We start from the raw sequence: 55771 nt of genomic DNA, 5'->3' as shown, positions 1-55771 counted from the left end.
GACAAACGGCCGGTCCAGATAGATGGTCAACCCGCCGAACAGGTTGCTGATCATGTCCTTGGCGGCCAGCCCGACCACCAGGCCGCCCGCACCGCCGAAGGCCAGCAGACCGGTCACGTTCACCCCAAAGGCGGAAAGAACAATCAGGCCGGTAATCACCACTGCCGTCAGGCGGATGACCTTGGCCAGCGCTTCGACCAATGTGCGGTCAAATCGCGGATCCTGGTCCGCCACCTCTTTCAGATAGCCTTCAAGACGACCCACCACGCGGATGACGTACCAGCCCAGTAACAGCGTCAGCACGCTGTTCTTGACACTGATCAGCGCGTGAAAGCCATCGGTATAGATATTCAGCGCACTCAGTGTCACCATCAGCACATAAATAAGCGCACTGAACCATATGGCCAGCGACAACGGTGGGTTGGCACCGCCCACAAAGGCATCCAGCCACGGGTGACGGACGCACCAGCGGCGGTGGATCTGGCCGATGATCACCCGCTGCACCGTATCCACTACCAGGGCGCCCACCAGCACCAGTGCCGCCAATAGCAGCCACACCTGTCCGTCAAACCAGCCAAGCAGCTGCGTCCAGGCGTCATACGCGGCAGGCCACTGCTGCTGCAAGAAGCTTAGGAATTCATTCAACTCATTCATGCCAGCTCCTCCAGTGTCTGTTGTGCCGCTTGCCATTCCGGCAGATACGACAAGCGGTCGGCCTTGAACTGCGGATGGCCATGCAGGGCAATCATGCGCGCATGAGACAGCACCGATACCACGTGGTGCAGGCCGTTCAGCAGCGCATCGGCACCCGCGGGATCATTCAGTGCCAGCAGCAGATCACAGCCGGCTTCCAGTGCCAGTTGCCCACGGCGTAGGATATCACCATACACCGCCGCGGCGTGCATGTTCAGATCATCGCTGATAATCGCCCCTTCAAAGCCCAGCTGCTCGCGCAGCACCTGCTGCAGCCAGAAGGACGAAAAGCCAGCCGGCAACGCATCCAGTTGGGGATAAACCACATGGGCCGGCATAATGCCCTCCACATGGGCGGCGATCAGCACCTTGAACGGCAGCAGGTCATCCTGCAGGGCATCCCAGTCGCGCCCATCTTCCGCCATGGTCACGTGGCTGTCTGCCTCCGCATAACCATGGCCCGGGAAGTGCTTGGCCACGCCTGCCATGCCGGCCGCGTGCATACCGGCGAGAAACTCCTGCGCCAGCCGCGCCACCACCTGCGCCTGGTGGTGGAAGCTGCGGTCACCGACCACCTCGCTGCGCCCATGCTGCAGATCCACCACCGGCGCAAAGCTGAAATCCACGCCCAGTGCCAGCAGTTCCGCCGCCATCAGCCACCCCAGCTGGCGCGCTGCCTCATCGGCCGCCATGGGATTGAGGTCATGCAGCTGCCCCAGCCGCGCCATGGCAGGCAGCACGCTCATTCCATCCTCGCGAAAGCGTTGCACACGCCCCCCTTCGTGATCGACCGCAATCAGCAGCTTCGGCGTGCGCAGGGCGTGAATTTCATCACATAGCGCCTTAAGCTGCGCTCTGGATTCAAAATTGCGGGTAAACAGCACCACGCCAGCCACCTGCGGATGCAGCAGACGTTCCTGCTCAGTCTCCGTCAGCGTGGTTCCCTCGATGTCGATCATCACCGCACCCAGCGGCTGTGCCTTGGGTTTCATGGCCCGCTCCTCGTTTTAATATCCAGATAATCCCGCCAGGCATCGCCCAGACGGTTGGCCGCCAGCACCACCGCCATCAGCGCCAGACCAGGCGCGATGACCAGATGGGGTGCCACCAGCAGGTAGCGCGTCCCTTCGCGAATCATGCTGCCCCACGAATCCTGCGGCGGCTGAATACCCAGTCCCAGAAATGACAGTCCCGCTTCGCTGATAACCGCGCCGGCAATGCCAAAAGTCGCCTCTACCCCCAGCGGCGCCAGCAGCAGCGGCACCACATGACGCAGCAGGATACGCGGCGTCCCGGCGCCCAGCGCTCGCGCCGCCAGCACATGTTCGCGGCTGCGCAGGCTCAATGTCTGCGCCCGCGCCAGCCGTGCATAGCTGACCCAGCCCACCACCACCAGCGCGATGATCACGTTTTCCACCCCCGGGCCCAGCACTGCCGCCAGTCCGATGGCCAGCAGCAGGCCCGGAAACGCCAGAAACACATCAATCACCCCCGTAAGGACTCGGTCCAGCCAGCCACCGTAATAGCCGGCCAACAAGCCAATGGTCGTGCCCAGCACGGCCGAAAAGAGCACCACCGCCAGCGCCACCTGCAGCGAAGTCTGCGCCCCCAGTAGCAGGCGCTCCCATACGGGTCGCCCCAGCTGATCATAGCCGAGCCAGCTGTTTGCATCCGGCCCCGCCAGCAGGTGAGGCAAATCCACCCTGTAGGCCGTGTCTCCTACGCCCAGCGCAGCCAGCGCAAGCGCGAGCCACGCCAACAGCAGGCCAATCCAGATGCGTTGCTGCCACAGCCATCGCTTCATGGGCGCCGCACCCTTGGATCCAGCCAGCCGTACAGCCAGTCGGTGAACGCATTCACCACCACATAGGCGGTGGCGATCACCAGAATCACACCCTGCACCACCGGATAGTCGCGACGCTGAATAGACTCCACCAGCAACTGCCCAAGTCCCGGCCAGTCAAACACCACTTCGGTAATCACCGCACCGCCCAGCAGGGTGCCCAGCTGCAGCCCCAGCACCGTCACCACCGGTAGCAGTGCATTGAACAGGGCATGGCGCAGCACCACCCGCCGCGGCGATGCCCCCTTGGCCAGTGCGGTGCGCACATACTCTTCATGCAGCACCTCCAGCAGACTGGCGCGCAGCATGCGCGTCAGAATCGCTGCCAGCGCCGTGCCCAGTGTCACCGCCGGCAGTACCCACGCCCACGGCGCATCCGCCCCGCTCACCGGCAGCCACCCCAGCCACAGGGAAAACAGCAGGATCAGCATCGGCCCCAGCCAAAAGTTGGGAATGGACACTCCAATCAACGAGAGGGTCATCGCCAGCTGGTCGGGCCAGCGCCCGGCCCGCACCGCTGCCCAGATGCCTAGCGGAAAGGCCAGCAGCACCGCCACCGCCAGCGCCAGTAGCGCCAACTCTGCCGTGTAGGGAAAGCGTGCTGCAATCAGATCCGCCACCGGTCGCTGCAGAAACAGCGACTGCCCCATGTCCCCATGCAGCAGCCCGCCCAGATAGTGTAGATACTGCTGCCACAGCGGCTGATCCAGCCCCAGATGATGGCGCAGCGCCGCCTGATCCGCCGCCGTGGCGCTCTCCCCCAGCATTACCGCCACCGGATCGCCCGGCACCAGATGCAGCATCAGAAAAACCAGCGTGCTTACCACCCACAGGATAACCAGCACACGCGCCAGCAGACCCAGCACTCTCATGGCACGATCTCCACCGGTGTGCCCACTGGTGTCCAGTCAAACACCTCGATCACCTCATGCATGTCCATGCGAATGCAGCCGTGGGAAAGCGGCACCCCCAGCGGCTGGTCCGGCGGCGTGCCGTGAATGTAGATAAAACGCCGCATGGTATCCACATCACCCAGGCGGTTGTGGCCGGGCTCGCAACCGCTCAGCCACAGGATCCGACTCAGAATCCAGTCTCGCTCGGCTTCCCGTTCTGCCAGCTCGGGCGTCCAGATTTCCCCGGTAGGACGCCGCCCCACAAAAACGCTGCCCGGCGGCTGCCCGTCGCCGATGCGGGCGCGCACCACATGCCAGCCCGTGGGCGTACAGCCGCTGTTCTGCTCACAGCCCGCCCCGGCAGCCCCCGTACTCACCGCATAGGTGGCCACACAGGCATCCTGCTCGAAAAGATGGAGTTTCTGCGTCTGCAGGCACACCTGCAGCCACTTTGAAGGCAGCGCATTTTTTTCGCCGTGAAAAAAGTCGGGGACCCCCCTGTCAGCCATGTTGCACCCGCCTCATCGTCAGCACGCCATCGTAGCGCCCATCGGCTGCAAGGGTATAGCCGCTCACCGAGCGATGCAACACGGCATACTGATCCTCATACCACAGCGGCACCTGAGCCACAGTTTCCGCCAGCACGCGCTGCAGCTGCCCATAGAGGCGCTGCTGCTCGGCAAACATCTGCGCCGCCAGTGCCGCCTCGATCAGCCGGTCCACCTCGGGGTTAGCATAATGGCCGCGGTTGGCACCGGCGGGCGGCACCGCCTGGGAATGGAACACATACTGGAAAATGTCCGGACTCTTGATACCCACCCACGCCAGCGAATAGAGCTGAAAGCGCCCGGCCTTGATGTCGGCGTAAAAGGTGCCCCAGTCGTAGCTCTGGATGGTCAGGTCGATGCCGATTTCCCGCAACATGGACTGATAGATGGCCGCCAGACGCAGGCGCAGCGGGTTGGCACTGGTCTTGTAGCTCAGTGACAGCCGTTGCCCCTGTCCAATGGCACTTTCAAGCAAGGCACGGGCGCGCCCCGGATCATAAGGGTAGCCCGACCAGTTCTTGAGCCCCGCCCAGTGCTCGGGGGGCAGCAGGGCGCCCGCCAGGCGCGCATGATTGTCGAACAGCGCCTGGACAATCGCAGCCCGGTCGATGCCCAGCGCGATGGCTTCGCGGATCGGCTGTTGCGACAGCCAGCTGTCGCGAAAGTTGAAGCCAATGTAGGCAAAATTGGTACCGCGGTGCCATTGCACCGCAAGCTCGGGACGCGCCGCGCAATAGCGCACCAGCTCCGGCGACAGGCCACCCTGAATCCAGTCCAGCTCCCCCTTGCGCAACTTGAGCACCTGCACCAGTGGATCCTTCACCTTGATGAACTCCAGCAGTGCGCCATCGGGCCGCTGCAGGCGGGTGCGCTGCTCGTTGGCATCCACGAAACGGCACGGACCGCTGCCCAGCGGCTGGCGATTGAAGTCATGCCCCGCTTTCATCAACCTCCGCGGCAGCACGCCAATGGTAAGCCGCCCCGGAAACAGGGCATCCACATGGGTCAGGTCAAACTGCACACGCTGTCCATCCAGCGCACGTACTCGCTGCACATGCTTCAGTCCACCCCGGTGTGGAGAGGCGGTGGCCGGATCGAGCACACTGGCGTAGGTGGCCGCTACATCCTCGGCCGTCAAGGGCGTACCATCATGAAAGCGGGTGGACTTGCGCAGGGCAAATACCCAGCGCAACGGTGCCGTCTGCTGCCAGTCCATCAGAGCCGGTACCGGCTCAAAACGGGCATTGAAGTCCACCGGCGCCTCATACAGCAGGCGATTGAGCCGACTGGAGAGCGCATCGGTAGCACGGCGCGGATCGAGACTGCGGGGGCGGCCGCTGACGCCAAGGCGAAAGTGATTCTGCGGCAACGGTGTTCGCGCGGAACACCCCAGCAGCGGCAGGCCACAGCCGGCGGCAAGAAGAGTACGACGGGGAAAGGGGGCGTTCACGAATCCGGGTCGATCAACAGCGCATCCATGCGCTTGAGGTCCTCTTCATCCAGATCACCCACCACCGCTTCCAGCTGCAGGCGCTTGACCACCAGATCGTCCAGCGCCGCCACCAGATCGCGCCGCGCCTTGTGGGCATTGGCGCGGGCGGTGAGCACATCCAGCAGGCTTTTCAGACCGACGCGGTAGCTCTCTTCCGCGGCCTCGAGAAATGCATCACCGGAAGCCACCGCCGCCTGCAGCGCATCCACCAGCGACTCGCCATTGCGAATGTCCGCCAGCAGCACACGCACCTGCAGCTGCAGCTGCTCGCGCACATCGCGCAGGCCTTCACGCGCCTTGCGGGCATTATCCTGCGCCTGTGCCACGGTCGCGCGTGTGAGACCCCCACTGTAAATCGGCCAGTTCAGCACCAAGGCCAGCGAGCTGGCCCGCGTGTCACGGTAAGTGGATGCATAGAGGCTGCGATAATCATCGTAGGCGGTCTCCTGCACCTGCGCCGTCAGCGCCAGCGTAGGATAGTAGTCGCTGCGTTCCAGATCCACCGTCTGCTCGGCGACATCCCGTTGGCGGGCGACCTGGGCCAGTTGAGGGCTGTTGCGCAAGGCGCGCTGAATCCATGCCTGATCCTCGCCCCTCAGCAGCTGCGGTGGCCTGGTGTTGACGCTTTTAAGCGCAGTCACCCGCTGGCCGGTGAGCTTGGCCAGATTCTCATAGGCGGTATTGAGCGCATTCTCTGCCTTGATGCGATCTGCCCGACTGAGGTCGTAGGCGGAACGCGCCTGCAGCACATCGGTGCGGGAGGCCAGCCCCACCTGCTCTGAGGTCTGCGCCCGCTCCCACTGGGTCCTATTGGCGGCTTCCTGACTTTTCGCCAGCTTCACATTGGCCTGCGCCAACAGCACATCGAAATAGGCCTTGACCACACGGGTAATCAGATCCTGCTGAGCCTGACGCCACGCCGCCTCGGCAGCGGACAGCTGCGTTTTGGCGATGTCGTAGGCCACCAGGGCCTTGCGGTTGTACAGCGCCTGCTGCGCCTGCAGACTCAGCTGTCGAGTACGCACATCGCCTGCGGCATCGGGCAGATCCGTATCGCTTTTGGACAGCGATCCCTGCAGGGTTACCTGCGGCAGCAGCGCGGCCTTGGCGCGGTCGATCTGCTTGCGCTGGGCATCGTATTCCGCCCGCGCCTGTGCCAGCTGTGCATCATGGGCCTGCGCCATGCGCCACACGCTCACCAGATCATGCGCCGCGTACACCTGCGCACTGGTTGCCAGCAGCAGTCCTGCAAAAAATGCCCGTTTCATGACACCTCTCCCTGTTGTTCCGCCTCGCTCCACTGGCTGAAAGGCCGTTGCGCGAGCGACACGTTGTAATAACGCAGCTGATCGGTCACTTCCCTGCCGACCCAATCCGGCAAGGGGGGTGTCGTCTGCTCGTCCTCCAGTTCCACTTCAGCCACCACCAGCCCGGCATTCTCGCCGAGGAATTCGTCCACTTCCCATACGAAGCCTTCGTATTCGATCCAGTAGCGGTTTTTCTCGATCACGGGACCGATAGCAAACTTTTCCAGCATGACCTGGGCGTGTGTCACCGGAATCGGATATTCGTACTCGTCGCGGCTGATGCCGATCTCCATGCTCTTGATGTTCAGATTGGCCTCGTCCCCCTCGATGCGCACGCGGATGGAGCACTTGTTTTCAGGGTTGGCAGCGTTGTTGAGATAGCCCTGGGCGAAATGCACCTTTTTAAAGGCCTGTTCGCGCCAGCCATCGCCGGTGACCAGATACTTGCGTTCAATTTCCCGTTTCATGGGCATTTGCTGACAGGGATTGAATGATTTCGGGGTGTTGCGTGCCGACCCAGATGGCCACGGCAATCAGAATCAACGCCGAAATGACGCTGGAGAGCATGGCCAGACGAATGATCGGCCGCCAGCTGCGAAAGCGCGCCTCCACTTCCAGCTGGTTGAGAAACAGTTCCAGATCGGCCCACTTTTCCTGCTCCAGATCGCGCTGGATACGCGCTTCGTCCTCTGGCGAGATGATGCCGCGGCGGCGCAGGTCCTCAATGCGTTCCTCAATGGCTGTTCGATTCATGCCAAGCCTCCTCATACGCCAGCAGATGGGGTTTGCCGCTAGCACGCAGCATGTCGCGCACGCGCGCCTGCTCCGTTTCATATTGCGCGGCCGTCAACTGGCCGCGCATGCGTTCGAAACGCAGATAGATCAGATAGGTATTGACCACATCGGTTTCGCAATAGTTGCGTATAGCCTCGATTTCACCGTTGAGCCATTGCTCTGACACGGCGGCACCGCTCTGCCCCATCTTGCCCGGCAGCCCCAGCATCACGGCAAGGTCGTCCAGCCGCGCTGCCGCACGGGGCTGATAGGCCGAGAGCACGTCCATCAGGTCGATGTGGGCGAACTGATAGCGGCTGATGTAATTGTCCCACTTGCGCTCACGCTCGAACTGACCTGTATCCCAGTAGGTGCGCGCCTCAATGCCGTGCAGCAGGGCGCGATAGTGCAGCACGGGCAGATCGAAGCCGGACCCGTTCCAGCTGACCAGCGTGGGCTTGAACTGTTCCACCCCTTCAAAGAAGCGCTGCAGCAGCTCCGCCTCGTCGCTTTCCGGCGTGCCCAGCGACCAGACCTTAAGCGTGTCCGCCGTGCGTAGCACCACCGAGATGGCCACCACGCGGTGCAGGTGATGGCGCATGAAGTCATGGCCTGCCTCGCCAAGGCGCTGCAGCTTCATCGCCTCGACCACGCTGGCATCGTCCAGCCCATCCAGCCCGAGCAGGCGGCGCCCCGCCTCCACGTCGGGAACCGTTTCAATGTCGAAAACAAGCGTTGGCCGGTTCATGCGGGTGGAAATACGCCAGTGGAAAGGTAGCGGTCGCCGCGGTCGCACACGATGGTGACCACGACACTGTCGGGATTCTCCGCTGCCACCTGCAGCGCCACATGCATGGCCCCACCAGAGGAAATGCCGGCGAACAGCCCCTCATCCCGCGCCATGCGGCGGGTCATCTCCTCGGCGTCTTCCTGAGTCACGTCGCGCTCCTCATCCACCCATTTCGGGTCGAAAATGGCGGGCAGATACTCCGGCGGCCAGCGGCGGATGCCGGGAATACTGGCGCCTTCCGCCGGCTGCACGCCGATCACCTGCACGGCCGGGTTGCGCTCCTTTAGCGCATGGCTGACACCCATGATGGTGCCGGTGGTGCCCATGGCGCTGACAAAGTGGGTCACCTGCCCCTGGGTCTGGCGCCAGATCTCCGGGCCGGTGGTGAGATAGTGTGCGCGCCAGTTGTCCGGATTGGAGAACTGGTCCAGCACCTTGCCTTCACCACGGGCTTCCATGGCTCGCGCCAGATCGCGGGCGCCTTCCATGCCCTCGTCAACGCTCACCAGCACCAGTTCGGCCCCGAAGGCGGCCATGCTGGCACGGCGCTCCAGACTCATGTTTTCGGGCATGATCAGCCTGAGGCGATAGCCCATCATCGCCGCCGCCATGGCCAGTGCGATGCCGGTATTGCCGCTGGTGGCCTCGATCAGCGTGTCGCCGGGCCGGATTTCACCGCGCGCCTGCGCCTGCCTGATCATGTTGAACGCCGGGCGATCCTTGACCGAACCGGCCGGATTATTGCCTTCCAGCTTGCCCAGCACCACACTGCCATTGTCCAGCTGCGCAAGCCGCTGTATGCGGACTAATGGTGTGTTGCCGATCGTATCTTCCAGCGTAGGCCACTGCATGGTGTCTGCTCCCTTTTTCACGGCATTTTAACCCGATACCAGGCGGCATAAAGCGCGGGCAGGAAAAACAGCGTGATCACGGTGCCGATGGCAATGCCGCTGATGAGCACATAGGCCATGGGGCCCCAGAACAGCGAGGTGGTCAGCGGGATGAACGCCAGCACCGCTGCAGCGGCCGTGAGCAGCACCGGGCGCGCGCGCAGCACGGTGGCATGGATGACCGCCTCGTGCATCGGCTGACCCGCCGCACGGTTTTCGTTGATCTGCGCCACCAGAATCAGGGTATTGCGCATCAGGATGCCCGCCAGCGCAATCAGCCCCAGGTTGGCCACAAAGCCGAATGGCTGCTGGAACAGAATCAGCGCAGCCACGGCGCCCACCAGCCCCAATGGTGCCGTGACCAGCACCATGAACAGCCCGGTAAAGCTGCGCATGTAGAGCATGATCAGCAATGTCATCAGCAGCACCATCAGGGGCATATTGGCCTGAATGGAGCGCTGCGCCACCTGCGACTCCTCCACGGATCCGCCGATTTCTACCCGATACCCCAGCGGCAGGTTCTCGACGATGTCCTGAATGTTGTTCCACACCTTCATGGTGGCATCCGGTGGCTGCACACCGGGCGGCACCTCGGCATACACACTCACCAGCCGCTCCCCGTTGCGCCGTTCCATATAGGGGATTTCTGCCACCACCTTCAGATCCCCCAGATGCGCCAGCGGCACACTTTCACCCGTAGGCAGACGAATGGGCAGGCTTTCCAGGGCTTCCACATGACGCGCAGCGTCGGATGCGCGCAGACGAATCTCGGTCGAGCGGATACTGGAGAGAACAATACTGGCCACCTCACCATTGAGCAGGGTGCGCAACTGCTCGGCCACCTGTGCCGGCGTCAGCCCCAGCCTGGCCAGGCGGTTTCGATCCCACTCAAGCCGCAGCGCCGGGGCCTGGTACTGCCAGGAAAGATGCGGATCCACCAGATAGGGCTTATCCAGCATGCGATCGCGAATCTGTTTGCCAATCGCCACCAGCGTCTGCGGATCCGGGCCGATCACGCGAAACACCACCGGCCAGGGCACGGGCGGACCAAACAGCAGCGGATGCACCCGCACCCGCGCCTCGGGAAAGGCACCGGCTTCGATCTGTTGCTGCAGGCGCAGCTGCAGCCGATCACGGGCATGCCAGTCCCTGGCGACGACGACGATATTGCCATAGGCGGGATTGGGCAGTTCGGGGCTCAGCGCGAGAAAGAAACGCGGTGCGCCACGGCCGGTATAACTGGAGGCAGACACCACATCCGGATCGTTCATCAGCTGCTGTTCCACCCGCGCCACCACCTTTTGCGTGGTGGCAAAGCTGCTGCCTTCGGGCAGGTTGATGTCCACCAACAGCTCGGGACGGTCCGAACTGGGGAAGAACTGCTGTACCACCCAGTGCTTCATGCCATAGACGGAAAGAATAAACACCCCTACCGTGAGACCGATTACCAGCCAGCGGCGGCGCACACACGCCTCAATAACCTTGCGCAGCAGCCTGAAAGCCGGCCGCTGCTCCACCGGCGTGCCGGCATGCTTCAACGTGTCCGGCAGTAGCTTGACGCCCAGATAGGGGGTAAACAGCACGGCCACCAGCCACGAGGCGATCAGGGCGATGCCCGTCACCCAGAAGATGCCGCCGGCATATTCGCCCACCTTGGATTCGGCAATGCCGATGGGCAGAAAGCCGATGGTGGTCAACAGCGTGCCCACCAGCATGGGGGCGGCGGTCAGTGTCCAGGCATAGGAGGCAGCGCGGATCTTGTCCAGGCCCTGCTCCATCTTAAGGATCATCATCTCGATAGCGATGATGGCATCGTCCACCAGCAGGCCGAGGGCGATAATCAATGCGCCCAGTGAAATGCGGTTGAAGTCGATGCCGGTCAGTTTCATAAACAGGAACGTGGCCGACAGCGTCAGGGGCACCGCCAGCGCCACCACAATGCCGGCCCGTACCCCGAGGGCGATGAAGCTGACCACCATTACCACCAGAAGTGCTACGAAGAACTTTTCCTGAAAGATATCCACGGCACGATGAATGGCGTCGGCCTGATTGGTGAGCTTGTCCAGCTGCACACCGGCAGGAAGCTGTGGCCGTATCGTCTGCTCGAAGGCATTGAGCGCCTGCTCGAGTCTTAGCCCATCGGCATTTTCCTGCATGACCACCCCCAACAGCACCGCTTCATGGCCGCGGTCGTGCACGATCAGGCTGGGTGGGTCTTCGAAACCGGTATAAACCTGCGCCAGCTCCTTGAGCGCCACCACCGTGCCGCCGATATTAATGGGCAGCGCTTCCAGCGTATCAATCCAGTCGCGGGGTTGCTGATTGACACGGATGTGCAGGCGTGGCCCGCCGGTTTCCACAAAACCGGCCGACACCACCGCTGTCTGTGCAGCAATCTGCTGCTGAATCTGCGCGGGTGCAATGCCCAGGGTTTTCAGTTTGCGTTCGTCCAGATCCACAAAAATCTGCGGCTTGCGCTCGCCGATCAGCACCACCTTCTTCACGCCCGCAACCCGTCGCAGCGGCTTGCGCAGCTGTTCGGCCACTTCGGTGAGCGTGCGATTGTCCACGCTGCCATCCGGGCTGCTCAGCGCATAAAGCGTGAAATAGACATCCTTGAAGTCATCCTGAAAAATCGGGCCGATTACAGCGGGGGGGAGCTTTTTCGCCTCATCCCCCAGCCGCTTGCGCACCTGATAGAACAGGTCCTCGCTCATGCCCGATGGCGTGTTGTCGGCAAAGGTGACCAGCATCTCCACCTGACCGGGCCGCACCTTGGTTTCCACGCGGTCGAACCAGTCAATTTCCTGCAAGCGCTTTTCCAGCAGATCCGCCACCTGCTTTTCCATCTGCTCCACCGTGGCGCCCGGCCAGTAGGCGGAAACCACCATGACGTTGACGCTGAAGGAGGGATCTTCTGCCCGGCCATTGGTCCAGAAGGCATATACCCCGGCCAACAGTGTGACAATGATGAAATAGAGCGTCAGTGAGGACTCACGGATCGCCCATGCCGACGGGTTGAAGCGGCTCATGGCTGCCCCACCCGCACAGTCTGCCCCGGACGCAGCACGTGCACGCCCATGCGCACGATGCGATCCTTGGCCGTTAAGGGTCCCTGCACCCAGGCAACGTCATGGGCCACGCGTTCCACTGTCACCGGGACGCGCTCAAGCACCTGCTGCCCATTGACCCTGAACAGATAGGCCTTCTTCCCTTCCATCTGCACTGCGGTGACCGGTACACGCCACAAGGATTTCTCACGCCCGGTGCGCACCACAACCGACAGAATCTGGCCCCAGGCGACCATTTCTGAGCCAATGTGATAACGCACCGTGCGGGTATGACTGGTGGGGCGGGCTGCGGGTGCAGCATACGCCATCGACAATGTCTTTTCCTGACCGTTCAGGCGAGCCGTCAGGGTTGCCGGTGGTGTCCCTGCCCCATTTGGCCAGTCCAGTTCCAGCACGGTCTCATCGCCCAGGCCCAGGGTCATAACGGGTGTGCCTGCGGTGACCACCTGCCCCACCTCGGCCTGCCGGGCCATGACAACGCCATCTGCAGACGCCTTGAGCACGGTATAGCTCCAACGATTGCGCGCTGTTTCGATCTGCGGCAACAGACTCTGACGCTGAGCCTCAAGTACCACCACGCGGTTCTGCGCTGCATCCACCTGCTGTTGGGAAACCAGTTTGCGGGCCAGCAGATCCTGCAAACGAACAAGATCCTTGCGCGCGGTCTGCAGATCCGAGTCCACTGCCCGTAGCTGCGCCTGCAGGTTATTCAGCGCAAGGCGGTAATCACGATCATCAAGCCGATAAAGCACGTCGCCAGCGCGTACCGTATCGCCGACCTCAACAGCACGCGCCACGATCCGACCGGCCACCTGAAAACCCACGGCACTTTCCCGCAGTGGTTTAAGCACACCCGTCAGCGTCAGGCTATGGCGGGCCTTGTCTGTAACAGGGTTAACCGTCCATACCACCGGGGGCACATCAGCTTGAACAGGCGCCTCCGCCTGCTGCTGGCAGCCCGACAGCAGGAAAACAAACGGGATCAAAAATAGCGCGTAAGCTGTTTTTTTCATTGGGACAATTCCCTTATTCGGCAGATAACGGTTGACCAGACCCGTGCGCTGACCGCATCGGACTCATAAGAGACCTGCGCCGCTTCGGGTAGGGCTGAAAAGGCAAAGCGCCCGCTGAATTCGTGCAATAACAGGCCAAAGAGATGGTGCGTAAGAATCAGGGCGTGTTCGTCCGGCACCAGCTGGCGCATGCGGTCCAATACCCACTCGATCTCCGGTCGCCATACGCTCTGCATGATAGTACGGGTGCGTTCGCTCGTATCCAGCAACACCCACTGCACCAGTCGCGCCATATCGGGATGGTCCCCCATAAAAACCGCCTTGCGCGCCACCAGCTCATGCAAGGCCTCTTCCGGCGTATTCGCCTCAATGCGCTGATAGACTTCGGCACGAATCTGCTGCGCAACTGCCTCCATCACAGCCAGATACAGCGCCTCTTTCCCGGCAAAGTGGTTATACACGCTGGACGGCGACATGCCCACCTGCTGAGCCAGTTCGCGCATGGAAAAACCGTCAAAGCCCTTTTCGGCAAACAGCGCACGGGCTGTGGACAAAATGCGTTCTCTGTTCATGCCACTCTATTAACGAACGTTCGTTCGTTAATTAATTTAGCCATTTCTTTTTTCACATGCAAACATAAGGCACCTCCGCGCCCCCTGAATGCGCTCGCGTTGCAGGTGCAATGACGGCAGATGCAAGGCACGGGCGCTGGATTTGTTGCGGCCAAATCCAAGGAGAGCAAGACAGCAGGTGTCATCATCCCGCCGCACCCAAAGAGACAGGGGGTTTGCGGTGGTGCGATATTGAGCCCGACTTAACGGCTCAGCCACAGTGCCACGGCCACCAGTGCGGGAGCAAGCAGGTTGATCACCACGTTCATGGCCAGCGCCGGCAGCAGCCGTTCCTGGTTGCCGGCACGCACACGGCGCAGATTGAGCAGCATGGGCATGGCGAAAATCAGCGAGATCAGACCGAGCAGGGCCAGCGGCGGTAACCACTGCAGCGCCACCAGAATGACCAGCACGCCATAGGCGCTCAATAGAAACAGGTCAAATACCTGCAGCGTCAGCGGCACCCCCATTTTCATGGGAAAGGTCACCCGGCCCGCACGTCGGTCTGCGTCGATATCCGGGATCTGGTTGAGCAGCAGCAGATTATTGACCAGAAAGAAGGGAATCAGGGAAACCAGCAGCGCCCGCTCACTGTAATGCCCCGTCAGCACATAGTAGGTGCCCATGACCATCAGCGGCCCGAATGCCAGACCGGGCGCAATCAGGCACAGCCAAGGCATGCGGGTCAGGCGGGTGGTGTAGAACAGAATCAACGCAACACCCAGCAGCCCGATGGGCAGCAGACCCCAACCCAGCTCATGGACGAAATACAGCCCGATGGCGATCACCACACCGAGAAAAAAATACCCTGCGCCCATCACCCATTCCGCATATTCCGGGTGGGCCTGCAGCGCGCCGCTGCCGCCACTGAAGGGTGTGCGCTGCGTCATGGCATCCAGGCCGCTGCGCCAGTCTTCATACTCGTTGAGCAGGTTGACACTGGCGTGGGCCGACAGACCGCCGATCATAACCAGCAGAAAACGTCCCCAGTCAAAGGCTGCACCCTCCCACACCGCCAGTGCAGCGCCCAGCAGAATGACCGAAACGGTTAACAGTAGAAAGGGTGGGCGCATGCTCATCCACACGGTCTTCAGGGCTTGCTTCATTCCGCTTCCTCCACATAGCGATCAAGTCGTTTCTTCCAGCCGGGCCACCAGCGGGATTCGTCCCGTGGTGCATGGGCAATGCGCCGTTGCAGGACCTTGTGTGCCGCTGCCACAAAAGCCGGCACCGACACACGATCAGACGGCATGGCGCGCAGGACCTGAATCAGCCCCCACCCTTGCCCTGCATAACGGGCTTTAGCATTATCGCCCAACCCCTTGAAATTGACATAGTCCAGCAGCGCATAGGCACCACCGGGCTGCTGCCAGAGTGTTTTAACTCGCTGGTCGAGAACGGCACAATCGGGCTGGGCTGCACAGGCCTGCCGCCAGCGTGTCTGAAAGCGCGTCATGACAAAGCGCGCCTGCAGGCTGCGGGTACGTTCCAGCCAGTCCAGCAGCTGCGCACGCCGCGGATCGGCATAAAAGGCCTCGCGAGAGGACCAGGGTGCCCGTTCGGCCTGCAGCCAGCGCGGCACCCGTTCGCCGTGTTCAACTGCAAAACGCACCCATTGGGGAAACTGCGCCTCGAAAGGCACGCTCACCCCCGCCGGAATCCAGATGAAATGCCCAATGCCCAGTGAGGGAAAGGGCTCATGGGGTGACCACCACGCCAGCTGCTCGCGCACGCCGCCGGTTTCATTCTGCATGAGCCGTTCTGCCAGCCGCTCCGGGTCGGGCTCTGGCTGTGATGCAGAAACGGAAAGGGCCGCTGTCGACAGGCTCATGCCCATCAACAACGGCCCCAGCCGATGCCTGAGCGCCACGGAATGCCTTACTTGAGCTGGGTGGCCAGATAGCCGTCCATCTTCTCAAGCATCTTGCGATACATCATGGGGAACTCTTCCACCACGGAATGCTGCACGCTTGGCAGCGCCAACAGGTTGTCGGACCAGCGCTTCAACTTGGGATAGAGGTCCAGCACGGTGACACCGCACTCCTGACACAAGCGGTCCAAGCGCATGAAGATGGGCGCATAGGCCGCATCGATCAGCGCAAAGGCATCGCCGTTGAAGTAGTCACTCCCGCTGTGCACGTCGTTGACCCGCGCCAGCATGGCGGCAAACGCGTCTGAAGCCTCGTTGAACGCCTCGGCATCCTTGGCGGTCACCATGCCGTGCATCTTCATGATCATTTCGCCGCCGTAGCTGATCCAGGCACGGTTCTTGGCACGCAGCAGCGGATCTTCGGGCTGCAGCGGCGGCGGTGTGATTTCGTCCACATATTCCTGAATTACGGCAGACTCGAAAATCACCTCCTTGCCGTCCACCTGCAGCACCGGCACCTTGCCCAGCGGCGAAAGCTCCTTGAACCACTCGGGCGGGTCATTGAGGTCGATGTAGTCGATGTCGTAGGGTACGTCCTTGTGCAGCAGGGTAATGACCGTACGCTGCACAAACGGGCACAGCTTGAAACTGATCAGTCTGAGTTTGGGGAGGTTCATGGGTTATGCTCCTTCGGATTCGGTTTGCACCAGTTTAACGAATTTGGCGTAAAGGGTGTCGCGATCTTCCACGTGCTCGGGGTCGGTAATAATGCAGTCGATGGGACAGACGCTTACGCAGGTGGGTTCATCATAGTAGCCGACGCATTCCGTGCAGCGGTCCGGATCGATGACATAGGTTTCCTCGCCCATGGAGATCGCCTTGTTGGGGCACTCCGGCTCGCACATGTCGCAATTGATGCAGGCTTCGAGGATTTTGAGGGCCATGGGAAAATGCCGAAGAAGGGAGAGAAAATGGTCGGAGAGACAGGATTTGAACCTGCGACCCCCACTTCCCGAAAGTGGTGCTCTACCAGGCTGAGCTACTCTCCGATGGTGCGACGCACATTATAGTTGTTTAGCCCCAGCTTTCAAAGCGCATTACCAGGGCGTAGCGCAGCACCTCATCGCTGAGCCCCTTGAAGGGGTTGGGGATGCGTGCCACATAGCCGGACCCCTTGGCACAGTCCATGCGCTCGCCGGTTTTCGGGTGCCACATGGCGTCCAGCTTCAGCTTCAGATTGCCGGCCGGCGTCATGATTTCCAGCTCGTCACCGATGCAGAACTTGTTCTTGGCTTCGATTTCCAGCCACGCATCGCTGGCGTCCACCACCTCGCCCACGAAGCGCTGGTAGTCGGAGCTGGATGCGCCCTGCTCATAGTTCTGGTAGTCGCTGTGCACATGGCGCTTGAGGAAGCCCAGGGTGTAGCCGCGATTGGCCAGCGAATCCAGCTCGCGGATCAGCTGCGGATCGATGGGCTTGCCAGCCACCGCATCATCAATGGCGCGGCGGTACACCTGGGCGGTGCGCGCCACATAAAAGTGAGACTTGGTGCGCCCCTCGATCTTGAGCGAATGCACGCCGATATTGACCAGCTCGGGCACCAGTTCGACGGCACGCAGGTCCTTGGAGTTCATGATGTAGGTGCCATGCTCGTCTTCAAACGCAGGCATGAACTCACCCGGGCGCCCCTCCTCTTCCAGCACCATGACAGGCTGTTCGCGCGAGGTGGTGCCGGTCAAATCCGAAATTTGCTCCACCTTTACAGGAACCACATCGCCGGTTTCCGTCTCCTCGGCGGCGTAGGTGTTGTATTTCCAGCGGCAGGCATTGGTGCAGGTGCCCTGGTTGGCGTCGCGCTTGTTGATATAGCCGGACAACAGGCAGCGGCCGGAATAGGCAATGCACAGGGCGCCATGCACAAACACTTCCAGTTCGCACTCCGGCACCTGCTGGCGGATCTCAGCGATCTCCTCGATGCTCAGCTCGCGCGACAGCACGACACGTTCGATACCGACGCTGTGCCAGAACTTCACCGCTGCCCAGTTGACCGCATTGGCCTGCACCGACAGATGAATGGGCTGATCCGGGAAGTGCTCGCGCACCAGCATGATCAGACCGGGATCGGACATGATGAGCGCATCCGGCTGCATCTCGATAATCGGCTCGATGTCCTTGAGATAGGTCTTGATCTTGCTGTTGTGCGCCTGGATATTGCTGACCACATAGAACTGCTTGCCGCGGGCATGCGCTTCGGCAATGGCGTCCGCCAGCACCGGATTGGTGAACTCGTTGTTGCGCACGCGCAGGCTGTAGCGCGGCTGGCCGGCATAAATGGCATCGGAGCCGTAGGCAAAGGCGTAACGCATGTTCTTGAGCGTGCCTGCGGGAGAAAGAAGTTCCGGTTTCGTGACCATGCTATCCTATTTGCGAGTGTCGTTTATTAAGCTGACTATTTTACTCGGGAATGGCATGAACACCGCAAAAATCGGACTGGCACTGGGCGGCGGCGGTGCGCGGGGTCTTGCCCACTTTGGCGTGATGCGCTATCTGGAAGAACATGGTGTACCGGTGCATTGCATCGCCGGCACCAGCATGGGCGCCATTGTGGGCGCCGCCATCGCCAGCGGCGACTGGCACAAGCTGGCGGAAGGCTATGCGCGTCTGGACTGGATCAAGCTGCTACCCATGTTCGACATCACCTTCTCGGGTGCCGGACTGCTGGACGGTCGCAAGGCGCTGGAATTTCTCAAGGAACACATCCATGCGCGCCGCATTGATGAGCTGGCCATCCCCTATGCCGCCATCGCGGCCAACCTGACCCGCCGTCGCCGCGAAGTGCTCGCCGAGGGCGATCTGTTTTTTGCCATGCGCGCCAGCTACGCCATTCCCGGGATCTTTACGCCGGTGCGCACCCCTGAAGGCGACATTCTTGTGGATGGCGGTGTGGTAGAGCAGGTACCGGTCATCAGCGCCCACGAAATGGGCGCCGAATACGTCATCGCAGTGGAGGTGAACGGTATGCTCAAGTCACCCCACTCCACCCTGGAGACCCTTGAGGACGCGCCTCTGCTGGAGCGCCTGCACGAACAACTGGGCGCCATCCCTGCCTTGCGCGAAAGCGACTGGGGGCGGCAGATTCTCAATTGGTTCCGCCAGCAGCTGCAGAAAGAGGAAAAGAACCGCCAGCCCGGCCTTTTTGAAGTGATGCGCGACAGCATCGATTTCATGCAGGAGGAGATCATGCGCATGCAGCTGGCAGGGCATCCCCCGCGCTGGCTGGTCACCGTGGATGCGACCAGCTTTTCCATCTGGGACTACCACCGCGCTGAAGAGATCATCGAAACCGGCTATCAGGCTGCAAGGGAACAGCTACGCACCCTGCCTGACGAAGTGCCCGAACTGATCACCTGACCGCGCTCAGGCGATCAGCCTGGCGCCAGATCACCTCGCCCAAGGCATTCATAGTGGACCCCGTCCGGGCCGTGCACCGAGCGCCACAGCTCCACGTGATCCACCGACAGCCAGGCATCCTCCAGCGTCATCGGCAGAGGGGGGTCCCCGACTTTTTCAAGATCGATTTTTTTCGCGTTCGGCCGCGCCAGTGAAATATGCGGCGCAAAGCGGTTTTTAGGCTTTTTGACGCCATCCAGCTCCTTTAATGCCTGATACACTTCGTCATGCAGCGCCTGTAGCATCAGATTGCGCCCGAACAGGCCAGCGAGCACGGCTGGCCGCTCGGCGGCGGGGAACCAGTCGATCGTTTCCAGTGGTGCTTCAAAGGCGCTCAGCTCGGGCAGCCCCTTGGCCAGGCGGTCGGCAATCACCTGCGCCTGCTCACGACTGAAACCGTCTCCAAGGAAAAACGCGGTGAGATGCCAGTTTTCCCGCGGCAACCATCGCACCGCCGACAAACCGTTCTTTTTGAGCGCTTGGCAAGCCTGCTGCAGCGAAGCAGCCAGTGCATCTTCGACCGGCACCGCGACAAACAGCCTCATCCGACCACCTCAAAGCGTAAAAATTCACCCGTGGCGGGAAGCCATGAGAGGCTCACATCCGTTACCTTGCTCAGCGGCGAGCCCTGCCACAACCACTGCGCCAGCGCCTCCAGCTGAGGTCGCGGGCCCTCCGCCACCACTTCCACGCGGCCATCGGGCAGGTTGCGCACCCACCCGGTCAGCCCCAGTTCGCGCGCCTTGCGCTGGGTGTAGGCGCGAAACCACACGCCCTGTACCCGTCCCGAAACCAGTGCGTGCAGGCGTTCCATCAGTGCTTCACCCTGCCCCACAAATCATAGGCGTCGGCCGCTTCGATCTCGACCGGTACGATCTCGCCTGGCTGCAATGTCTGACCATTGCCGATGAGCACGACGCCGTCGATTTCAGGCGCATCGCCCTTAGTGCGGCCAATGGCGCCCTCCTCGTCCACTTCATCAATGATCACATCCAGCGTACGCCCGATCTTTGCCTGCATCTTTTCCGCACTGATCACCTGCTGGGTTTCCATAAAGGCCTCCCAGCGTTCCTGCTTCACCTCGTCCGGCACCTGGGGCGCCAGCGTATTGGCCACCGCCCCCTCGACGGGCGAATACTGGAAGCAGCCCACACGATCCAGACGCGCTTCGCGGATAAAGTCCAGCAGCGCTTCGAACTCTTCATCGGTTTCGCCAGGGAAGCCGACGATAAAGGTGGAGCGCATGGTCAGATCCGGCACTTCGCTGCGCCACTTCTCAATGCGTTCAAGCTGGCGCTCGATATTGCCCGGCCGGCGCATGGCCTTGAGCACGCGCGGATGCGCATGCTGCAGCGGCATATCCAGATAGGGCAGTACCAGCCCGTCGCGCATCAGCGGAATCACCTCTTCCACATTTGGGTAGGGATAAACATAGTGCAGCCGCACCCATGCACCCAGGCGCCCCATCTGCTCGACCAGACCGGTCATGTTGCTCTTGACCGGGCGCCCCTGCCAGAAGTCGGTGCGGTGCCTGATATCCACGCCATAGGCCGCCGTGTCCTGACTGACCACCAGCAGTTCCTTCACGCCCGCATCCACCAGTTTCTGCGCTTCATCAAGAATCTCGGGCGCCGGACGGCTGACCAGGTCGCCTCGCATGGAGGGAATGATGCAGAAGGTGCAGCGGTGGTTGCACCCTTCGGAAATCTTTACATAGGCATAGTGCTTGGGCGTAAGCTTGAGCCCCTGTGGCGGCACCAGATCCACGAACGGGTCATGGGGTGGTGGCGGGGTGACGTCGTGGACCTGCTGCACCACCTCTTCATAGGCGGCAGGGCCAGTAATGGCGAGCACCTGCGGGTGCACCGCCTCGATCTGCTCCGGCTTGGCGCCGAGGCAGCCGGTGACAATGACGCGGCCGTTTTCATCCAGCGCTTCGCCAATGGCTTCCAGCGACTCCTCCACGGCCGAATCGATAAAGCCACAGGTGTTGACGATCACCACATCGGCGTCGTCATAGCTGTCGGTCAAGGTGTAGCCCTCGGCCCTAAGCTGGGTCAGGATCCGTTCCGAGTCCACCGTGGCCTTTGGACAGCCCAGAGAAATGATGCCCACGGTCGGGTTTTGTGCACTCATGCAAACATGTCCTCTACCTTCATGTTCAAACGCAGACCACTGTGCATGGTGGTCAGCCAGATACGTCCCTTTTCCGGTTCTACCAAGTGGGGATAGCTCAACCATGCGTCGTCACAGCGTGCAACTGTCACGGGCGCACTCCAGCTAGTACCCTCATCCGCACTGATGCGCAAGCACAGTTCGGCGCGATACCAGCTGGCCGCGCGTTGTGAAAACGCGCCCGCCCGTCGCGGCGGATTGTCGCCCACCGGATTGTACGCCAAGACAATGCGCCCATCTTGCAGACGCAGCAGTGCGCCCGGGCTGGAACTGGCCGGCAGGCCAATTTTCGTATGGGTCCAGGTCGCCCCTGCGTCCTGGGAATAAGCATTCCAGAAGCGATCCCAGTTGGTGCGCAACAGATACCACAGCCGGCCATCCTTCAGTGGCAGCAGGTAGCCTTCGATGGCACCATCGTGATGACCGCGCCCCCCGGCATCGAGCCAATTACTGGCTTGCCAGTGGTGTCCACCATCATCGCTGTAATAGGTCAGACTGACATAGCGCCCTTGCTGCGGCAGCAAATACTGACTGCTGAGCACGACGCGGCCACTTTCGAGCACAACCATGCTGCGTACCGAGCCGCTGTAACCGTCCTGTATCAGTTGTGGGGCCGACCAGCTTTTGCCTTCATCCTCGCTGCGGACAAGATAAATGGGCGAACGGGTATTTCGGCTGGCACGCCCCAGGTGCTTCAGCCAGCGAAAATGGCTCTGAGCCTGATCCATGAAGGCATAGAGCAGCTTCCCATCCGGCAGGACTGCCAAAGCTGCATCGGTGGCAGGACGGACATCCTGCAGCGCCAGTGGCCAGTGCTGCCACTGCTTGCCATCCCAGTGGTGTACCTGTCCACTTTCAATCGCCCAGATGGATCCGGCATGGGTGGCGAACGGTCCCAGCGGCAGCGCAGCCTCCCACTGCACCGCCGGATGCAGCAGCAGCGGCGCTGATGTTTGCGGCGCCTGAGAAAAGTTCAGCGCGACGTCAACCGGTCGCATCAGAAGGGCTTGACCACCACCATGATGAGAATGCCTATGAGCAGCAGCAGCGGGATCTCATTCATCCAGCGATAGAAAACGCCGCTGTGATCGAGGTGCCCGGTGGTTTTCATCTGCTTGACACGCGCTGCGGCCCAGAAGTGATAGGCCAGCAACAACACGACCAGCGTCAGTTTGGCGTGCAGCCAGCCGCCACTGAAACCGAATCCGAGCCAGAGCCATAACCCTGTCACAACCGAGATGACCATCATGATGGTCATGAACTTGTAGAGTTTCTCAGCCATGATGAGCAGACGACGTACATCCTCGCCCGCCTGTTGCCCTTCGACAAAGTGCACGAAGATGCGCGGCAGGTAGAAGATGCCCGCCATCCAGCTCATCACAAAAAGAATATGCAGCATTTTGACCCAAAGCATTGAATTTCCCCCTGAGGACCTTACAAATAAAGTTATCATAACAAGATGTGGCGCTCGTCGCCGCCGCGATAGACCGGTGCACGATGCGCCAATGTTCACAAAAAGGAAAACGCATGAAAGTAGCAAAAGACAAGGTTGTCTCCATCGAATACGTATTGAAAGACAAGGACGGCAATGTAATGGACGCCTCCAATGGGCAGCCACTGGCCTACCTGCATGGCCACGGCCAGATCATTCCCGGCCTGGAAAAGGCACTGGAAGGCAAGGAAGTGGGTGAAAAACTCACCGTGACAGTGCCGGCTGCAGAAGCCTACGGCGAACGCGTCGAACAGCTGGTACAGGAAGTGCCTCGCCAACTGTTCCAGGGCGTTGACAATATCGAAGTGGGCATGCGCTTTGAAGCTCAGTCCGAGCAGGGTGTGCACTCTGTAGAAGTGACCAAGGTGGAAGGCGATACCATCACCGTTGATGGCAACCACCCACTGGCAGGCCAGGACCTGACCTTCGAAGTGGAAATCAAGGGTGTCCGCGATGCCACCGAAGACGAGCTGGCCGATGGCCATGCCCATGGTACCGGGGGCGTAGAGCATTAATCCGGCTTGACATGCCCACGATAAAAAAGCGCCATCCGGCGCTTTTTTTTGTATGATTGTCGTCATAAATCGACAAGGGAAACACTTCGATGCTCACGGTTGACGCCTGGATCGCACTGGGGTTGGCACTTCTCCTTTTTGTTATTGCTTCAATCCGTTTAATACGTACGGAAAAACGTTATGGATGGGTCAGATCGGTTTTTGACAGCATTCATAAACCCCTTCTCATCCTGGATCACAATGGACAGGTTCGCCACCATAATGAAGCCGTAGCGGATCTGATCGACAAATCCAAAAAAACCTCCCCGCCCACCTTCATCAGTTCTCTTCTCCCCCCCAAGCTTGGCGCTGCCATTCTAGAAAATATCAATAATAAAACCGTCCCCGTCACCCGGGAAATCCTTGTTGACAACAGACTGTTCCACTATTCCATTTCACCTCTGATTTTTTTTACTGGAAATTGGTATCTAATCGAAATTGAAGATCGCACCAATTTAAAGGACCTGACCCAAAAGACCAGTTTCTACGAGCGCCTGCTCGCAAGAGTTCGCAACCTGATTATTGTGACGGATGAGCAGGAAAAAACAGAATGGATCAATCCGGCCTTCGAATACAGAACAGGCTATACCCTGGGCGAAATAAAAGGCAAAAAACCGGGCAATCTATTACAAGGGCCTGAGACAGATCCGGAAACCGTTCGAAAAATCCATGAGCATCTGCAGCAATGCGAGCCGCTCAAAACCCAGATTTTGAACTATACCAAACATGGTGAAGCCTACTGGGTTGATATGCTGATTGAACCCTTCCGCCTGATCGATGGCCGGCGTGGGTTTGTCTCGGTCGAAAATGAAATCACGGCCGAGAAAAAACTGGAGAACAGAATCAAAAAGCTTGATCACCTACTCAAAATAAAAGACAGCATGATCAAGCAGATGACCCACATTGATGGGCTTACGCAACTGGGAAACATCAACTTATTTACGGAAACCCTGATACGGGAGTGGGGTCGCGCCATTCGTAAACAAACGCCTTTAACCCTTATCCTTTTTGATATTGATCAATTTCACAGTTGGAACTTATTATTGGGCTACCAAAAGGCCGATCAGATCCTCAAGGAAATTGCCCTGATTCTCCAAAAACACATCCGTCGAACCACAGACCTGAATGCTCGTTACGGTGGAGATCAGTTTGTCAGCATTCTGCCGGACACAACCGCAGAAAACGGTGCTCTGCTTGCAAAACGCATCCAGGAAGAGATCAATGCGCTTAACTTTCATCATGACGCCATCGAAACAGGGCATGTATGCGTAAGCATTGGCATTGTCTGCCATGTGCCATCCCGAGAAGATCATCATGTAACCCTGCTGGAAAAAGTGGAACAGCAGTTGCGCAATGCTAAACAGAAAGGGCCCAATGCCATTTCTGTTGAAAATGGCAATTGCCCTGAAGCCTGATAAAGCGTTTGGGAAAGAAGAGCAGAGACGTGATAGTGCGCTCCCAAACCCGTCTGAACGCCAATACCCCTACTACTGATTAAAAAGAAGCACCCACAAGCCGCCCGAAAAATCACTCACCCCATCATGCGTGCCTCGACCATGAGGCGCTTCATTTCTCGCACCGCTTCGGCGAACCCCACAAAAACCGCATGCGCCACAATGGCATGGCCAATGTTCAATTCCACAATTTCGGGAATGCGCGCTACGGGCTGCACATTGTGATAGTGCAACCCATGCCCGGCATTGACCTGCAACCCCAGTCCGTGAGCATAGGCCGCTGCCTCGCGAATGCGCTCAAGCTCCTGTTGCTGCCCCCAGTGCGATACCTCGCCCAGATCAGCGTAATGACCGGTATGCAGTTCGATCACCGGCGCACCCGTCTCTTTGGCTGCATCGATCTGCGCCTTGTCTGCATCAATGAACAAAGAGACTCGCACACCTGACTCATCCAGGCGCGTGCACACATCCTTCAGGCGCTCCACCTGCCCGGCCACATCCAGCCCCCCTTCCGTGGTCAGCTCTTCCCGACGCTCGGGAACGAGACATACATCTTCGGGACGCAGACGGCAGGCAATACCCACCATCTCATCGGTGGCCGCCATTTCCAGATTCACCTTGGTCTGGCGCAGTTCGACAAGACGCTCCACATCATGGTCCTGAATATGACGGCGATCCTCGCGCAAATGCAGGGTAATGCTGTCCGCTCCCGCCTGCTCGGCATCCAGGGCCGCCTTGATGGGATCGGGATAGCGGGTGCCGCGCGCCTGCCGCAGCGTGGCCACATGATCGATATTAACGCCCAGATAAATCGGTTCCATGTTCACTTCTCCGTTTTAGTCGCCTGCCACAATTGCTGTGCACGCAAGGGCCGGTTTCCCAGCCAGGGCGCGAGCAGCATGCGCAGCATCCGTTTCCATTCCTTCAGGCACGCCGGAAGCGGCTCCTGAGCGGCAAAAGCCATAAGGCAGCACCCACTGACACCGTCGGCAGCCAGCAGCCATCCCTGCTCAGGATCCCAGCGATAGCGCGCCGCTGCATCCAGCGGACGTTCCAGCGCATCGGTTGCAAAAATGGGGTTGACACCCAGTGCCGCCACCAGCACGCCTTCAAAGCGACGCAAGGCCCAGGCCAGATCATCCCGAGACACCACACCGGCCAACCGCTCCACCAATGCTTCGTAGGCACTGAAAACTTCAGGAACCGGCGCGCCTTCCGGCAGGACACGAACCAGCAGTTCATTGGTATACAGCAGACACAGAAGCGCTTCGCCCTGCAGAAAGGTGCCCTGACCGCGAGGCTCCAATTGACGGAGTGACACCAGCCCCTGTGTGGCACGGGCACGCCAGCGCGCCTGCAACGGCTGCGCCGGCTGCAACCAGGCCTGTTTCTGCCGAGCGACACGCCCAGTGCCACGCACCCCTTTTACCACCGCGGCAATGCGCCCTTCTTCCGGTGTAAGCAGGTCAATAAGCAGGCTGGTTTCCCGATAGGGTCGCCGATGCAACAGCCAGGCCGGCTGCTCAACCCAACTCATCAGACCTCGTTATACCCCAGGCTGGCCAGCGCGCGGTCATCGTCCGACCAGTTGCGCTTCACCTTCACCCACAGCTCCAGATGCACACGGGCATCCAGCAGATTGATAATGTCCTGACGCGCCTCAGAGCCGATCTTCTTGATCAGCTGCCCGTTTTCGCCGATAACGATACGCTTCTGCCCTTCCCGCTCCACCATGATGGTGGCATGGATGATCCAGCGCCCTTCGTCCTCGTCCCACGCCATGCGCTCCACTTCAACCGTGGTGCCATAGGGCACCTCGTCCCCCAAGTAGCGCATCAGCTTTTCGCGGATCATCTCGGCTACAAGAAATTTTGTGGGGCGATCGGTCACATAATCTTCCGGGAAGATTGGGGGTTGTTCGGGCAGGTGCTTCACAATCTCCTGTTCCAGCGCGTCCAGGTTGGTTTTCCGATAGGCGGATACCGGCACCACCGCAGAAAAGGCGACCTTCTGAGCAACCTTGTCGATAAAGGGCAGCAGGTCGTATTTGGCCTTGATACGGTCGATCTTGTTGATGGCAACGATGATCGGTGCCTTGACATCCTGCAACAGGCGGGCCACGGCTTCATCCTCGCCCGTCCACTTTCCCGCTTCCACGACAAAAACGATCACATCCACGTCCACCAGCGCCGACTTGGCGGCGCGGTTCATGTAGCGGTTGAGTGACTTGCCGGTACCCTTGTGCAACCCCGGGGTATCCACCAGAACCAGTTGATGGCACGGCGTACTCTTGATGGCGTGAATGCGATGCCGGGTGGTCTGCGGCCGCGGTGCGGTAATGGTAATCTTCTGCCCGATCAGTTCATTGACCAGGGTGGACTTGCCCACATTGGGGCGCCCGATAATGGAGACGAAGCCGACCTTGAAGGGCCCTTCACACTCGCCCAATTCATGGTCCCGGATTGCCGGTTCGGTATGGTCAGTCATTGTCCCCCTCCAGACGGTCCAACGCCTTTTCAGCGGCCAGTTGCTCAGCCTTGCGGCGAGAGCCGGCGCGGGCCTGCACCGGCGGCTGGCCAGCCACCTTGCAGACCACATCAAAGGTCTGATCGTGGGCCGGGCCGCTCACATTCACCACCTCGTACTCCGGCAGCGGTTCGCGCCGCTTCTGCAGCCACTCCTGCAGGCGTGTCTTGGGATCCTTGCCCATCTTGCGCGGGTCGAGGTTCTGCAGGCGCTGGTCATACAGACGCAGGACGAGATCCCTGCAGGCATCCATGCCGGCATCCAGATAGACCGCTGCAATGAGCGCTTCCACCGCATCAGCGAGAATGGAATTCCGCCGATAACCACCGGACTTGAGTTCGCCGCCGCCAAGAATGAGCGCATCGCTCAGATCCAGCTCCCGCGCGATTTCGGCCAGCGTATCGCCCTTGACCAGATGGGCGCGAATACGGCTCAGATCCCCTTCCGGCAGGCGTCCGAAACCCTTGAACAGCGCTTCGCCGATAATGAAGTTGAGCAGGCTGTCGCCGAGAAACTCGAGGCGCTCGTTGTTTTCGCTGGCAGCGCTGCGATGGGTCAACGCCTGCTGCAGCAACGCAGGCCGATTGAACGTGTGTCCAAGACGCTGTTCCAGACGCTTCTGTGCGGTGGTCATCATTTGATCAGCGTCCCGATGCGGTCAAAGCGGATGCCGTCATCCCAGCTCATCCATATCATGACAGCGCGCCCCTTCAGATTTTTCTCTGGCACGAAGCCCCAGTAGCGGCTGTCGTTGGAGTGGTCGCGGTTGTCACCCATCACAAAGTAATGGCCCGGCGGAACCTTGACCGGGGAAAGCAGCAAACGACCAGGCCGTGTTTCGTCATCCAGCAGAATGCGGTGGCATTTGCCCTCGTCCGGCAGACACTCTTCATACTCTTTGGCGCCGTCCAGCATGGCGCCCGCGCCAGTGCCGTGGAATTTGGTCACGAAGCGCATATCCACCGGCTTGCCGTTGATAATCAGCTGCTTGTTGATGTATTCGATGGTGTCACCCGGCAGACCGATAATCCTCTTGATGTAGTCCAGATCGGGATCCTGGGGATACTTGAACACCACCACATCGCCGCGCTTGGGTTCACCCACGGGAATGATCTTCTCCTGAATGACCGGCAGCTTAATGCCGTAGCTGAATTTGCTCACCACAATGAAGTCGCCGATGTGGAGCGTGGGATACATGGAACCCGAAGGAATTCGGAACGGCTCGGCTACGAACGAGCGCAGCACCAGCACAATCAGCAGGACCGGAAAGAGCGAGCGCGAATAGTCGACCAGCACGGGCACCTTTTCGGTAACCGCCGCTTCGCGCCGGGCCGGCTCCCACACCATGCGATCCACCAGCGCTACCACACCGGTGATCGCTGTCGCCAGCACCAGAATCAGTTCAAAATTCATGACTTCTGCTCTCCTCCGGTCTGCAGCACGGCGAGGAAAGCCTCCTGGGGCAGCTCTACCTTGCCAATGGACTTCATGCGCTTCTTGCCTTCCTTCTGTTTCTGCAGCAGCTTCTTCTTGCGGCTGACGTCACCGCCGTAGCACTTGGCGGTTACATTCTTGCGTAGTGCTTTCACATTGGTGCGCGCGATGATCTTGCCACCGATGGCCGCCTGCAGCGCCACTTCGAACATCTGCCGCGGGATCAGCTCGCGCAGTTTTTCAATCAGTTCACGCCCGCGCTGCACCGCCTTGGAGCGGTGCACAATAATCGCCAGCGCATCCACCGGCTCGCCATTGATGAGGATATCCATGCGCACCAGGTCGTCGGCCTGGAAGCGCTTGAATTCATAGTCCATGGAGGCATAGCCGCGACTGGTGGACTTGAGGCGGTCGAAGAAATCCAGCACTACCTCGTTCATGGGCAGCTCATAGACCATCTGCACCTGCGAGCCCACATAGGTCATGTTCTTCTGCACGCCGCGCTTTTCGATACACAGCTTCATCACGTTGCCCACGTATTCGTCCGGCAGCAGAATGGTCGCCTCGATAATGGGCTCACGAATCTCGGCGATGGTGCTCATGTCGGGCAGCTTGGACGGGTTGTCCACCTTGAGCACTTCGCCCTTTTTGGTTTCCACCTCATAGACCACGGTGGGGGCGGTGGTAATGAGATCGAGGTTGTATTCCCGTTCCAGCCGCTCCTGGATGATCTCCATGTGCAGCATGCCGAGGAAACCGCAGCGGAAGCCAAAACCCAGCGCCTCGGAGGTTTCCGGCTCGAAAAACAGCGCCGCATCATTGAGACGCAGCTTGCGCAACGCTTCACGCAGGTCCTCGTAGTCTTCGGAACTGATGGGGAAGATACCGGCAAATACGCGCGGCTGCACCGGCTTGAAGCCCGGCAGCGGTTCCTCTACAGGATTCTGCGCATCGGTGAGGGTGTCGCCTACCGGCGCGCCATCAATGTCTTTGATGCCGGCGATCACGTAGCCCACCTCGCCTGCCACCAGCTGGTCGGTGGGTGTGCGCTTGGGCGTAAAGATGCCGACCTGATCCACTTCATAATCCATACCGGTGGACATGACGCGCATTTTGGTCTTCTTGCCGATTTTGCCGTCCACCACACGCACCAGCGACACCACCCCCAGATACGGGTCGAACCAGGAGTCGATAATCAGCGCCTTGAGCGGTGCGTCCCGATCGCCTTCCGGTGCGGGAATCCGCGCGACAATCTGTTCCAGCACATCTTCGATGCCGATGCCGGTCTTGGCGCTGGCCCGCACGGCATCCTGTGCCTCGATGCCGATGATTTCCTCGATTTCGTGAATAACGCGATCCGGGTCCGCAGCCGGAAGATCAATCTTGTTGAGCACCGGCACCACTTCCAGCCCCTGCTCGATGGCGGTATAGCAGTTGGCCACCGTCTGCGCTTCCACGCCCTGCGAAGCATCCACCACCAGCAGCGCCCCCTCGCAGGCCGCCAGCGAGCGCGATACTTCGTAAGAAAAGTCCACGTGCCCGGGTGTGTCGATGAAGTTCAGCTGATAGATGTTGCCGTCCTTCGCCTTGTATTCCAGGGTCACACTCTGGGCCTTGATGGTAATGCCACGCTCGCGCTCCAGATCCATGGAGTCGAGCACCTGCGCTTCCATCTCACGCTCGGTGAGACCACCGCACACTTGGATAAAGCGGTCTGCCAGCGTGGACTTTCCGTGGTCGATATGGGCGATGATGGAGAAGTTGCGAATGTTTTCGATGGGTTGCTTCATGAAGGGTGTCAGTCAATTCCGTTTTAATCGAGATATTTTAAGCGAGAACTCTCTCATCCCGCGCAAATCCTGCAGAAAGAGGGGGTCCCCGACTTTTTCAAAAGCAAATTTTTCAGCCGCAGCGGCCGTCGCCTTCCAGCACGTCCTTTTCGCCCTCTGAACGGGCAATCACCACCGCACCCACCGAATCGCTGAAGATATTCACGGTGGTGCGCATCATGTCCAGCAAACGATCCACCACCAGCAGCAGACCAATGGCTTCTGCCGGCAGGCCGACGCTTACCAGAATGATGCTGATCGCCACCAGCGATGCCGACGGAATACCGGCCACACCGATGGAGGTCAGCAGGGCAATAACAATGATCATAAACTGCTGAGTCACATCCAGATGCACGCCGAAGAGCTGGGCGATAAACAACGCCGCCACCGCTTCATACAACGCGGTGCCGTCCATGTTCACGGTTGCGCCCAATGGCAGCACAAAGCCGGAAATGCGGTTGGGCACCCCGGCGCCCCTCTCTACGCACTCTATGGTCACCGGCAGTGTGGAAGCGCTGGAACTGGTGGAAAAGGCGGTCAGAATCGCAGGCAACATCACCTTGTAGTGCTTCCAGGGATTGCGCACCCCGCCGATAAAACGCAGGATCAGCGGCATCACCACGAAAAAGTGAATGCCCAGCGCCAGTACCACAGTGATAAAAAACAGCGCCAGATTTGCAAATTGATCAAAACCAGTGCGCGCCACCGAGGCTGCCACCAGACCGAAAACCCCCAGCGGCGCGAACTTCATCACCCATTCAGTGATCTGCATCATCACCTCGAACACGCCCTGCCAGAAGTTGTACAGGGTGTCGCGGTAGGGTGTTTGGATTTTCATCATGAAATAGCCAAACAGCAGACTGAAGAAAATCAGCCCCAGCATCTGCGTTTCCGCAGCGGCTTCCACGATATTGGTGGGGATCATGCGCAGGAACACTTCGGCAATGTCACCGATGTCCCGTCCTTCCAGTTTCTGCTGCAGCTGGGTATCCGCAGCAATCTGCGGCGGCGGATTGTCGCTGACGCCGGGCTGAATGAGGTTGACCAACGTAATGCCGATGAGGATGGCAATGGCGCTGGTCATCAGATAATAGCCGAGGGTTTTCAGCCCCAGACGACCAAATCCCCCCTGCCTGGCAATGCTGGCCATGCCGGTAATGATGGCCGCCATCACCAGAGGAACCACCACCATTTTCAGCGCATTGAGAAAAAGTGTGCCAATGAAGTCGTAAATCGCAATCCAGTGCACACCCAGAATGGTTGCGTCAGTCCCGGTCAACCAGCCCATCAGGACGGCCAACGCCAGTGCGAGCAGGATCTGCCAGTGCAGTGCCAGTTTCATGTCCATTCTCCCCAAACAAAAAGAGCGCCCGAGGCGCTCCTGAATCATTTCCGTGCTGCGTTATACATCCGGGCACTGGTACCAGGCGGTATAGGGCCCCATGTTATACACTTCGGAAAACCCCATCATCTGCAGAATCTGCTGCGCCATGTGCGAACGGCTGCCGGAACGGCAGAATACGATTACCGGAAGGCTCTTGTCCAGCTCGTTGGCACGCGCCTCAAGCTCCTGCAGCGGGATGTTAATAGCACCCGGCAGCTTGCTCATCTGATATTCGGGCGGTGTGCGCACATCCACGAACTGTGCATTCTTTTCCTTGATCAGCTTTTTGGTCTCTTCGCATGAAATGAACATGATTCCATCCTGCAGCCTGATTTATAAAATGTCATAAATGGTACTTTATCCGAGCAGCAAAAGCCAGATTTGTACCAGCCACAGCACCATCAGCGCATAACCGGCAGCGAGCAGGTCGTCCAGCATGACACCCCAGCCGCCCTTGAGCTGACGCTCCAGCAGACTGATCGGCGGCGGCTTGAGTACATCAAACACACGGAATGCGACAAACGCAGCCAGCCACCACAAGGGTGTCTGTGCGGGCAGAAACAGCAACACCCACCAGATGGCAACGATTTCGTCCCAGACGATACCGGAATGATCTTCCACGCCCGTGGCATCGATACCCGCCTGACAGATCTGTCCGCCAAATACCGTGCCTGTAATGGCCAGCGCCCAACCCAGCCAGGGCTGATAGAGCATGACAGGAATAAATACGACCAGCCCCACCAGCGTGCCCAGGGTGCCCGGCGCAATGGGCGACAGGCCGCTGCCCAGCCCGAAAGAGAGCATTAGCGCCGGTTCGTCCTGCAGTCGGGACCAGTTCGGCACAGTGCCCGCCTGTCCCTTCTGGGCACGGCGCAGACGCGTGAGCAGCCGTTGCAGCATCAGCGCTGGCGCTTGGCCAGGTTCTTCAGGCGCAGGGCGTTGAGCTTGATAAAGCCTTCGGCATCCTTCTGATCGTATGCGCCCTCGTCGTCTTCAAAGGTGGCGATCTTCTCATCGAACAGACTGTAGGGCGACTTGCGGCCCACCACAATCACATTGCCCTTATAGAGCTTGACGCGCACCGTACCAGTGACATACTGCTGGGTCTGATCAATGGCCGCCTGCAGCATTTCGCGCTCCGGCGCGAACCAGAAGCCATTGTAGATAAGTGTGGCGTAGCGCGGCATCAGCTCGTCCTTGGTATGCGCCGCCTCGCGATCCAACGTAATGGACTCGATGGCGCGGTGCGCCTTGAGCATGATGGTACCCGCCGGCGTTTCGTAGCAACCACGAGACTTCATGCCCACAAAGCGGTTCTCCACGATATCGGTACGGCCAATACCGTGCTCACCACCGATTCGGTTCAGGGTTTCCATCACCTGGGCCGGCGTCATGCGTTCGCCATTGATACCCACCAAGTCACCCTTTTCATACGCCAGCTCCAGATAAACCGGTTCGTTGGGCGCCTTTTCCGGCGAAACCGTCCAGCGCCACATGCTCTCTTCCGGCTCATTCCACGGGTCTTCCAGCAGGCCGCCTTCGTAGGAGATATGCAGCAGGTTGGCATCCATGGAATAGGGTGACTTCTTGCCCTTCTTGTTCTCGATGGGAATGCCGTGGGTCTCGGCGTAGGCCATCAGTTTTTCACGGGAGTTCAGATCCCACTCCCGCCATGGGGCAATCACCTTGATGTCCGGGTTCAGCGCATAGGCGTTCAGTTCGAAACGCACCTGATCGTTGCCCTTGCCGGTAGCGCCATGCGCAATGGCATCGGCCCCGGTTTCCTCGGCGATCTCAACCAGCCGCTTGGCGATCAGGGGGCGCGCAATGGAGGTGCCCAAAAGATATTCGCCTTCGTAAATGGCGTTGGCGCGGAACATGGGGTAGACATAATCACGCGCAAATTCCTCGCGCAGATCTTCAATATAGATTTCCCTGATACCCATAGCCTGCGCCTTCTCGCGCGCCGGCTCGACCTCTTCGCCCTGGCCAATGTCTGCGGTAAAGGTCACCACTTCACAGTCATAGGCTTCCTGCAGCCACTTGGCAATGATGGAGGTATCGAGTCCACCGGAATAGGCCAGCACCACTTTATTGATCTTATCTTTCATGTCGTCACTCCCAGGATTCGTTAAAATTGCGCGAATTATACCGCAGCGGAACCCCACCTCATGAACTGGCTCAACCTGCTCAAAGTCGGCCCGCAGTACCTGCTGCCACAACATCTGCTTTCCAGCGGCATGCATCGCCTGGCCAACTGCGAAATCCAGTGGCTAAAAAACCTGCTGATCAAAGGTTTTCTGGCGCTATATGATGTCAATCTGGACGAAGCGCTCGAATCGGACCCTAAGGCCTACCGCAGCTTCAACGACTTCTTTACCCGCGCTCTGAAACCCGAGGCGCGCCCCATTCACGGCGATGGCCATGACCTGGTCAGCCCGGCCGACGGCATCATCAGCCAAAGTCAGAAAATTCAGGACAACACGCTCATCCAGGCCAAGTGCCACGATTACACGCTGGAGTCGCTGCTGGGGGGCGACATCAGCTATGCCGAAGGCTTCCGCAATGGCAATGCCGCGGTTATCTACCTGTCGCCGCGCGACTATCATCGCGTGCACATGCCCTGCGATGGCACCCTGGTTTCCATGACCTATGTACCCGGCGATCTGTTCGCCGTCAATCCGGCCACGGTAGAAACCGTGCCGGGGCTGTTTGCCCGCAACGAACGCCTGATCCTCCGCTTTGAGACAGCCGAAGGCCCGGTGTGTCTCATTATGGTAGGCGCCATTTTTGTAGGCAGCATGCAGACCGTCTGGGCCGGCAAAATTACCCCACCCTATCGCCCGACGTTGCAGCACTGGGACTATCGCGCCGAAAACCTCACTTTCCGGCAGGGGGATGAAATCGGGCGCTTCAATATGGGCTCAACCGTCATTTTGCTGACCCCCGATGGTCAGCATGATGGCTTGAGTGCCCTCCCTACGCCCGCCAGTATTAAAATGGGTGAACCTTTGGAACTGAACGAGGAGTGCAACGATGAAACTGATCACCGCCATCATTAAGCCCTTCAAACTGGACGACGTACGCGAAGCCCTGCACGAAGTGGGCATCCACGGCCTCACCGTTACTGAAGTCAAAGGCTACGGTCGCCAGAAAGGACACACCGAAATGTATCGCGGTGCGGAATATGTGGTTGACTTCCTGCCCAAGCTGAAACTGGAAATCGCGGTAGCAGAGGATCGCGTCGAACAGGCGGTCGAAGCCATTATCAACGCAGCTCAGACCGGCAAAATCGGCGATGGCAAGATTTTCGTTTCTCACCTGGATGATGTTATCCGTATCCGCACCGGCGAGCACGGCCGCGACGCCCTTTAATGACTGATTTAAATGCCTTATGGATCTCCATAAGGCACTTTTTACCGACGGACAAGCGCACTCCATTCTTCTCCATACTTTATCAAGACTCTTGAGAGTTCTCGGTCATAAAATAATCTTCAAGCTTGATAAGGATTGTTTAGGCAAGATTTCCTGCCAACACGCCCTCAAGCGAGTTGCTCCTCAGACTTGAAGCGCCGATTCTCCTCATCGGCGCTTTTTTTATGCCAGAATTTCCCTACCCATGAAAAGGAGGACAACATCCATGGCTTGCGAAGACAAACACGCGTACAAGTTCGGCCACGGCACCGATGCGCAACACAAGCGCGATCAGGCACTGTTCAAGCAACTGCTGGAAAACCACACAAAGCTCAGCCGCAAGACCGCCTTTCTGGAAAATGGCATCCGCGTAACCACCCGCAGCACCGATCCAGACCTGGTGAACATCCTGCACCAGCATGTGGAAGGCATGGAAAAGCGCTTCGCCAGTGGCCGCGCCATCCGTTCCTGGGACCCGCTGTTTGCTGCCCTGTTCGAGTTTCGTGACCAAATCAACATGCAGTACGAAATGCTGCCTGATGGCGTTCTCACCGAAATGACCAGCGACGACCCCAAAATCGTCGAGCTGATCAGAAAGCACGACGAGACACTGCACAACTTTGTCCGCGCCGGCTACAACATTTCTGGCGAGCCTTCCCCCGTCCCCGACTGGGTCAAGGCACACTACAGCGAGGCTTGAAAAGCCATCTTCCGACGCCATAAAGCAGTAAACAATTCAATCAAGGAGTCGGAAGATGATTGTCATGTGTCCCCATTGCGGTGCGCTCAACCGCGTACCGGAAGAAAAGCTGAACGCCAACCCTACCTGCGGCAAGTGCAAGAAGCCGCTGTTTACCGGTCAGCCGGTGGAAATGAACAGCGAACAGTTCATGAAGGCGCTGACCAAGACGGATCAGCCCATGGTGGTGGATTTCTGGGCCAGCTGGTGCGGTCCGTGCAAGATGTTCGCACCCACCTTTGCACAGGTTGCCAGCCAGTTCGAGCCGCGGGCGCGCTTTGTGAAGATCAATACGGAAACCAACCCGGAGCTGTCTGCCCAGTTTGGCATCCGCTCGATCCCGACCATCGCCATTTTCAAGAATGGTCAGATGGTGGATCAGATCGCCGGCGCGCTGCCACCGCAGCAGTTTGCCCAGTGGGTGGCGCAACACGTTTAAACAACAACTTCCCTGAAACGAAAAAGCCCGGCATCAAGCCGGGCTTTTTATTGGCCTAACAAAGTGTTCTGTCAGAAATTCCAGACCAGCTGTGCGGAGAAGATATCCACCCCATTGTCATAACTGCCTTTCAGGTGGCCTGTATAAGCGCCAATATCGTTTTCACCCGCATAAACGGTTTCGTCGATCTTGGTCTTGTCAGCCCACAGGTGCGCATAGCTCATGTCCACCATCAGGTTCGGTTTGATGGTATAGCGTGCGCCCAGAGAGAGCCACTTGCGGTCGTTGTCGGGAATACGCACCGTGCGGTAAGGATCGCGCACAGGCGTCTGATCGTAGGCAACACCGCCGCGCAGCAGCCACTTGCTGTTGAGGGTATAGTTGGCACCCAGCGCCCAGCGCCAGGTATCGTGCCAGCGCTCAGGCGTGTACGAAAGCGTGGAGCCATCCGACTTTTTGGTGACACGCAATTCCTTGAAGCTGCTCCAGCCGGTCCAGGTGCCGCTCAGCAATACTTCCAGCGCATTGTTGTAGCGGTGCGACCAGGAGATATCCACCATGGCCGGCAGATCCAGCTCGGCCTTGGCATTATCCGCACCCAGATACGTGCCATTCTGGGCATATTTTTTCGCCTTGCCACTGAGCACCTGCTCAACCTGCGAGCGATAACTGACGCCAATGCGGTCCTTTTCCGTCGGCGTGTAGGTTAAACCCAGGTTATAACCCCACGCCCACGAATCACCTTTGAGCTCTGAAGTACCATCTCCCACCGCATTTGCAGTAAGTGCCGGATATCCCAACCCTTGTAACACAGCAGAAGGCAAAATCCGCTTGGTCAGTTTCGCTTCCATATACTGCGCACTGATGCCCACGCCAAACGACCAGTCACCCATCTTACGGGCAATGCTGGGATTGATATTAATCGTGCGCAAATCCGATTCCACACCCAGATAGCGGCCGCGCCAGTCGCTGTCGTACTTGGTGCCAAGACCAAAGGGCGTCACCACGCTCAGGCCGAGATCGTATCCTTGCCACTGCCCCTTCCAGAACAGGTTGGGGATAAAGGCGCTATTGCCACCATTGTCATCCTTGCCGCTGGCAAAAATGCCGGTCGATCCGTTGTTATCGAAATCCGCAGACGGGACGATGTAGTGTCCACCCACCACAATCTGATACCCGTCGATAGCGGTCATGCCCGCAGGGTTGTACCACTGCACGGAAGCATCATCGGTGGCAGCACCCATGCCGGCAAACGCGCGTCCAAGGCCGCTCGCACTCTCTTCCCACAACTGAAAACCGGACGCCATGGCGGTGGCACTACTTACACTCAGGCCGATCGCCGCGGCCAGGACACGCTTTTTCACCAGCATAAAAACTCCTTTATGACACTTTTGTAACAATGGGCGCAAGTATACCGATTTCATTGCCTAACCGGTATTCAAGACCGACACAAAGGGATAAAAACGACTTATTTCAGCAGCTGATGATCGGGGAAGCAGGCAGGAAATGGGGTGGGTGACGGGACTCGAACCCGCGACAACAGAGATCACAACCCTGGGCTCTACCAACTGAGCTACACCCACCATATTGTGGCAACGCCGGCGGCCAGATGGCACGCCCGGCAGGACTCGAACCTGCAGCCTACGGCTTAGAAGGCCGTTGCTCTATCCAGTTGAGCTACGGGCGCTCATTCGAGACCTTTCGGCAGAAAGGATACCCAACAGGGTTCTGCAAAGCAGCAAACTTTGCAGAACCCTATCGGTTGACATTGGTCGGAGTGGAGGGATTTGAACCCCCGACCACCTGTACCCAAAACAGGTGCGCTACCAGGCTGCGCTACACTCCGATAATGTGGCGCGTATTGTAGGAAGCGCCCCTTGCACTGTCAAGCTGACGCCGCAAAAAAACCGTCATGCGCTTGCCTGTATAATAGGCATCTTCGCAAAGACTCTGAATGCGCTCGCGTTGCTGACGCGATGGTGGCAGATTCAAGGCGCACGGCGCAGCCTTTGGGGCGCCAAAGGCAAGACGCGCAACATAGAAGATGCCGCTATCCCGCCGCAACCCACAGGGACAGGGCGATTCCGGCCCAAAGCAGCGTTGCACCTTACTCGCATGGAATGACCATGCCACGTTCGGTGCGCCTTGTCTTGAACCGGAATCCCCACTGTCGCGACCGTTCAGAGGCTTTGTGAAGATGCCAACAACTGCATTTGAATTCACGAGGGATGCCATGAGCGCCAAAATCATTGATGGCAAGGCCGTCGCTGCCAAGGTGCGCGGCACGATCAGAAAAACGGTGGACCAGCTCGTCGCGCAGGGCAAGCGCCGACCCGGACTGGCCGTCGTGCTGGTCGGCGAAGACCCCGCCTCACAGGTCTATGTGCGCAACAAGAAAAAGGCGTGTCTGGAAGTCGGTTTCGCCGACTTTTCCTATGAGTTGCCCGCCGACGCCTCTGAAAAGGAAGTGCTGGCACTCATCGATCAGCTCAATGAACATGCCGAAGTGGACGGTATCCTGGTGCAGCTGCCCGTTCCCGACCATATCGACCCCAACAAGATCATCGAGCGCATCCACCCAAGCAAGGATGTCGATGGCTTTCACCCCTACAACATGGGAAGGTTGGCCACGCGCAATCCGCAACTGGCGCCCTGTACCCCTCATGGTGTGATGACACTGCTGGCAGAAACCGGCGAGCCCATTCGCGGCAAGAATGCCGTGGTCGTGGGCGCGTCCAATATCGTTGGGGTGCCCATGGCGCTGGAACTGCTTAACGCCCGAGCCACCGTGACCGTCTGCCACAGTGCCACGCAGGATTTGCCCGGCAAGGTTGGCGAAGCCGAAATCCTCGTTGTGGGTGTCGGCATCCCGGAAATGGTCAAGGGCGAATGGATTAAACCCGGCGCCATTGTGATCGATGTGGGCATCAACCGCCTTGACGATGGCCGTCTGGTCGGCGATGTGGAATTTGAAACCGCCCGTGAGCGTGCCGGATGGATTACACCCGTCCCCGGCGGAGTCGGCCCCATGACCATCGCCACGCTACTGGAAAACACCTTGACCGCCTATAAACTTCGCGAGGCTATGGAATGAAACGAATGACCCTGATTCTGCTGGCAGCGCTTGCCAGCACCACCGCTTTGGCACAGGCCGAAAAAAAAGCAGCGCCGCGGGACTTTTCCGTACCGGACAACCTACGTGACGCCAAGACCCTGAACCTGTGCGTGGATTATTACAGCCAGAAGAATGCGGACAAAAAGGCCGCCGAGCTCAAGGAGCTCAAGCGCCGCGGCATGCTCAGCGTCAAGGATGACGATCTACTGAAAGGCAAGCAGAAGACGCTGGAAAACGGCAATACCCGCTGCGCCATGTACATGACCCGCGGTATACCTCTGCATGAAAAGGGCAAGTTCATCGGCCACACGTGGGTCCGCACCCCCAAGATCGTGCACGTGTATGACGACAAGTACTATGTGAGCCAGAGCGGCATCATTACGCGTGTGTACGACCGCGTTCCCGGTCAGTTGCCCCCGCAACTGGACGCCCAGAAACCCAAGGTAGCACCCCCGCCGGTGATCATGCACGCCAACCCGGCTGCACCGGCACCCGTGGATCGCCCGCATCAACAGACAATGGAGAAATGACCATGGCCATGACACAGGACGAAATGAAGCAGGCCGTTGCCAAGGCGGCCATCGACTATGTGGTTCCCGGCACAATTATCGGTGTCGGCACCGGCTCGACCGCCAACTACTTCATTGACGAGCTGGCGAAAATCAAAAACAAGATCGAAGGCACCGTCGCCTCTTCCGAAGCCTCGGCCGAACGCCTCAAGGGTCACGGCATTCCCGTGCTGGATCTCAACAGCGTGGACGAAATTTCCGTTTATGTGGATGGCGCCGATGAATTTGACCGCCACCTGCACCTCACCAAGGGCGGCGGCGGCGCGCTCACGCGTGAAAAGATCGTGGCAGCAGTGGCCGACAAGTTCGTCTGCATCGCCGATGAAACCAAAAAAGTGGATATCCTCGGCAAGTTCCCACTACCCATCGAAGTCATCCCCATGGCGCGCAGCTATGTGGCCCGTGAAATCGTCAAGCGCTTCGGCGGCGAGCCCGTGTGGCGCGAAGGCTTTATCACCGACAATGGCAATGTGATTCTCGACGTGCACGGACTGGAAATCGTGGATCCCGTGGGTATGGAGCGCGAGCTGAACAACATCGTCGGTACAGTGACCAATGGCCTGTTTGCCCAGCGCAAGGCCGACATTCTTCTGTGTGGTACGGCCAATGGCGTCGAAGTCCTCACAGACTAAGGGGCTGATGCCCAAACTGCTGGTGGCCGCAGTCGTCGCCGTGCTGGTGGCGCTGATCGGCATCACCCTGTTCGGCAACGACAAGGCACCGGCCATTCAGGTGAACACGCTGGATGGCGAAGTGGTGAATCTCGGCCACCCCGGTAAGCCCACCCTGGTCAATTTCTGGGCGACCACCTGCCCCGGCTGCATCGCGGAAATGCCTCATCTGGCGAAAATGAAGCAGCGTCTGGGCAAGGATTTTCAGATCGTCGCCATCGCCATGGCCTACGATCCTATCGTTCAGGTGCAGAAATACCGCAAGGCACACGCCTACCCCTTCCTGTTTGCACACGACAGTACGGGTGAGATTGCGGCGGCCTTTGGCGGCGTCAGCCTGACGCCCACCTCATTCCTGATCGCACCCAATGGCAACATTGTCTATCGCAAGATCGGTGAAGTGGACTACGATAAGGTGGAAGCGCGCGTAAGGGCCATGTTGCCACCGCGTTAAACCACACCGGGAGGGAACAACCATGCGTGGACTCTATGCCATTACCGATCCATACCTGACACCGGGACAGCAGCTGTTCGAGGCCGTGGAAGCGGCGCTGCGCGGCGGGGTCAGCTACCTGCAATACCGCGACAAGCTCCATGAGGCCGGGGACCGGCTGCGCATTGCGCAAGAACTGCGTGCCCTGTGCTACGACTACGGCGCCTGGTTTATCGTCAATGACGATGTGGCACTGACCAAGGCCGTGCAGGCACACGGCGTGCATCTGGGCCGTGAGGACATGCCGCTTGAAGAGGCACGCGAGCTGCTCGATCCTGATACGCTCATTGGCGTCTCCTGCTACAACGACCTGGCACGAGCCCGTGCGGCGCAGAACGCCGGTGCCGACTATGTAGCCTTTGGCCGCTTCTTTGCCAGCCGCACCAAGCCGCAGGCGCAACCGGCGAGTCTGGAAACCCTGCGTCAGGCACGGGCGGAACTGACCATTCCCGTGGTGGCCATCGGCGGCATCACCACCGAAAATGCGGACGTGGTTATCGATGCGGGTGCCGATGTGGTAGCTGTGATTCAGGGTCTGTTTGCCCAACCCGACATCGAAGCGACCGCACGCCAATTCTGTCAACTGTTTCAAAAATCGTGAGGAAAAGCGCTCCATGAACCGTTCACATCAACTGTTTACTCATGCCCAGCAACACATTCCCGGTGGCGTGAATTCGCCCGTGCGCGCCTTCCGCAGCGTGGAAGGCGATCCTGTGTTCATCGACCGTGCCAAAGGGGCTTACGTATGGGATGTGGACGGCAAGCGCTATATTGATTACGTAGGCTCATGGGGGCCGGCAATCCTCGGCCATGCCCACCCGGAGGTGGTGGAAGCCGTGCAGAAGCAGGCGGAAAAGGGGCTCAGCTATGGCGCACCCACCGAGCTGGAAGTGGAAATGGCCGATCTGATCTGCGAGCTGATCCCCTCAGTGGACATGGTACGCATGGTCAACTCCGGCACCGAAGCGACCATGACCGCCATTCGTCTGGCGCGCGGCGCCACCGGCCGCGACAGGATCGTCAAGTTCGAGGGCGGCTATCATGGCCACTCCGACAGCCTGCTGGTGAAGGCAGGCTCCGGCGCACTGACCCACGGCGTGCCCTCTTCGCCCGGAGTCCCCAAGTGTCTGGCCGAGCAGACCCTGACGCTCACCTACAACGATGCCGAACAGGTTCGCAATGTGTTTGACGAGGTGGGCGACGAGATCGCCTGCATCATCGTCGAGCCGGTGGCCGGCAACATGAACTGCATTCCGCCCGTGCCCGGTTTTCTGGAGACCCTGCGCCAGGTATGCGATGCCCACGGCGCCATTCTGATCTTTGATGAGGTGATGACCGGCTTCCGCGTTGGTCTGACCGGCGCACAGGGCCGCTACGGCATCACCCCTGACCTGACCACCTTTGGCAAGGTTATCGGCGGCGGCATGCCTGTGGGCGCCCTGGGCGGCAAGCGCGAGATCATGTCCCAGCTGGCACCGACGGGCCCGGTCTATCAGGCCGGCACTCTTTCCGGCAATCCGCTGGCCATGGCGGCGGGTCTGACCACCCTGAAACGCATCAGCCAGCCCGGCTTCTTTGAAGACCTGGAAGCCAAGACCCAAAAACTGGCCATGGGATTGGAACAGGTGGCCCACGAAGAGGGCATCGCCCTCACTACTAATCAGGTGGGCGGCATGTTTGGTTTCTTCTTTACCGCCGAGGCGCCCATTACGCGCTTTGAGCAGGTGGTACGCTCCGACATCGAGCACTTCAAGCGTTTCTTCCACATGATGCTGGACGAGGGCATCTATCTGGCGCCCTCCGCGTTTGAAGCCGGCTTCGTATCAGCCGCGCACACGGACGAAGATCTGGAAGCCACCCTGGCCGCAGCACGTCGCTGTTTCCAGGCCTTCGAAAACGAATCTCCCGTATAACACAACACCTCCGGGCGCCTGCAATGGCGCCCCTTTTTCCATGAAACACGACATTCAGACGCTGATCCGCCTGTTTGACGACACATTTGCAGCCAGCGAAAACACCCGCCTGATCTGTTGCGAGGACGAGCCCATCTATCGCCCGGCTGATGCCGCGTGCCCCTATCACCGCATCATCTTTGCCCATGGCTTTTTCGCCAGCGCCCTGCATGAGATCGCCCACTGGTGCGTGGCCGGTCCTGAACGGCGTCTGCTGGAAGATTACGGCTACTGGTACAAGCCGGATGGTCGCAGCGAACAAGAGCAGGCAGAATTCGAGCGCGTGGAGGTCAAGCCGCAGGCGCTGGAGTGGATTTTTTCCGCCAGTGCAGATTTCCACTTTCACTTCAGTGCCGACAATCTGGACGGCGGCGTGGGTCCGTCACCCGCCTTCAAGCAGGCCGTGCTGAAACAGGTGCATGCCTATCTGGAAAATGGCTTGCCCGCCCGCGCAGCCCGCTGGTCGCAGGTGCTGAAGGATCACTATCGGCCCGATCGTCCCCTCAAGTCGGACGAGTTCACGCTGGACAACCGCTGAACAAGGGTGTCCCCGACTTTACAGGCACCCCCACAAAACCTCTGAATGCACTCGCATTGCTGGTTTGTCCGCGACAAGCACTCTTGATCAGAATGTCGTCTAAAGGCGCTTCACTGAAATCTTGCCGTCCCGTCGCAACCCGGAGGGACAGGACGATTTTGGTGCAATGCAGCGTTGTGCTTCGCTCACATGGACTCATCATGCTTCGCTCACCACGCCTCGCCTTGAACCATAATCGCCACTGTCGCGATCATTCAGAGGCTTTGCGGGGGTGCCTATCCTTTGCTTTTTTCCCGTTCGCGCAGCGCCTGCAAAAAGGCCTGCTGCAGGCCGCCAAACGCCCCATTGGACATGAAAACCACCACATCACCGACCTGCACGGCGTCCAGCAGCTGCTTAAGCAGCGTGTCGTAATCCGGCGCGGTCGCAAGCGGCACGGCAAAGGGCGGCAGCTGCCAGGCCCAGGCCGGGTCGATAAAGGCAAATACCGCATCCGCCGGGGCAAAGGCCTCGGGCAGGCGGGCTGCATGCACACCCATGCGCATGGTATTGGAACGTGGCTCGAACACCGCCAGCAGGCGCTGGCCGGGCTGCAACGTCGCCTTAAGCCCCGCCAGCGTGGTGGCAATGGCGGTGGGGTGGTGGGCAAAGTCATCGATGATACGCACGCCTGCCGTCTCGCCCACCTGCGTCTGACGCCGACGCACCCCCTTGAAGTGGTTCAGCGCTTCTACCCCCAGTGGCAGTGGCACGCCCGCATGTTCAGCCGCCAGCAGCGCCGCGGCCGCATTGGCGAGATTATGTTCCCCGGTCAATGGCCAGCGCACCACACCGACCTGTTGGCCTCGATCCAGCACCGCAAATTCCCACCCTGCCTCAGCCAGCGGCATCACCTGCAGACGCTCGTCCCAGCGCACCACCGGCGTCCAGCACCCCATGGCCAGCGTCTCGTCTATGGCCGGTTCATTGGCTGGCGTAATAATCAGGCCATTGCCCGGCACGGTACGCACCAGTTGATGAAACTGCCACTGGATGGCCTGCAGATCCGCAAAGATATCGGCGTGGTCAAACTCGAGATTGTTGATGACACAGGTGCGCGGACGATAGTGCACGAACTTGCTGCGCTTGTCGAAAAAGGCGGTGTCGTATTCATCCGCCTCGATCACGAAAAAGGGCGCCTGCCCCACCTGAGCGGATCGGCCGAAGTTCTCCGGTACGCCGCCAATCAGGAAACCGGGCGCCAACCCCGCATATTCCAGAATCCACGCTACCATGCTGGAGGTGGTGGTCTTGCCATGGGTGCCGGCGATGCCCACCACCCAGCGATCCTGCAGCAGCAGTTCGCTGAGTATTTGCGGCCCCGAGGTGTAACGCAAGCCGCGGTTCAGCACGGCTTCCACATCCACATGCCCACGCGACAAGGCGTTGCCGATAACCACCACATCCGGTTCCGGCGACATCCAGCCATGCTCTCCGTAGCCGAACACCTCGATACCAGCCTGGGCTAGCTGGTCGCTCATGGGCGGATACAGCGGGCCATCCGAGCCGGTGACCCGATGTCCAAGCCCCTGTAAAATCTGTGCCAGCCCGCCCATAAAGGTGCCGCCAACGCCTAAAATATGGATTCTCATTTTCCGGAACCTTTTTCATGCAGTGGATCGAGCACGAAGCCGACCTGAAGTCCTTTCTTGCCCCTGTCCAGCCCCCGGCACGCCTCGGACTGGATACGGAGTTTCTGCGCACCGACACCTACTATCCGCGCCTGTGCCTGATTCAGCTGGCGCGGGAGGATGGCGAGATTGCGCTGATCGACCCGCTGAAGTGCCCGCTTGAGCCCTTGTGGGAGACTTTGACCACCCCCGGCATCACCACAGTGGTGCATGCGGCGTGGCAGGATCTGGAGGTATTGTATCAAGCGTCCGGCCGCCTGCCTGCGGCGGTGTTCGACACCCAGATTGCCGCGCTGCTGCATCGCCTCGGCGACAAGAGCGGACTGGCCCAGCTGGTGCAACATTTTTGCGACGTGAAGCTGCCAAAAGACGCCACCCGCACCGACTGGTGTCGCCGCCCACTCAATGCAAAACAGCAGACCTATGCCGCCAATGACGTGCGCTACCTGCTGCCGCTGCATACGCAGCTGACGGCTCCTCTTTCTGATGCCGCCATAGCCGCACTGGAGGAAGACTTTTCCGATCTGCTCAAGCCGGAAACTTATGCCGGTAACCCCGAAACGGCCTGGCAGCGCCTCAGTGGTGGGCGGCATTTCTCCGCCAAGCAGCAAACCCTGCTGCGCCACCTTGCGGCCTGGCGAGAGCGCACCGCACAGCAGCACAATCTGCCGCGCCGCTGGGTCATCGGGGATGATGCGCTGCTGGCACTGGCCAAACGGCCGCCCGCCTCGCTGGACAAGCTCAAGAACGTGCCGGGCCTGCTCAAGCCGCAGATCACCGACTGGGGGCCCCAGATCATCGCCGAAATCGACCGCGTCTTTGCGGAAAATACCTGGGAAAAGCAATCTGCGCGCGCCCCCAAACCCACGGCGCAGGAAAGCGTTTTGCAACTGCTCGGCCGTGCCGTAATCGAGCAGCAGGCGCTTACGTTTGGCTTCAGCCCCAATACCCTGCAGAGCCATCTGCTCGCCTTTTTGCGCCAGCAGCCGTCACCGCTGGATCGCGGCTGGCGCCGTCTGCTGGTAGGCGATCCGCTGCGGCGACTGCGCACCGGCACCCCCCTCACACTTGAACACGATACCCTCAAGGTGCCCCATGACCCCATCTTCAAGACCTAACGCCCTTTACGCCCAGGCCGGCGGCGTGTCGGCTGTCATCAACACTTCCATGGCTGCCGTTATTGAAACCGTGCGCGCGCATCCCGATACCTTCGGCACCCTGTATGGCGCCCGCAACGGCATTCTCGGCGTACTGAAAGAGAATCTGGTCAATCTCAGTGCCGTGAGCGACTGGGAACTGCAGCGCCTGAAGCAGCTGCCTGGTGGGGCTCTGCAGGCGTGCCGCTTTGACCTGGACCCTATCGAAGAGAATCCGGCTCAGTACGAACGTGTCTTTCAGGTGCTCAAGGCCTGGAATATCCGCTATTTCTTCTACAACGGTGGCAATGGTTCCATGCTCACGGCGCAGAAAGTGGCCGACTATTGCGCCCAGCACGGCCATGAACTCAATGTCATCGGCGTCGCCAAGACCATTGACAACGATCTGGCGCTGACCCACTGTTCGCCTGGCTATGGCTCCACCGCCAAGTTTTTCGCCACCAGCCTGCTGGAATCCGCTCTGGATCTGCGCGCCATGTACCCCACCAGCACCAGGGTCTTCCTCATGGAAGCCATGGGGCGCCATACCGGCTGGATCGCCCTGTCCGCAGCACTGGTTCAGGACCGGCTGCCGGAGCTGCCCCTGCTCATTCTTTTTCCGGAACGCGTGTTCGATTATGCGCAAACGCTCAAGCGCATTCGCCATTGCATCGCCGAACACGGATACTGTGTCGTCATCGTGGGCGAAGGCATCAAGACGGCCGATGGCCAGTTTTACGCCGTGGCGCGACCCAATCGGGAACACATGGGCTGGAGCCAGATGGGCGGCGCGGCCATCAAGCTGGCCGATGAACTGCGCCGGGACCTGGATACCAAGATCCACGCCGCGGTGCCCGACTATCTGCAGCGCAGTGCGGCGCACCTGGTTTCAAGCGTGGACTGGGCGCTGGCGTATGATGCCGGCAAGGCCAGCGTAGAGGCCGCTGTGCGAGGTGAAGCTGGCGTGCTGCCCATTGTGGTCAAGACCGGCGAAAAGCCCTTCACGTGGCGGTTTGAGTCCTGTTCGCTGGAAAAGATCGCCGATCTGGAAAAGACCGTGCCGGACGAATTTATTACGGATGATGGCTACGGGGCGACGGAAGCCGGCAAGGCCTATGTGCGCGAACTGATTCAGGGTGAACATCCCATTAACTGGCGCGATGGGCTGCCTGACCTCTATCCCCTGCATCTGGCCGCACTGCCCAAACGCCTGCCGGACTGGCAAGCGTAAGTCGCTAGAGCTGTTGGGCGACCAGCGACCACAGCGGCAGGGTTACAAACGAGACGAGCACGCCCCACCCCACCATGGCCGCAGCAAGGCGTGGCTGCAGGTTGTGGCTGGCAGCCACCACCCCGGCGGTAATCATGGTGGGCATGGCCGCTTCCAGTAGGGCCGTCTGCGCCGGCAGGCCACGCATGTCCAGCAGCTGGATTAGCCATAATGCCAGAAGCGGCATCAACCCCATCTTCAGCAGCATGCCCACGGCAAACGGCTGCCCCAGTCCCTGCGGCAGGCTGAGCTTCAGCTGCAGCCCTACGGCCACCATCGCCACGGGCACCAGCGTGTCGGCCAGACGAATCAGATTGGCTTCCAGCCATACAGGGCGATCCAACGACCAGGTGGCAAAGGTAACCAACGCTGCGATCATCGGGGGAAACGTGATCATCTTGCGCAGCACCTTGCCCCAGCTGAATACCCCATCGCCGGCGTAAAAAGCCGCCACAAAGGGCAGATACAGGACCACTGCAAGAAACGAACCGGCCTGATCGTACACCAGCGCATAGGGAATGCTCTGATCACCCAGCAATGCCTGCAGCATGGGAATGCCAAGGAAGGAGGTATTGCCCAGCGGCGCCAGCATGAGCAGTGCCCCGATGGTATTGCGCGACCAGCCCAGCTGCCGACCCAGCCACAGCACCAGCCCGGCAATCAGCGCCAGCGTTACCCAGGGGATCAGAATCAGCCCCAGCAGGCGTTGATCGAACGCCAGCAACGGCAGATAATGCAGAATGACCGCCGGCAGTGCGACCCAGATGACCCAGGCATTCAGGACTTCATGCGCTGCCTTGAACACATGCACCCGCTGCAGCAGCAGGCCAATGAGTACACACAGAGCCACCAGGGTCAGGTTTTCCATAGACAACACTCATAAAAAAGCCGCCAGGCGGCGGCTTTATTCCTCTTGAAGCACCGCCGCCTTTACTTGCGCTTTTTCGGCGCGATCAGGTCGGTGATGGTGCCTTCAGCCATCTCGGCTGCAAACGCAAAGGTTTCCGACAGTGTCGGGTGCGGATGGATGGTGAGCCCAATGTCCTGCATGTCCGCACCCATTTCGATGGCCAGCATGGCTTCGGCAATCAGCTCGCCCGCATTGGGGCCGACGATTCCACAGCCCAGAATGCGATGGGTCTTGGCATCGAACAGCGCCTTGGTCATACCCTCGTCACGGCCCAGACTCAGGCTGCGACCGGACGCCGCCCAGGGGAACACGCCCTTTTCGTATTCCACGCCCTCGGCCTTGAGCTCCTCTTCGGTCTTGCCCGCCCAAGCCACTTCCGGATCGGTATAGGCCACGGACGGAATCCCCATGGGGGTAAAGGCGGACGGCAAGCCACAGATGACCTCCGCCGCCACCTTGCCTTCGTGCACTGCCTTGTGGGCCAGCATGGGCTGCCCGACGATATCGCCAATGGCGTAAATGTGCGGCACATTGGTGCGCTGGCGCTCGTCCACAGCGATAAAGCCGCGTTCGTCCACGGCCACACCCGCCTTTTCGGCACCGATCCTGAGACCATTAGGCGCGCGTCCCACCGCCACCAGAATGCGGTCAAAGGTATCCTTCTGCGGCACATTCTTGCCTTCGAAGGTCACTTCAAGGCCTTCCGGCTTGGCCTCCACATTGGTCACCTTGGCATTGAGGTAGATATTTTCGTAGCGCTTCTTGATGCGCTTGAGCAGCGGCTTGGTCAGATCCTTGTCGGCACCGGGAATAATGGTGTCGCCCAGCTCCACAATGGTGATCTTGGCACCCAAGCTGTCATACACCTGCGCCATTTCCAAGCCGATAATGCCGCCGCCGATCACCAGCATGCGCTTGGGCACCTCGGGCAGCTCCAGCGCATCGGTGGAGTCCATCACCCGCGGGTCGTCGTGGGGGATAAACGGCAGCTTGATGGGCTGGGAGCCTGCGGCAATGATGGCATTGTCAAACGAAATGGTCTTGGTGCCACCATCCGCCAGCTCGACTTCGACGGTATGCGGACTGGTGAAACGGCCGTAGCCCTGCACCACGTCCACCTTGCGCTGCTTGGCCAGTGCAGCCAGTCCGCCAGTGAGCTTTTTGATCACCCCGTTCTTGTAGTCGCGCAGCTTGTCCAGATCGATTTCCGGCTCGGCGAACTTGAGGCCGTGATCCGCCAGTTCGCGGGTTTCGTTCAAAATCACGGACATGTGCAGCAGCGCTTTGGAGGGAATGCAGCCCACATTGAGGCACACCCCACCAATGACCGGGTAACGCTCCACCAGCACCACTTTCTTGCCCAGATCCGCGGCGCGGAAGGCGGCGGTATAGCCACCTGGCCCACCGCCCAGCACCAGCACTTCGGCATGCTGATCCGCTTCAGGGAGGGGGTCCCCGACTTTTTGCGCGGCCGCTTTTTCGGCAGCCGCTGCCGCTGCGGGCTCTTCAGCGGTTTCAGGCATTTTTTCGCTGTTTTCAACAGTTTCGCTGTCTGCCAGGGCCATTTTGCCGATCACATCGCCGGTGGAGACCTTGTCGCCTTCCTTGACGGTGAGCTCGACAATTTCACCGGCATGGGGCGACGGCACTTCCATGGTGGCCTTGTCGGACTCCAGCGTAATCAGCGAGTCATCCACTTCAACGGTGTCGCCGGGCTGAACCAGCACTTCAATCACATCAACGGCGTCAAAATCACCAATATCTGGCAGGACAATATCCACAATCTTGCTCATCTTCAGCCCGCCCCTTACAGAATCAGTTGACGAATATCGCTCAGATAGCGCGCCACGGTCTGGGTGAAGCGCACCCCTTCCGCACCATCAATCACGCGGTGGTCATAGCTGACGGAGAACGGCAGCATCAGCCGCGGCTCGAAGTCGCTGCCATTCCACACAGGCTGCATCTTCGCCTTGGAAACCCCCATAATGCCCACTTCCGGGGCATTGACGATCGGCGTAAAGTTGGTGCCGCCAATCCCACCCAGGCTGGAGATGGTGAAGGTGCCTGCGGACATGTCCGCCGGTGAGAGCTTGCCTTCGCGCGCCTTGGTGCTGAGGGTCATCAGTTCGCGGGACAATTCGAAAATGCCCTTCTGATCCACATCCCGCACTACCGGTACGACCAATCCATTGGGCGTATCCACGGCAATGCCCAGATTGTAGTATTTCTTCACGATCAGGCGCTCGCCGTCTTCAGACAGGGATGCGTTCATATTGGGGAACTGCTTCAGTGCCGCGACCACCGCCTTCATGATGAATACCAGCGGCGTGATCTTGACGCCTTCCTTCTCGGCTTGCGCCTTAAGCCCATTGCGGAAGGCCTCCAGCTCGGTGATGTCCGCTTCGTCGAACTGAGTGACATGGGGCACATTCAGCCAGCAGGCGTGCAGATGCTTGCCGGAAAGCTTTTTGATACGCGACAGCTCCACCTCTTCCACCGGGCCGAATTGACTGAAGTCGGGCAGCTTGATAGCCGGAATGCCGGCACCGCCTGTGGCCGGCGTCAGCTGCTGCGCGCCTTCCATCACCGATTTCACGAACTGCTGTATATCTTCCTTGGTAATACGTCCCTTGGGACCGGTGCCGGTCACCTTGGACAGGTCCACCCCCAGCACACGGGCAAAGGCGCGCACCGCTGGGCTGGCATGGAATTTCGCGCCCATGGGCTGGGCATTCACCGGCTTTTCTTCTTCCTGCGCAGCGGCGGGTTGCGCCGGTGCTGCAGCAGCGGGCTTGGCAGGTTCGGGTTGTGCTGCCGGCTCAGCAGATACCTTCTGCTCAGCTGGGGTTTCCGCTTCGGGTTGAGGCGCTGGCTCAGTACTTTCGTCGGCCACCTCGATTTCCGCAATGGGGTCACCTTCCTTGACCTTGTCGCCTTCCTTCACCAGCACTTTGGTAATGGTGCCGGCATAGGGGGACGGCACTTCCATGGTGGCCTTGTCGGACTCCAGCGTAATGAGCGAGTCGTCCACATCAACGGTGTCACCGGGCTGAACCAGCACCTCAATCACATCGACCGAATCAAAATCGCCAATATCAGGCAGCGTAATCGTCTTGACTGTCATGAGCATTCTTCCTGCACAAAAAGGCCGCACGTCGGCGGCCTGATGGATTGGTTATTACAGATAGAGCGGATAGGTCTTGTCCGCATCAATGCCGTATTTCTCAATGGCGTCCTTCACCACCTTGCGCTCAATCACGCCATCGTCCGCCAGCGCCTTCAGCGCGGCCACAGCAATGTAGTAGCGGTTCACCTCGAAGTGGCGGCGCAGCTTCTGGCGAGTGTCGGAGCGGCCGAAGCCATCGGTGCCGAGCGTGATGTACGTGCCGGGCACAAAGGCACGGATTTTTTCCGGCAGGTCGCGGATGTAGTCCGTCGCCGCCACATAGGGGCCTGCAGCCTTGGACAGCTGTTCAGTCACATACGGCTGTTTCGGCTCGGCATCCGGATGCAGCATGTTCCAGCGTGCCACCTCCTTGCCATCGCGCGCCAGCAGGTTGAAACTGGGCGCTGACCACAGATTGGCAGCCACGCCCCAGTCATCGCGCAGCAGATCGGCTGCAGCAATGGACTCGCGGAAAATGGTGCCGGAACCGAGCAGGTTCACCTGCGGTTGCCCTTTCTTCGCGTCGGCTGCCTTGAACAGATACAGCCCCTTGAGAATGCCTTCTTCCGCCCCTTCCGGCATGGCCGGATGGGTGTAGTTTTCGTTCATGGCGGTGATGTAGTAGAAGACGTCTTCCTTGTCTTCGTACATACGCTTGATGCCGTCGCGGATGATCACGACCATCTCGTAGGCGAACGTCGGATCGTAGCTAAGGCAGTTGGGCACCGCATCGTAGAACAGCAGGTTGTGGCCGTCGTCATGCTGCAGGCCCTCGCCTTCCAGCGTAGTGCGGCCTGCGGTAGCCCCGATAAGGAAGCCGCGGCTGCGCAGGTCGCCTGCCGCCCAAACCAGATCGCCAATGCGCTGGAAGCCGAACATGGAATAGAAAATGTAGAAGGGGATCATGCTGACGCCGTAATTGCTGTATGCGGTCGCAGCGGCGATCCAGTCGGACATGGCGCCGGCTTCGTTAATACCCTCTTCCAGCACCTGCCCTTTCTCGGATTCCTTGTAGTAGGACACCTGATCCTTGTCCACCGGCTCATACAGCTGGCCCGCCGGATCGTAGATACCGATCTGACGGAACAGACCTTCCATGCCGAAGGTGCGCGCCTCATCGGGAATAATGGGCACGATACGATCCTTCAGCTGCTTGTCGCGCAGCAGCGTGGAAAGGATACGAACAAACGCCATGGTGGTGGAAATCTCCCGCTCGCCGGTGCCTTCCAGCAGCGCCTTGAACGCCTCCAGCTTCGGCGCGGACAAGGTGTCGCATTCGCTGGAGCGACTGGGCAGATAGCCGCCCAGTTCCTTGCGGCGCGCATGCATGTACTGCATCAGCTCGGAATCTTCCGGCGGGCGGTAGAAGGGCACATCCTTCTCCAGCTGCTCGTCGGAGATCGGAATGGCAAAGCGGTCGCGGAAATACTTCAGCCCGTCGATATCCAGCTTTTTCTGCTGGTGTGTGGTGTTGGCCGCCTCGCCATAGGGCCCCATGCCGTAGCCCTTGACTGTCTTGGCCAGAATAACGGTCGGCAAATCGGACTCCGTCGCGGCCTTGTAGGCTGCATAGATCTTGCGCGGGCTGTGGCCACCGCGGGTAAGACGGAAGATTTCGTCGTCGGTCCAGTCTTCCACCAGCTTGGCCGTTTCCGAGTACTTGCCGAAGAAGTGCTTGCGCACATAGGCGCCATCCTTCGCCTTGTAGGCCTGGTATTCGCCATCGACCACTTCGCCCATGCGCTGAATCAGCTTGCCGGAGGTATCCTTGGCCAGCAGCTGATCCCAGCCACTGCCCCAGATCACCTTGATCACATTCCAGCCGGCACCACGGAAGAAGGCTTCCAGTTCCTGAATGATCTTGCCGTTGCCACGCACCGGACCGTCAAGACGCTGCAGGTTGCAATTGACCACAAAGATGAGGTTGTTGAGCTTTTCACGGCTGGCCAAATGAATGGCACCGCGGGATTCCGGCTCGTCCATCTCGCCATCGCCCAGGAACGCCCACACCTTGCGCTGATCCGTCTTGGCCAGCCCGCGTGCCTGCATGTATTTCATGAAGCGCGCCTGATAGATGGCCATGATAGGCCCCAAGCCCATGGATACGGTGGGATACTGCCAGAAGTCCGGCATCAGCCAGGGATGCGGATAGGAAGAGAGACCGTGGCCGTCCACTTCCTGACGGAAGTTTTTCAGGTGCTCTTCGTCAAGACGCCCTTCCAGATAGGCACGTGCATACATGCCAGGGGCCGTATGTCCCTGAAAGAAGACCATGTCGTGCCCCTGCTCAGCCTGCGGGCCGCGGAAGAAGTGGTTGAAGCCCACTTCGTACAGGGTACAGCTGGAAGCGTAGGATGCAATATGACCGCCCACGCCGGTGTACTTGTTGGCACGCACCACCATCGCCATCGCATTCCAGCGCAGAATGGCACGCAGACGCTGCTCCAGCTTCAGATCGCCGGGATACTTGGGCTGCTGTTCGAGGGGAATGGTATTGATATAGGGAGTATTGGCTGAATAGGGTGTATCGATACCGAACTGGCGCGCCTTGGCGATCAGGGCATTGATCAGGTGCTGCGCCTTGTCACTGCCTTCAAACTCAACAACGGCCTCAAGGGCTTCAAGCCATTCTTGAGTTTCCTGCGGATCCTGGTCGATAAACTTGTCAGTCATACGCTTACCTCGTTCTCACGGCGCTTTTGGCGCCCGCTTCTGCCCCGGATGAGGACAGGTTAATCACACATGAGCCGGCGCCCCTGTTTGGCACGCCGGCTCATTTTCAATGTTCGGATTGAGCAGAAACACGCGTGTTTTTGTGTCCTGTCAAAAAGATATCTTACCACGAACCCTGACACGGCCCTTCAGGGGGAACCACCATCACTTCAGCCAGAACTGCTGCAGATAGGGTTCCAGTTCGGTCAGGGCTTGTTGATAGACATTGCGCTTGAATTCCACCACTTCCTGAACCGGTACCCACCAGTCCACCCAGCGGTAATCCTCAAATTCCGGCGTCTCATCCTGATCAAAGCGGATATGCGATTCCGGCCCCACCAGGCCGAGCAGAAACCAGATCTGCTTCTGGCCGATGCACACAGGCTCGTTGTGGTGACGCACGAACTGCGCCGGCAGTTCGTAGCGCAGCCAATCGCTGGTACGGCCCAGCACACGCACATCGGCCGGGTTGAGGCCCACCTCTTCCTTTAGCTCACGGAATACCGCCTGCTGCGGGGTTTCATGCTGCTGAATGCCGCCCTGCGGGAGCTGCCAAGCGTCCTGATACACGCGCTTGCCCAGAAACACCTTTCCCTGCGGATTCACCAGCACAATGCCCACATTGGGCCGATATCCCTGTTCATCTATCACGGAGTTGTCGTCCTGACGACAGGTATAATTCGGCATCTTGATACACGATCACAAAGTTTGATTACGGCTATTTTAACGAATCCGACCCGTGCGGGGCGGTCGAGCACAAGGGGACAGCATGGCACTGGCAATCTTCGATCTGGACAACACGTTGCTCGGCGGCGACAGCGACCACCTGTGGGGGGAGTTCGTCATTGAAAAGGGACTGGTGGATCCGGCTGATCACAGACGA

Annotated in this window: 58 protein-coding genes and 4 tRNA genes (2 of these 62 only partly in view); 17 read left to right on the top strand and 45 right to left on the bottom strand. The window is 59.6% G+C overall.

All coding sequences use genetic code 11. The features are described from left to right. The 20 genes from BUQ81_RS04305 to trhP all read right to left on the bottom strand — a co-directional run. Positions 1–654, bottom strand: partial view of a mechanosensitive ion channel family protein gene (locus BUQ81_RS04305; RefSeq protein ID WP_074201156.1) — the 5' portion only. It extends 495 nt beyond the left edge of the window; the window shows 654 of its 1149 coding nt (coding positions 1–654); the start codon lies at positions 652–654; its stop codon lies off the left edge, out of view. Further along, the gene (gene nagZ, locus BUQ81_RS04300) at positions 651–1685 is read right to left on the bottom strand and encodes a beta-N-acetylhexosaminidase (protein WP_074201155.1); all 1035 of its coding nucleotides are present in this window, start codon (positions 1683–1685) and stop codon (positions 651–653) included. The genes BUQ81_RS04305 and nagZ overlap by 4 nt, the downstream gene beginning before the upstream one ends. Next, a complete protein-coding gene (locus BUQ81_RS04295; RefSeq protein WP_074201154.1) occupies positions 1682–2497 on the bottom strand; it encodes an ABC transporter permease in 816 nt (271 codons plus the stop codon). Before BUQ81_RS04295 ends, nagZ begins: the two co-directional genes overlap by 4 nt. Further along, positions 2494–3408, bottom strand: a complete 915-nt coding sequence (gene nikB / locus BUQ81_RS04290; protein ID WP_200770549.1) for a nickel ABC transporter permease — start codon at positions 3406–3408, stop codon at positions 2494–2496. Before nikB ends, BUQ81_RS04295 begins: the two co-directional genes overlap by 4 nt. Beyond that, the gene (locus tag BUQ81_RS04285) at positions 3405–3938 is read right to left on the bottom strand and encodes a L,D-transpeptidase (RefSeq protein WP_084188226.1); all 534 of its coding nucleotides are present in this window, start codon (positions 3936–3938) and stop codon (positions 3405–3407) included. Before BUQ81_RS04285 ends, nikB begins: the two co-directional genes overlap by 4 nt. Then, the gene (locus BUQ81_RS04280) at positions 3931–5427 is read right to left on the bottom strand and encodes an ABC transporter substrate-binding protein (protein WP_074201153.1); all 1497 of its coding nucleotides are present in this window, start codon (positions 5425–5427) and stop codon (positions 3931–3933) included. The genes BUQ81_RS04285 and BUQ81_RS04280 overlap by 8 nt, the downstream gene beginning before the upstream one ends. After that, positions 5424–6737: a TolC family outer membrane protein gene (locus tag BUQ81_RS04275; protein ID WP_074201152.1), complete on the bottom strand. Its 1314-nt coding sequence runs from the start codon at positions 6735–6737 to the stop codon at positions 5424–5426. Before BUQ81_RS04275 ends, BUQ81_RS04280 begins: the two co-directional genes overlap by 4 nt. After that, entirely contained in the window at positions 6734–7243 is a 510-nt protein-coding gene (locus tag BUQ81_RS04270; protein WP_074201151.1) for a CYTH domain-containing protein, read from the bottom strand. Before BUQ81_RS04270 ends, BUQ81_RS04275 begins: the two co-directional genes overlap by 4 nt. Continuing rightward, positions 7227–7529, bottom strand: coding sequence for a hypothetical protein (locus tag BUQ81_RS04265; protein ID WP_074201150.1), 303 nt, complete (start codon positions 7527–7529; stop codon positions 7227–7229). The genes BUQ81_RS04270 and BUQ81_RS04265 overlap by 17 nt, the downstream gene beginning before the upstream one ends. Continuing rightward, positions 7510–8298 (bottom strand): 3'-5' exonuclease, encoded by a 789-nt coding sequence (locus BUQ81_RS04260; protein ID WP_074201149.1) that lies wholly within the window; start codon positions 8296–8298, stop codon positions 7510–7512. Before BUQ81_RS04260 ends, BUQ81_RS04265 begins: the two co-directional genes overlap by 20 nt. Then, the gene (gene cysM, locus BUQ81_RS04255) at positions 8295–9191 is read right to left on the bottom strand and encodes a cysteine synthase CysM (protein ID WP_074201148.1); all 897 of its coding nucleotides are present in this window, start codon (positions 9189–9191) and stop codon (positions 8295–8297) included. Before cysM ends, BUQ81_RS04260 begins: the two co-directional genes overlap by 4 nt. A 17-nt stretch (positions 9192–9208) precedes the next feature. Further along, complete coding sequence (locus BUQ81_RS04250) at positions 9209–12262, bottom strand: efflux RND transporter permease subunit (RefSeq protein WP_074201147.1); 3054 nt, start codon at positions 12260–12262, stop codon at positions 9209–9211. Then, positions 12259–13314, bottom strand: a complete 1056-nt coding sequence (locus BUQ81_RS04245) for an efflux RND transporter periplasmic adaptor subunit (RefSeq protein ID WP_074201146.1) — start codon at positions 13312–13314, stop codon at positions 12259–12261. Before BUQ81_RS04245 ends, BUQ81_RS04250 begins: the two co-directional genes overlap by 4 nt. After that, positions 13311–13886, bottom strand: coding sequence for a TetR/AcrR family transcriptional regulator (locus BUQ81_RS04240; protein ID WP_074201145.1), 576 nt, complete (start codon positions 13884–13886; stop codon positions 13311–13313). The genes BUQ81_RS04245 and BUQ81_RS04240 overlap by 4 nt, the downstream gene beginning before the upstream one ends. Before the next feature lie 242 nt (positions 13887–14128). Beyond that, positions 14129–15031, bottom strand: coding sequence for a prenyltransferase (locus BUQ81_RS04235; RefSeq protein WP_074201144.1), 903 nt, complete (start codon positions 15029–15031; stop codon positions 14129–14131). After that, positions 15028–15756, bottom strand: coding sequence for a hypothetical protein (locus BUQ81_RS04230; protein ID WP_143598456.1), 729 nt, complete (start codon positions 15754–15756; stop codon positions 15028–15030). Before BUQ81_RS04230 ends, BUQ81_RS04235 begins: the two co-directional genes overlap by 4 nt. Before the next feature lie 47 nt (positions 15757–15803). Further along, positions 15804–16472, bottom strand: a complete 669-nt coding sequence (locus BUQ81_RS04225; protein ID WP_074201142.1) for a glutathione S-transferase family protein — start codon at positions 16470–16472, stop codon at positions 15804–15806. A gap of 3 nt (positions 16473–16475) precedes the next feature. Beyond that, positions 16476–16739, bottom strand: a complete 264-nt coding sequence (locus BUQ81_RS04220; protein WP_074201141.1) for a YfhL family 4Fe-4S dicluster ferredoxin — start codon at positions 16737–16739, stop codon at positions 16476–16478. A gap of 28 nt (positions 16740–16767) precedes the next feature. Next, positions 16768–16844 (bottom strand) — tRNA-Pro (locus BUQ81_RS04215). A 25-nt stretch (positions 16845–16869) separates the two neighbouring features. Then, complete coding sequence (gene trhP / locus BUQ81_RS04210; RefSeq protein ID WP_074201140.1) at positions 16870–18210, bottom strand: prephenate-dependent tRNA uridine(34) hydroxylase TrhP; 1341 nt, start codon at positions 18208–18210, stop codon at positions 16870–16872. Between the two features lie 55 nt (positions 18211–18265). On the opposite strand from trhP, the gene BUQ81_RS04205 reads away from it, so the two are divergent. Further along, on the top strand, positions 18266–19207 hold the full coding sequence (locus tag BUQ81_RS04205) for a patatin-like phospholipase family protein (protein ID WP_074201139.1): 942 nt from the start codon (positions 18266–18268) through the stop codon (positions 19205–19207). Between the two features lie 14 nt (positions 19208–19221). On the opposite strand, the gene thpR is transcribed toward BUQ81_RS04205, so the two are convergent. The 5 genes from thpR to BUQ81_RS04180 are packed head-to-tail and all read right to left on the bottom strand — an operon-like array spanning position 19222 to position 22835. Beyond that, a complete protein-coding gene (thpR, locus tag BUQ81_RS04200) occupies positions 19222–19791 on the bottom strand; it encodes an RNA 2',3'-cyclic phosphodiesterase (protein ID WP_074201138.1) in 570 nt (189 codons plus the stop codon). Next, positions 19788–20060: an acylphosphatase gene (locus BUQ81_RS04195; protein WP_074201137.1), complete on the bottom strand. Its 273-nt coding sequence runs from the start codon at positions 20058–20060 to the stop codon at positions 19788–19790. Before BUQ81_RS04195 ends, thpR begins: the two co-directional genes overlap by 4 nt. Next, complete coding sequence (gene rimO / locus BUQ81_RS04190; RefSeq protein WP_074201136.1) at positions 20060–21382, bottom strand: 30S ribosomal protein S12 methylthiotransferase RimO; 1323 nt, start codon at positions 21380–21382, stop codon at positions 20060–20062. The genes BUQ81_RS04195 and rimO overlap by 1 nt, the downstream gene beginning before the upstream one ends. After that, positions 21379–22419: a sialidase family protein gene (locus BUQ81_RS04185; protein WP_074201135.1), complete on the bottom strand. Its 1041-nt coding sequence runs from the start codon at positions 22417–22419 to the stop codon at positions 21379–21381. The genes rimO and BUQ81_RS04185 overlap by 4 nt, the downstream gene beginning before the upstream one ends. Beyond that, on the bottom strand, positions 22419–22835 hold the full coding sequence (locus BUQ81_RS04180; RefSeq protein WP_074201134.1) for a CopD family protein: 417 nt from the start codon (positions 22833–22835) through the stop codon (positions 22419–22421). Before BUQ81_RS04180 ends, BUQ81_RS04185 begins: the two co-directional genes overlap by 1 nt. A gap of 113 nt (positions 22836–22948) precedes the next feature. Here BUQ81_RS04180 and slyD point away from each other — a divergent pair, with 113 nt between their 5' ends. Together slyD and BUQ81_RS04170 are read left to right on the top strand one after the other, a co-directional pair. Continuing rightward, positions 22949–23428: a peptidylprolyl isomerase gene (slyD, locus tag BUQ81_RS04175; RefSeq protein ID WP_074201133.1), complete on the top strand. Its 480-nt coding sequence runs from the start codon at positions 22949–22951 to the stop codon at positions 23426–23428. A gap of 89 nt (positions 23429–23517) precedes the next feature. Continuing rightward, a complete protein-coding gene (locus BUQ81_RS04170) occupies positions 23518–24882 on the top strand; it encodes a diguanylate cyclase (protein ID WP_074201132.1) in 1365 nt (454 codons plus the stop codon). Positions 24883–24998: 116 nt separating this feature from the next. Here BUQ81_RS04170 and pdxJ read toward each other — a convergent pair whose 3' ends face one another. From pdxJ to BUQ81_RS04120, 10 genes are all read right to left on the bottom strand, one after another. Continuing rightward, complete coding sequence (gene pdxJ / locus BUQ81_RS04165; protein WP_074201131.1) at positions 24999–25742, bottom strand: pyridoxine 5'-phosphate synthase; 744 nt, start codon at positions 25740–25742, stop codon at positions 24999–25001. A 2-nt stretch (positions 25743–25744) separates the two neighbouring features. Then, positions 25745–26458 carry a DNA repair protein RecO gene (gene recO / locus BUQ81_RS04160; protein ID WP_074201130.1) on the bottom strand — a complete coding sequence of 238 codons (714 nt, stop codon included), beginning with the start codon at positions 26456–26458 and terminating at the stop codon, positions 25745–25747. Further along, positions 26458–27408 (bottom strand): GTPase Era, encoded by a 951-nt coding sequence (era, locus tag BUQ81_RS04155; RefSeq protein ID WP_084188222.1) that lies wholly within the window; start codon positions 27406–27408, stop codon positions 26458–26460. The genes recO and era overlap by 1 nt, the downstream gene beginning before the upstream one ends. Then, positions 27401–28084, bottom strand: coding sequence for a ribonuclease III (gene rnc, locus BUQ81_RS04150; protein WP_200770548.1), 684 nt, complete (start codon positions 28082–28084; stop codon positions 27401–27403). Before rnc ends, era begins: the two co-directional genes overlap by 8 nt. Next, positions 28081–28860 carry a signal peptidase I gene (lepB, locus tag BUQ81_RS04145; protein ID WP_074201129.1) on the bottom strand — a complete coding sequence of 260 codons (780 nt, stop codon included), beginning with the start codon at positions 28858–28860 and terminating at the stop codon, positions 28081–28083. The genes rnc and lepB overlap by 4 nt, the downstream gene beginning before the upstream one ends. Continuing rightward, positions 28857–30671 carry a translation elongation factor 4 gene (gene lepA, locus BUQ81_RS04140; RefSeq protein WP_074201128.1) on the bottom strand — a complete coding sequence of 605 codons (1815 nt, stop codon included), beginning with the start codon at positions 30669–30671 and terminating at the stop codon, positions 28857–28859. The genes lepB and lepA overlap by 4 nt, the downstream gene beginning before the upstream one ends. A gap of 112 nt (positions 30672–30783) precedes the next feature. Beyond that, positions 30784–32052 (bottom strand): dicarboxylate/amino acid:cation symporter, encoded by a 1269-nt coding sequence (locus BUQ81_RS04135; protein WP_200770547.1) that lies wholly within the window; start codon positions 32050–32052, stop codon positions 30784–30786. 60 nt (positions 32053–32112) lie between these two features. Beyond that, complete coding sequence (locus tag BUQ81_RS04130) at positions 32113–32406, bottom strand: rhodanese-like domain-containing protein (protein WP_074201127.1); 294 nt, start codon at positions 32404–32406, stop codon at positions 32113–32115. A 45-nt stretch (positions 32407–32451) separates the two neighbouring features. Continuing rightward, a complete protein-coding gene (locus BUQ81_RS04125; RefSeq protein WP_084188221.1) occupies positions 32452–32994 on the bottom strand; it encodes a phosphatidylglycerophosphatase A family protein in 543 nt (180 codons plus the stop codon). Continuing rightward, on the bottom strand, positions 32994–34205 hold the full coding sequence (locus BUQ81_RS04120) for an argininosuccinate synthase (RefSeq protein ID WP_074201126.1): 1212 nt from the start codon (positions 34203–34205) through the stop codon (positions 32994–32996). The genes BUQ81_RS04125 and BUQ81_RS04120 overlap by 1 nt, the downstream gene beginning before the upstream one ends. A gap of 60 nt (positions 34206–34265) precedes the next feature. Between BUQ81_RS04120 and asd the strand changes: the two genes are divergently transcribed. The 4 genes from asd to trxC all read left to right on the top strand — a co-directional run bounded on the left by asd (position 34266) and on the right by trxC (position 36686). Beyond that, positions 34266–35156: an archaetidylserine decarboxylase gene (gene asd / locus BUQ81_RS04115; RefSeq protein WP_074201125.1), complete on the top strand. Its 891-nt coding sequence runs from the start codon at positions 34266–34268 to the stop codon at positions 35154–35156. Then, positions 35131–35469, top strand: coding sequence for a P-II family nitrogen regulator (locus BUQ81_RS04110; RefSeq protein ID WP_074201124.1), 339 nt, complete (start codon positions 35131–35133; stop codon positions 35467–35469). Before asd ends, BUQ81_RS04110 begins: the two co-directional genes overlap by 26 nt. A 265-nt stretch (positions 35470–35734) precedes the next feature. Further along, positions 35735–36208, top strand: coding sequence for a hypothetical protein (locus BUQ81_RS04105; protein WP_074201123.1), 474 nt, complete (start codon positions 35735–35737; stop codon positions 36206–36208). A gap of 55 nt (positions 36209–36263) precedes the next feature. Further along, the gene (trxC, locus tag BUQ81_RS04100; protein WP_074201122.1) at positions 36264–36686 is read left to right on the top strand and encodes a thioredoxin TrxC; all 423 of its coding nucleotides are present in this window, start codon (positions 36264–36266) and stop codon (positions 36684–36686) included. A 71-nt stretch (positions 36687–36757) separates the two neighbouring features. Here trxC and BUQ81_RS04095 read toward each other — a convergent pair whose 3' ends face one another. The 4 genes from BUQ81_RS04095 to BUQ81_RS04080 all read right to left on the bottom strand — a co-directional run bounded on the left by BUQ81_RS04095 (position 36758) and on the right by BUQ81_RS04080 (position 38532). Further along, positions 36758–38050, bottom strand: a complete 1293-nt coding sequence (locus BUQ81_RS04095; RefSeq protein ID WP_159432261.1) for an OmpP1/FadL family transporter — start codon at positions 38048–38050, stop codon at positions 36758–36760. Positions 38051–38193: 143 nt separating this feature from the next. Further along, positions 38194–38269: transfer RNA gene (locus BUQ81_RS04090), tRNA-His, on the bottom strand. Positions 38270–38296: 27 nt separating this feature from the next. Further along, positions 38297–38373, bottom strand: a tRNA-Arg gene (locus BUQ81_RS04085). An 82-nt stretch (positions 38374–38455) separates the two neighbouring features. Continuing rightward, positions 38456–38532 (bottom strand) — tRNA-Pro (locus tag BUQ81_RS04080). Between the two features lie 387 nt (positions 38533–38919). Here BUQ81_RS04080 and folD point away from each other — a divergent pair. The 7 genes from folD to BUQ81_RS04045 are packed head-to-tail and all read left to right on the top strand — an operon-like array spanning position 38920 to position 44024. Then, positions 38920–39780: a bifunctional methylenetetrahydrofolate dehydrogenase/methenyltetrahydrofolate cyclohydrolase FolD gene (gene folD / locus BUQ81_RS04075; RefSeq protein WP_074201120.1), complete on the top strand. Its 861-nt coding sequence runs from the start codon at positions 38920–38922 to the stop codon at positions 39778–39780. Then, on the top strand, positions 39777–40331 hold the full coding sequence (locus BUQ81_RS04070) for a hypothetical protein (RefSeq protein WP_143598455.1): 555 nt from the start codon (positions 39777–39779) through the stop codon (positions 40329–40331). The genes folD and BUQ81_RS04070 overlap by 4 nt, the downstream gene beginning before the upstream one ends. Positions 40332–40339: 8 nt before the next feature. After that, entirely contained in the window at positions 40340–41002 is a 663-nt protein-coding gene (gene rpiA / locus BUQ81_RS04065; RefSeq protein ID WP_074201416.1) for a ribose-5-phosphate isomerase RpiA, read from the top strand. A gap of 7 nt (positions 41003–41009) precedes the next feature. Further along, positions 41010–41495: a TlpA family protein disulfide reductase gene (locus BUQ81_RS04060; protein ID WP_084188219.1), complete on the top strand. Its 486-nt coding sequence runs from the start codon at positions 41010–41012 to the stop codon at positions 41493–41495. A gap of 22 nt (positions 41496–41517) precedes the next feature. Next, positions 41518–42135 carry a thiamine phosphate synthase gene (thiE, locus tag BUQ81_RS04055; protein WP_074201117.1) on the top strand — a complete coding sequence of 206 codons (618 nt, stop codon included), beginning with the start codon at positions 41518–41520 and terminating at the stop codon, positions 42133–42135. A 13-nt stretch (positions 42136–42148) separates the two neighbouring features. Further along, positions 42149–43447, top strand: coding sequence for a glutamate-1-semialdehyde 2,1-aminomutase (gene hemL / locus BUQ81_RS04050; protein WP_074201116.1), 1299 nt, complete (start codon positions 42149–42151; stop codon positions 43445–43447). Between the two features lie 40 nt (positions 43448–43487). After that, positions 43488–44024: an elongation factor P hydroxylase gene (locus tag BUQ81_RS04045; protein ID WP_074201115.1), complete on the top strand. Its 537-nt coding sequence runs from the start codon at positions 43488–43490 to the stop codon at positions 44022–44024. A 275-nt stretch (positions 44025–44299) separates the two neighbouring features. Here BUQ81_RS04045 and mpl read toward each other — a convergent pair whose 3' ends face one another. Continuing rightward, positions 44300–45655 carry a UDP-N-acetylmuramate:L-alanyl-gamma-D-glutamyl-meso-diaminopimelate ligase gene (gene mpl, locus BUQ81_RS04040; RefSeq protein ID WP_074201114.1) on the bottom strand — a complete coding sequence of 452 codons (1356 nt, stop codon included), beginning with the start codon at positions 45653–45655 and terminating at the stop codon, positions 44300–44302. Positions 45656–45672: 17 nt separating this feature from the next. On the opposite strand from mpl, the gene BUQ81_RS04035 reads away from it, so the two are divergent. Both BUQ81_RS04035 and BUQ81_RS04030 read left to right on the top strand, forming a co-directional pair. Then, positions 45673–46812 carry a ribonuclease D gene (locus tag BUQ81_RS04035; protein WP_074201113.1) on the top strand — a complete coding sequence of 380 codons (1140 nt, stop codon included), beginning with the start codon at positions 45673–45675 and terminating at the stop codon, positions 46810–46812. After that, positions 46790–48061, top strand: a complete 1272-nt coding sequence (locus tag BUQ81_RS04030; protein ID WP_074201112.1) for a 6-phosphofructokinase — start codon at positions 46790–46792, stop codon at positions 48059–48061. The genes BUQ81_RS04035 and BUQ81_RS04030 overlap by 23 nt, the downstream gene beginning before the upstream one ends. A 4-nt stretch (positions 48062–48065) precedes the next feature. Here the strand turns inward: BUQ81_RS04030 and BUQ81_RS04025 are convergent, their stop codons facing one another. The 5 genes from BUQ81_RS04025 to BUQ81_RS04005 all read right to left on the bottom strand — a co-directional run bounded on the left by BUQ81_RS04025 (position 48066) and on the right by BUQ81_RS04005 (position 55539). Beyond that, positions 48066–48968 carry an AEC family transporter gene (locus tag BUQ81_RS04025; RefSeq protein WP_074201111.1) on the bottom strand — a complete coding sequence of 301 codons (903 nt, stop codon included), beginning with the start codon at positions 48966–48968 and terminating at the stop codon, positions 48066–48068. Positions 48969–49030: 62 nt separating this feature from the next. Next, positions 49031–50803, bottom strand: a complete 1773-nt coding sequence (gene lpdA, locus BUQ81_RS04020; protein ID WP_074201110.1) for a dihydrolipoyl dehydrogenase — start codon at positions 50801–50803, stop codon at positions 49031–49033. A 14-nt stretch (positions 50804–50817) separates the two neighbouring features. Then, positions 50818–52134, bottom strand: a complete 1317-nt coding sequence (aceF, locus tag BUQ81_RS04015; RefSeq protein ID WP_074201109.1) for a dihydrolipoyllysine-residue acetyltransferase — start codon at positions 52132–52134, stop codon at positions 50818–50820. A 54-nt stretch (positions 52135–52188) separates the two neighbouring features. Then, positions 52189–54849 (bottom strand): pyruvate dehydrogenase (acetyl-transferring), homodimeric type, encoded by a 2661-nt coding sequence (aceE, locus tag BUQ81_RS04010; RefSeq protein ID WP_074201108.1) that lies wholly within the window; start codon positions 54847–54849, stop codon positions 52189–52191. A gap of 204 nt (positions 54850–55053) precedes the next feature. Next, positions 55054–55539: an RNA pyrophosphohydrolase gene (locus tag BUQ81_RS04005; protein ID WP_074201415.1), complete on the bottom strand. Its 486-nt coding sequence runs from the start codon at positions 55537–55539 to the stop codon at positions 55054–55056. 118 nt (positions 55540–55657) lie between these two features. Between BUQ81_RS04005 and BUQ81_RS04000 the strand changes: the two genes are divergently transcribed. Then, positions 55658–55771, top strand: the start of a protein-coding gene (locus BUQ81_RS04000) for a histidinol-phosphatase (RefSeq protein WP_074201107.1). It continues 543 nt past the right edge of the window; only the first 114 of its 657 coding nucleotides appear in the window; its start codon is at positions 55658–55660; its stop codon lies beyond the right edge, outside the window.

It is taken from the genome of Sulfurivirga caldicuralii (assembly GCF_900141795.1).
In the GTDB taxonomy this organism is placed as follows: domain Bacteria; phylum Pseudomonadota; class Gammaproteobacteria; order Thiomicrospirales; family Thiomicrospiraceae; genus Sulfurivirga; species Sulfurivirga caldicuralii.
The sequence above is the reverse complement of the archived record's forward strand: the minus strand, read 5'-3'. Positions and strand labels throughout refer to the sequence as shown.

What these genes read in the sequence shown, in the direction of transcription:
- BUQ81_RS04295 (WP_074201154.1), bottom strand. Translation starts at nt 2,497, where the DNA reads ATGAAGCGATGGCTGTGGCAGCAACGCATCTGGATTGGCCTGCTGTTG.
- BUQ81_RS04265 (WP_074201150.1), bottom strand. Translation starts at nt 7,529, where the DNA reads ATGAATCGAACAGCCATTGAGGAACGCATTGAGGACCTGCGCCGCCGC.
- BUQ81_RS04245 (WP_074201146.1), bottom strand. Translation starts at nt 13,314, where the DNA reads ATGAAAAAAACAGCTTACGCGCTATTTTTGATCCCGTTTGTTTTCCTG.
- BUQ81_RS04240 (WP_074201145.1), bottom strand. Translation starts at nt 13,886, where the DNA reads ATGAACAGAGAACGCATTTTGTCCACAGCCCGTGCGCTGTTTGCCGAA.
- BUQ81_RS04125 (WP_084188221.1), bottom strand. Translation starts at nt 32,994, where the DNA reads ATGCTGCAACGGCTGCTCACGCGTCTGCGCCGTGCCCAGAAGGGACAG.
- lepB (WP_074201129.1), bottom strand. Translation starts at nt 28,860, where the DNA reads ATGAATTTTGAACTGATTCTGGTGCTGGCGACAGCGATCACCGGTGTG.
- trhP (WP_074201140.1), bottom strand. Translation starts at nt 18,210, where the DNA reads ATGGTCACGAAACCGGAACTTCTTTCTCCCGCAGGCACGCTCAAGAAC.
- BUQ81_RS04225 (WP_074201142.1), bottom strand. Translation starts at nt 16,472, where the DNA reads ATGAACCTCCCCAAACTCAGACTGATCAGTTTCAAGCTGTGCCCGTTT.
- BUQ81_RS04070 (WP_143598455.1), top strand. Translation starts at nt 39,777, where the DNA reads ATGAAACGAATGACCCTGATTCTGCTGGCAGCGCTTGCCAGCACCACC.
- aceF (WP_074201109.1), bottom strand. Translation starts at nt 52,134, where the DNA reads ATGACAGTCAAGACGATTACGCTGCCTGATATTGGCGATTTTGATTCG.
- BUQ81_RS04035 (WP_074201113.1), top strand. Translation starts at nt 45,673, where the DNA reads ATGCAGTGGATCGAGCACGAAGCCGACCTGAAGTCCTTTCTTGCCCCT.
- BUQ81_RS04170 (WP_074201132.1), top strand. Translation starts at nt 23,518, where the DNA reads ATGCTCACGGTTGACGCCTGGATCGCACTGGGGTTGGCACTTCTCCTT.
- hemL (WP_074201116.1), top strand. Translation starts at nt 42,149, where the DNA reads ATGAACCGTTCACATCAACTGTTTACTCATGCCCAGCAACACATTCCC.
- BUQ81_RS04235 (WP_074201144.1), bottom strand. Translation starts at nt 15,031, where the DNA reads ATGAAGCAAGCCCTGAAGACCGTGTGGATGAGCATGCGCCCACCCTTT.
- BUQ81_RS04230 (WP_143598456.1), bottom strand. Translation starts at nt 15,756, where the DNA reads ATGAGCCTGTCGACAGCGGCCCTTTCCGTTTCTGCATCACAGCCAGAG.
- BUQ81_RS04205 (WP_074201139.1), top strand. Translation starts at nt 18,266, where the DNA reads ATGAACACCGCAAAAATCGGACTGGCACTGGGCGGCGGCGGTGCGCGG.
- BUQ81_RS04220 (WP_074201141.1), bottom strand. Translation starts at nt 16,739, where the DNA reads ATGGCCCTCAAAATCCTCGAAGCCTGCATCAATTGCGACATGTGCGAG.
- rpiA (WP_074201416.1), top strand. Translation starts at nt 40,340, where the DNA reads ATGACACAGGACGAAATGAAGCAGGCCGTTGCCAAGGCGGCCATCGAC.
- BUQ81_RS04195 (WP_074201137.1), bottom strand. Translation starts at nt 20,060, where the DNA reads ATGGAACGCCTGCACGCACTGGTTTCGGGACGGGTACAGGGCGTGTGG.
- rimO (WP_074201136.1), bottom strand. Translation starts at nt 21,382, where the DNA reads ATGAGTGCACAAAACCCGACCGTGGGCATCATTTCTCTGGGCTGTCCA.
- BUQ81_RS04045 (WP_074201115.1), top strand. Translation starts at nt 43,488, where the DNA reads ATGAAACACGACATTCAGACGCTGATCCGCCTGTTTGACGACACATTT.
- mpl (WP_074201114.1), bottom strand. Translation starts at nt 45,655, where the DNA reads ATGAGAATCCATATTTTAGGCGTTGGCGGCACCTTTATGGGCGGGCTG.
- nikB (WP_200770549.1), bottom strand. Translation starts at nt 3,408, where the DNA reads ATGAGAGTGCTGGGTCTGCTGGCGCGTGTGCTGGTTATCCTGTGGGTG.
- BUQ81_RS04060 (WP_084188219.1), top strand. Translation starts at nt 41,010, where the DNA reads ATGCCCAAACTGCTGGTGGCCGCAGTCGTCGCCGTGCTGGTGGCGCTG.
- BUQ81_RS04275 (WP_074201152.1), bottom strand. Translation starts at nt 6,737, where the DNA reads ATGAAACGGGCATTTTTTGCAGGACTGCTGCTGGCAACCAGTGCGCAG.
- era (WP_084188222.1), bottom strand. Translation starts at nt 27,408, where the DNA reads ATGACTGACCATACCGAACCGGCAATCCGGGACCATGAATTGGGCGAG.
- aceE (WP_074201108.1), bottom strand. Translation starts at nt 54,849, where the DNA reads ATGACTGACAAGTTTATCGACCAGGATCCGCAGGAAACTCAAGAATGG.
- asd (WP_074201125.1), top strand. Translation starts at nt 34,266, where the DNA reads ATGAACTGGCTCAACCTGCTCAAAGTCGGCCCGCAGTACCTGCTGCCA.
- BUQ81_RS04185 (WP_074201135.1), bottom strand. Translation starts at nt 22,419, where the DNA reads ATGCGACCGGTTGACGTCGCGCTGAACTTTTCTCAGGCGCCGCAAACA.
- folD (WP_074201120.1), top strand. Translation starts at nt 38,920, where the DNA reads ATGAGCGCCAAAATCATTGATGGCAAGGCCGTCGCTGCCAAGGTGCGC.
- BUQ81_RS04270 (WP_074201151.1), bottom strand. Translation starts at nt 7,243, where the DNA reads ATGAAACGGGAAATTGAACGCAAGTATCTGGTCACCGGCGATGGCTGG.
- slyD (WP_074201133.1), top strand. Translation starts at nt 22,949, where the DNA reads ATGAAAGTAGCAAAAGACAAGGTTGTCTCCATCGAATACGTATTGAAA.
- pdxJ (WP_074201131.1), bottom strand. Translation starts at nt 25,742, where the DNA reads ATGGAACCGATTTATCTGGGCGTTAATATCGATCATGTGGCCACGCTG.
- nagZ (WP_074201155.1), bottom strand. Translation starts at nt 1,685, where the DNA reads ATGAAACCCAAGGCACAGCCGCTGGGTGCGGTGATGATCGACATCGAG.
- lepA (WP_074201128.1), bottom strand. Translation starts at nt 30,671, where the DNA reads ATGAAGCAACCCATCGAAAACATTCGCAACTTCTCCATCATCGCCCAT.
- thiE (WP_074201117.1), top strand. Translation starts at nt 41,518, where the DNA reads ATGCGTGGACTCTATGCCATTACCGATCCATACCTGACACCGGGACAG.
- BUQ81_RS04025 (WP_074201111.1), bottom strand. Translation starts at nt 48,968, where the DNA reads ATGGAAAACCTGACCCTGGTGGCTCTGTGTGTACTCATTGGCCTGCTG.
- BUQ81_RS04180 (WP_074201134.1), bottom strand. Translation starts at nt 22,835, where the DNA reads ATGCTTTGGGTCAAAATGCTGCATATTCTTTTTGTGATGAGCTGGATG.
- lpdA (WP_074201110.1), bottom strand. Translation starts at nt 50,803, where the DNA reads ATGAGCAAGATTGTGGATATTGTCCTGCCAGATATTGGTGATTTTGAC.
- BUQ81_RS04105 (WP_074201123.1), top strand. Translation starts at nt 35,735, where the DNA reads ATGGCTTGCGAAGACAAACACGCGTACAAGTTCGGCCACGGCACCGAT.
- BUQ81_RS04250 (WP_074201147.1), bottom strand. Translation starts at nt 12,262, where the DNA reads ATGAGCCGCTTCAACCCGTCGGCATGGGCGATCCGTGAGTCCTCACTG.
- BUQ81_RS04135 (WP_200770547.1), bottom strand. Translation starts at nt 32,052, where the DNA reads ATGAAACTGGCACTGCACTGGCAGATCCTGCTCGCACTGGCGTTGGCC.
- BUQ81_RS04130 (WP_074201127.1), bottom strand. Translation starts at nt 32,406, where the DNA reads ATGTTCATTTCATGCGAAGAGACCAAAAAGCTGATCAAGGAAAAGAAT.
- cysM (WP_074201148.1), bottom strand. Translation starts at nt 9,191, where the DNA reads ATGCAGTGGCCTACGCTGGAAGATACGATCGGCAACACACCATTAGTC.
- BUQ81_RS04110 (WP_074201124.1), top strand. Translation starts at nt 35,131, where the DNA reads ATGAAACTGATCACCGCCATCATTAAGCCCTTCAAACTGGACGACGTA.
- trxC (WP_074201122.1), top strand. Translation starts at nt 36,264, where the DNA reads ATGATTGTCATGTGTCCCCATTGCGGTGCGCTCAACCGCGTACCGGAA.
- BUQ81_RS04120 (WP_074201126.1), bottom strand. Translation starts at nt 34,205, where the DNA reads ATGAAAGATAAGATCAATAAAGTGGTGCTGGCCTATTCCGGTGGACTC.
- BUQ81_RS04030 (WP_074201112.1), top strand. Translation starts at nt 46,790, where the DNA reads ATGACCCCATCTTCAAGACCTAACGCCCTTTACGCCCAGGCCGGCGGC.
- BUQ81_RS04285 (WP_084188226.1), bottom strand. Translation starts at nt 3,938, where the DNA reads ATGGCTGACAGGGGGGTCCCCGACTTTTTTCACGGCGAAAAAAATGCG.
- recO (WP_074201130.1), bottom strand. Translation starts at nt 26,458, where the DNA reads ATGAGTTGGGTTGAGCAGCCGGCCTGGCTGTTGCATCGGCGACCCTAT.
- BUQ81_RS04260 (WP_074201149.1), bottom strand. Translation starts at nt 8,298, where the DNA reads ATGAACCGGCCAACGCTTGTTTTCGACATTGAAACGGTTCCCGACGTG.
- rnc (WP_200770548.1), bottom strand. Translation starts at nt 28,084, where the DNA reads ATGATGACCACCGCACAGAAGCGTCTGGAACAGCGTCTTGGACACACG.
- thpR (WP_074201138.1), bottom strand. Translation starts at nt 19,791, where the DNA reads ATGAGGCTGTTTGTCGCGGTGCCGGTCGAAGATGCACTGGCTGCTTCG.